The organism is Enterobacter sp. HK169 (assembly GCF_001719105.1).
Classification (GTDB): domain Bacteria; phylum Pseudomonadota; class Gammaproteobacteria; order Enterobacterales; family Enterobacteriaceae; genus Enterobacter; species Enterobacter asburiae_B.
Genome location: NZ_CP017087.1, coordinates 1,711,022 through 1,768,692, shown reverse-complemented (window position 1 = coordinate 1,768,692; position 57,671 = coordinate 1,711,022). Strand labels below are relative to the sequence as shown.

General features: G+C 58.5%; 47 protein-coding genes and 1 pseudogene (2 of these 48 running past the window's edge). 33 read left to right on the top strand and 15 right to left on the bottom strand.

The features are described from left to right. The 7 genes from iscA to sseB form a co-directional block, all read left to right on the top strand. On the top strand, positions 1 to 181 hold the 3' portion of the coding sequence (gene iscA / locus EnteroDNA1_RS08340) for an iron-sulfur cluster assembly protein IscA (protein ID WP_003860659.1). Its footprint begins 143 nt before the window's first position; the window shows 181 of its 324 coding nt (coding positions 144-324); its start codon lies off the left edge, out of view; it ends in the stop codon at positions 179 to 181. Between the two features lie 79 nt (positions 182 to 260). Next, positions 261 to 776, top strand: coding sequence for a co-chaperone HscB (gene hscB / locus EnteroDNA1_RS08335; RefSeq protein WP_024908642.1), 516 nt, complete (start codon positions 261 to 263; stop codon positions 774 to 776). A 14-nt stretch (positions 777 to 790) separates the two neighbouring features. Further along, a complete protein-coding gene (hscA, locus tag EnteroDNA1_RS08330; RefSeq protein WP_048978841.1) occupies positions 791 to 2,641 on the top strand; it encodes a Fe-S protein assembly chaperone HscA in 1,851 nt (616 codons plus the stop codon). A 1-nt stretch (position 2,642) separates the two neighbouring features. Beyond that, complete coding sequence (fdx, locus tag EnteroDNA1_RS08325; protein ID WP_003860652.1) at positions 2,643 to 2,978, top strand: ISC system 2Fe-2S type ferredoxin; 336 nt, start codon at positions 2,643 to 2,645, stop codon at positions 2,976 to 2,978. A 1-nt stretch (position 2,979) separates the two neighbouring features. Continuing rightward, positions 2,980 to 3,180: a Fe-S cluster assembly protein IscX gene (gene iscX / locus EnteroDNA1_RS08320; RefSeq protein ID WP_003860650.1), complete on the top strand. Its 201-nt coding sequence runs from the start codon at positions 2,980 to 2,982 to the stop codon at positions 3,178 to 3,180. Positions 3,181 to 3,240: 60 nt separating this feature from the next. Continuing rightward, a complete protein-coding gene (pepB, locus tag EnteroDNA1_RS08315) occupies positions 3,241 to 4,527 on the top strand; it encodes an aminopeptidase PepB (RefSeq protein ID WP_064673766.1) in 1,287 nt (428 codons plus the stop codon). A 110-nt stretch (positions 4,528 to 4,637) separates the two neighbouring features. Next, complete coding sequence (gene sseB / locus EnteroDNA1_RS08310; RefSeq protein WP_023333036.1) at positions 4,638 to 5,414, top strand: enhanced serine sensitivity protein SseB; 777 nt, start codon at positions 4,638 to 4,640, stop codon at positions 5,412 to 5,414. Between the two features lie 17 nt (positions 5,415 to 5,431). Here the strand turns inward: sseB and EnteroDNA1_RS08305 are convergent, their stop codons facing one another. The 4 genes from EnteroDNA1_RS08305 to EnteroDNA1_RS08290 all read right to left on the bottom strand — a co-directional run bounded on the left by EnteroDNA1_RS08305 (position 5,432) and on the right by EnteroDNA1_RS08290 (position 10,065). Then, positions 5,432 to 6,202, bottom strand: a complete 771-nt coding sequence (locus tag EnteroDNA1_RS08305) for a MurR/RpiR family transcriptional regulator (protein ID WP_047652683.1) — start codon at positions 6,200 to 6,202, stop codon at positions 5,432 to 5,434. Further along, a complete protein-coding gene (gene sseA / locus EnteroDNA1_RS08300; RefSeq protein ID WP_069303177.1) occupies positions 6,202 to 7,050 on the bottom strand; it encodes a 3-mercaptopyruvate sulfurtransferase in 849 nt (282 codons plus the stop codon). The genes EnteroDNA1_RS08305 and sseA overlap by 1 nt, the downstream gene beginning before the upstream one ends. 90 nt (positions 7,051 to 7,140) lie before the next feature. Continuing rightward, positions 7,141 to 8,508, bottom strand: a complete 1,368-nt coding sequence (locus EnteroDNA1_RS08295; protein WP_045888293.1) for a 6-phospho-alpha-glucosidase — start codon at positions 8,506 to 8,508, stop codon at positions 7,141 to 7,143. Positions 8,509 to 8,520: 12 nt separating this feature from the next. After that, complete coding sequence (locus tag EnteroDNA1_RS08290) at positions 8,521 to 10,065, bottom strand: PTS transporter subunit EIIC (RefSeq protein ID WP_064673763.1); 1,545 nt, start codon at positions 10,063 to 10,065, stop codon at positions 8,521 to 8,523. A gap of 286 nt (positions 10,066 to 10,351) precedes the next feature. Between EnteroDNA1_RS08290 and EnteroDNA1_RS08285 the strand changes: the two genes are divergently transcribed. From EnteroDNA1_RS08285 to EnteroDNA1_RS08230, 12 genes are all read left to right on the top strand, one after another. Then, positions 10,352 to 15,295: an alpha-2-macroglobulin family protein gene (locus EnteroDNA1_RS08285; protein WP_069303176.1), complete on the top strand. Its 4,944-nt coding sequence runs from the start codon at positions 10,352 to 10,354 to the stop codon at positions 15,293 to 15,295. Between the two features lies 1 nt (position 15,296). Next, positions 15,297 to 17,621: a peptidoglycan glycosyltransferase PbpC gene (gene pbpC, locus EnteroDNA1_RS08280; protein WP_069303175.1), complete on the top strand. Its 2,325-nt coding sequence runs from the start codon at positions 15,297 to 15,299 to the stop codon at positions 17,619 to 17,621. Between the two features lie 156 nt (positions 17,622 to 17,777). Further along, a complete protein-coding gene (ndk, locus tag EnteroDNA1_RS08275) occupies positions 17,778 to 18,209 on the top strand; it encodes a nucleoside-diphosphate kinase (protein ID WP_003860625.1) in 432 nt (143 codons plus the stop codon). 169 nt (positions 18,210 to 18,378) lie between these two features. Continuing rightward, positions 18,379 to 19,545: a bifunctional tRNA (adenosine(37)-C2)-methyltransferase TrmG/ribosomal RNA large subunit methyltransferase RlmN gene (locus EnteroDNA1_RS08270; protein WP_014171168.1), complete on the top strand. Its 1,167-nt coding sequence runs from the start codon at positions 18,379 to 18,381 to the stop codon at positions 19,543 to 19,545. 293 nt (positions 19,546 to 19,838) lie between these two features. Next, positions 19,839 to 20,852 carry a cytoskeleton protein RodZ gene (gene rodZ, locus EnteroDNA1_RS08265; RefSeq protein WP_069303174.1) on the top strand — a complete coding sequence of 338 codons (1,014 nt, stop codon included), beginning with the start codon at positions 19,839 to 19,841 and terminating at the stop codon, positions 20,850 to 20,852. Positions 20,853 to 20,878: 26 nt separating this feature from the next. Continuing rightward, positions 20,879 to 21,997, top strand: a complete 1,119-nt coding sequence (gene ispG / locus EnteroDNA1_RS08260; RefSeq protein ID WP_023308814.1) for a flavodoxin-dependent (E)-4-hydroxy-3-methylbut-2-enyl-diphosphate synthase — start codon at positions 20,879 to 20,881, stop codon at positions 21,995 to 21,997. Between the two features lie 80 nt (positions 21,998 to 22,077). Next, positions 22,078 to 23,352: a histidine--tRNA ligase gene (gene hisS, locus EnteroDNA1_RS08255; protein WP_032622984.1), complete on the top strand. Its 1,275-nt coding sequence runs from the start codon at positions 22,078 to 22,080 to the stop codon at positions 23,350 to 23,352. A gap of 13 nt (positions 23,353 to 23,365) precedes the next feature. Next, entirely contained in the window at positions 23,366 to 23,986 is a 621-nt protein-coding gene (locus EnteroDNA1_RS08250; RefSeq protein WP_064673760.1) for a YfgM family protein, read from the top strand. A 10-nt stretch (positions 23,987 to 23,996) separates the two neighbouring features. After that, positions 23,997 to 25,175, top strand: coding sequence for an outer membrane protein assembly factor BamB (gene bamB / locus EnteroDNA1_RS08245; RefSeq protein ID WP_069303173.1), 1,179 nt, complete (start codon positions 23,997 to 23,999; stop codon positions 25,173 to 25,175). 112 nt (positions 25,176 to 25,287) lie between these two features. Then, positions 25,288 to 26,760, top strand: coding sequence for a ribosome biogenesis GTPase Der (der, locus tag EnteroDNA1_RS08240; protein WP_023308811.1), 1,473 nt, complete (start codon positions 25,288 to 25,290; stop codon positions 26,758 to 26,760). 301 nt (positions 26,761 to 27,061) lie between these two features. Further along, on the top strand, positions 27,062 to 28,606 hold the full coding sequence (locus EnteroDNA1_RS08235) for a peptide MFS transporter (RefSeq protein WP_029741661.1): 1,545 nt from the start codon (positions 27,062 to 27,064) through the stop codon (positions 28,604 to 28,606). A gap of 55 nt (positions 28,607 to 28,661) precedes the next feature. Then, the gene (locus tag EnteroDNA1_RS08230; RefSeq protein WP_064673759.1) at positions 28,662 to 28,883 is read left to right on the top strand and encodes a zinc ribbon domain-containing protein; all 222 of its coding nucleotides are present in this window, start codon (positions 28,662 to 28,664) and stop codon (positions 28,881 to 28,883) included. On the opposite strand, the gene EnteroDNA1_RS08225 is transcribed toward EnteroDNA1_RS08230, so the two are convergent. The 3 genes from EnteroDNA1_RS08225 to xseA are packed head-to-tail and all read right to left on the bottom strand — an operon-like array spanning position 28,880 to position 31,682. After that, positions 28,880 to 29,230, bottom strand: coding sequence for a protealysin inhibitor emfourin (locus EnteroDNA1_RS08225; RefSeq protein WP_006811517.1), 351 nt, complete (start codon positions 29,228 to 29,230; stop codon positions 28,880 to 28,882). The two genes, EnteroDNA1_RS08230 and EnteroDNA1_RS08225, sit on opposite strands and share 4 nt — an antisense overlap. Further along, on the bottom strand, positions 29,231 to 30,250 hold the full coding sequence (locus tag EnteroDNA1_RS08220) for a M4 family metallopeptidase (RefSeq protein ID WP_048978850.1): 1,020 nt from the start codon (positions 30,248 to 30,250) through the stop codon (positions 29,231 to 29,233). A gap of 58 nt (positions 30,251 to 30,308) precedes the next feature. After that, positions 30,309 to 31,682 (bottom strand): exodeoxyribonuclease VII large subunit, encoded by a 1,374-nt coding sequence (gene xseA, locus EnteroDNA1_RS08215; protein ID WP_069303172.1) that lies wholly within the window; start codon positions 31,680 to 31,682, stop codon positions 30,309 to 30,311. 158 nt (positions 31,683 to 31,840) lie between these two features. On the opposite strand from xseA, the gene guaB reads away from it, so the two are divergent. Then, the gene (gene guaB / locus EnteroDNA1_RS08210; RefSeq protein ID WP_023333022.1) at positions 31,841 to 33,307 is read left to right on the top strand and encodes an IMP dehydrogenase; all 1,467 of its coding nucleotides are present in this window, start codon (positions 31,841 to 31,843) and stop codon (positions 33,305 to 33,307) included. Between the two features lie 67 nt (positions 33,308 to 33,374). Next, positions 33,375 to 34,952, top strand: coding sequence for a glutamine-hydrolyzing GMP synthase (gene guaA / locus EnteroDNA1_RS08205; protein ID WP_006811514.1), 1,578 nt, complete (start codon positions 33,375 to 33,377; stop codon positions 34,950 to 34,952). A 117-nt stretch (positions 34,953 to 35,069) separates the two neighbouring features. Here the strand turns inward: guaA and EnteroDNA1_RS08200 are convergent, their stop codons facing one another. The 4 genes and pseudogenes from EnteroDNA1_RS08200 to EnteroDNA1_RS08190 all read right to left on the bottom strand — a co-directional run bounded on the left by EnteroDNA1_RS08200 (position 35,070) and on the right by EnteroDNA1_RS08190 (position 39,482). Further along, complete coding sequence (locus EnteroDNA1_RS08200) at positions 35,070 to 35,978, bottom strand: hypothetical protein (RefSeq protein ID WP_064673757.1); 909 nt, start codon at positions 35,976 to 35,978, stop codon at positions 35,070 to 35,072. Positions 35,979 to 36,162: 184 nt separating this feature from the next. Beyond that, a pseudogene (locus tag EnteroDNA1_RS21750) lies at positions 36,163 to 36,436 on the bottom strand (integrase core domain-containing protein); the annotation flags it as partial. 94 nt (positions 36,437 to 36,530) lie between these two features. Then, positions 36,531 to 38,081: a hypothetical protein gene (locus EnteroDNA1_RS22550; RefSeq protein ID WP_231113512.1), complete on the bottom strand. Its 1,551-nt coding sequence runs from the start codon at positions 38,079 to 38,081 to the stop codon at positions 36,531 to 36,533. A 570-nt stretch (positions 38,082 to 38,651) separates the two neighbouring features. Then, a complete protein-coding gene (locus EnteroDNA1_RS08190; RefSeq protein ID WP_064673756.1) occupies positions 38,652 to 39,482 on the bottom strand; it encodes a MurR/RpiR family transcriptional regulator in 831 nt (276 codons plus the stop codon). 292 nt (positions 39,483 to 39,774) lie between these two features. Between EnteroDNA1_RS08190 and EnteroDNA1_RS08185 the strand changes: the two genes are divergently transcribed. The 10 genes from EnteroDNA1_RS08185 (at position 39,775) to iolB (ending at position 52,900) form a co-directional block, all read left to right on the top strand. Further along, positions 39,775 to 41,280 (top strand): CoA-acylating methylmalonate-semialdehyde dehydrogenase, encoded by a 1,506-nt coding sequence (locus EnteroDNA1_RS08185; protein ID WP_023308791.1) that lies wholly within the window; start codon positions 39,775 to 39,777, stop codon positions 41,278 to 41,280. 11 nt (positions 41,281 to 41,291) lie between these two features. Continuing rightward, positions 41,292 to 43,217 carry a 3D-(3,5/4)-trihydroxycyclohexane-1,2-dione acylhydrolase (decyclizing) gene (gene iolD / locus EnteroDNA1_RS08180; protein ID WP_069303171.1) on the top strand — a complete coding sequence of 642 codons (1,926 nt, stop codon included), beginning with the start codon at positions 41,292 to 41,294 and terminating at the stop codon, positions 43,215 to 43,217. Between the two features lie 304 nt (positions 43,218 to 43,521). Continuing rightward, positions 43,522 to 44,508 carry an inositol 2-dehydrogenase gene (gene iolG / locus EnteroDNA1_RS08175; RefSeq protein ID WP_064673753.1) on the top strand — a complete coding sequence of 329 codons (987 nt, stop codon included), beginning with the start codon at positions 43,522 to 43,524 and terminating at the stop codon, positions 44,506 to 44,508. A 31-nt stretch (positions 44,509 to 44,539) separates the two neighbouring features. Further along, positions 44,540 to 45,469 carry a sugar ABC transporter substrate-binding protein gene (locus EnteroDNA1_RS08170; protein WP_064673752.1) on the top strand — a complete coding sequence of 310 codons (930 nt, stop codon included), beginning with the start codon at positions 44,540 to 44,542 and terminating at the stop codon, positions 45,467 to 45,469. A 48-nt stretch (positions 45,470 to 45,517) separates the two neighbouring features. Further along, positions 45,518 to 47,065 carry a sugar ABC transporter ATP-binding protein gene (locus tag EnteroDNA1_RS08165; protein WP_069303170.1) on the top strand — a complete coding sequence of 516 codons (1,548 nt, stop codon included), beginning with the start codon at positions 45,518 to 45,520 and terminating at the stop codon, positions 47,063 to 47,065. Positions 47,066 to 47,076: 11 nt separating this feature from the next. Next, positions 47,077 to 48,105 carry an ABC transporter permease gene (locus EnteroDNA1_RS08160; RefSeq protein ID WP_028014045.1) on the top strand — a complete coding sequence of 343 codons (1,029 nt, stop codon included), beginning with the start codon at positions 47,077 to 47,079 and terminating at the stop codon, positions 48,103 to 48,105. 8 nt (positions 48,106 to 48,113) lie between these two features. After that, positions 48,114 to 49,247: a Gfo/Idh/MocA family protein gene (locus EnteroDNA1_RS08155; protein ID WP_047060731.1), complete on the top strand. Its 1,134-nt coding sequence runs from the start codon at positions 48,114 to 48,116 to the stop codon at positions 49,245 to 49,247. A gap of 12 nt (positions 49,248 to 49,259) precedes the next feature. Then, positions 49,260 to 51,164: a bifunctional 5-dehydro-2-deoxygluconokinase/5-dehydro-2-deoxyphosphogluconate aldolase gene (locus EnteroDNA1_RS08150; protein ID WP_069303169.1), complete on the top strand. Its 1,905-nt coding sequence runs from the start codon at positions 49,260 to 49,262 to the stop codon at positions 51,162 to 51,164. Positions 51,165 to 51,175: 11 nt separating this feature from the next. After that, positions 51,176 to 52,066, top strand: coding sequence for a myo-inosose-2 dehydratase (gene iolE / locus EnteroDNA1_RS08145; RefSeq protein ID WP_047652661.1), 891 nt, complete (start codon positions 51,176 to 51,178; stop codon positions 52,064 to 52,066). Between the two features lie 9 nt (positions 52,067 to 52,075). Next, the gene (iolB, locus tag EnteroDNA1_RS08140; RefSeq protein ID WP_069303168.1) at positions 52,076 to 52,900 is read left to right on the top strand and encodes a 5-deoxy-glucuronate isomerase; all 825 of its coding nucleotides are present in this window, start codon (positions 52,076 to 52,078) and stop codon (positions 52,898 to 52,900) included. On the opposite strand, the gene EnteroDNA1_RS08135 is transcribed toward iolB, so the two are convergent. After that, complete coding sequence (locus tag EnteroDNA1_RS08135; RefSeq protein WP_069303167.1) at positions 52,866 to 54,080, bottom strand: MFS transporter; 1,215 nt, start codon at positions 54,078 to 54,080, stop codon at positions 52,866 to 52,868. The genes iolB and EnteroDNA1_RS08135 overlap by 35 nt on opposite strands. 115 nt (positions 54,081 to 54,195) lie before the next feature. Between EnteroDNA1_RS08135 and EnteroDNA1_RS08130 the strand changes: the two genes are divergently transcribed. Next, positions 54,196 to 54,639, top strand: coding sequence for a winged helix-turn-helix transcriptional regulator (locus EnteroDNA1_RS08130; protein WP_064673746.1), 444 nt, complete (start codon positions 54,196 to 54,198; stop codon positions 54,637 to 54,639). A gap of 10 nt (positions 54,640 to 54,649) precedes the next feature. Here EnteroDNA1_RS08130 and EnteroDNA1_RS08125 read toward each other — a convergent pair whose 3' ends face one another. From EnteroDNA1_RS08125 to EnteroDNA1_RS08115, 3 genes are read right to left on the bottom strand one after another with little or no spacing between them, the layout of a single operon-like run. Continuing rightward, on the bottom strand, positions 54,650 to 55,393 hold the full coding sequence (locus EnteroDNA1_RS08125) for an alpha/beta fold hydrolase (RefSeq protein ID WP_069303166.1): 744 nt from the start codon (positions 55,391 to 55,393) through the stop codon (positions 54,650 to 54,652). An 11-nt stretch (positions 55,394 to 55,404) separates the two neighbouring features. Next, complete coding sequence (locus tag EnteroDNA1_RS08120) at positions 55,405 to 55,872, bottom strand: DUF6130 family protein (RefSeq protein ID WP_069303165.1); 468 nt, start codon at positions 55,870 to 55,872, stop codon at positions 55,405 to 55,407. 50 nt (positions 55,873 to 55,922) lie between these two features. Continuing rightward, the gene (locus EnteroDNA1_RS08115) at positions 55,923 to 57,152 is read right to left on the bottom strand and encodes an MFS transporter (protein WP_069303164.1); all 1,230 of its coding nucleotides are present in this window, start codon (positions 57,150 to 57,152) and stop codon (positions 55,923 to 55,925) included. Positions 57,153 to 57,249: 97 nt separating this feature from the next. On the opposite strand from EnteroDNA1_RS08115, the gene EnteroDNA1_RS08110 reads away from it, so the two are divergent. After that, positions 57,250 to 57,671: the 5' portion of a LysR family transcriptional regulator gene (locus tag EnteroDNA1_RS08110; RefSeq protein WP_069303163.1), read on the top strand. The gene runs 469 nt beyond the window's last position; the window shows 422 of its 891 coding nt (coding positions 1-422); it begins with the start codon at positions 57,250 to 57,252; its stop codon lies beyond the right edge, outside the window.

Below are 57,671 nucleotides of genomic sequence, written 5' to 3'. Positions count from 1 at the left end.
GGCGTCTGACGACACCGTGTTTGAAGACAAGGGCGTGAAGGTGGTGGTCGATGGCAAAAGCCTGCAATTCCTCAACGGCACTCAGCTGGACTTCGTCAAAGAAGGCCTGAACGAAGGGTTCAAGTTCACGAACCCGAACGTCAAAGACGAGTGTGGTTGCGGCGAAAGCTTCCACGTTTAACCGCGCGTCATCCGAAACCCCACCGTGGCTTACCTGCTGCGCGTGGGGTTTGTTCTAACAGGCTACCCCTGAGATTGTTATGGATTACTTCACTCTCTTCGGACTACCCGCTCAATACCCGATTGATCTCCAGGCGCTGACGATCCGTTTTCAGGATCTTCAGCGTCAGTATCACCCGGATAAATTCGCCAGTGGTACTCAGGCAGAACAGCTGGCCGCGGTATCGCACTCTGCGACCATCAACCAGGCCTGGCAGACGCTGCGCCATCCGCTGGCGCGTGCAGAATATCTGCTCTCGCTCCACGGTTTCGATCTGGCGAGCGAACAGCATACCGTACGCGACACCGCTTTTCTGATGGAACAGCTGGAGCTTCGCGAAGAGCTGGATGAGATTGAACAGGCCAAAGACGAAGCGCGTCTGGAAAGCTTCATCACGCGCGTGAAGGGCATGTTCGATACCCGCCATCAGCAGATGGTGGAGCAACTGAACAACGAGACCTGGGACGTGGCGGCAGACACTGTGCGCAAACTCCGTTTTCTCGATAAACTGCGAAGCAGTGCTGAACAACTCGAAGAAAAGCTGCTCGATTTTTAATTTCGGAAGCAATTATGGCCTTATTACAAATTAGTGAGCCTGGCTTAAGTGCCGCACCGCACCAGCGTCGTCTGGCGGTGGGTATCGATCTGGGCACCACCAATTCCCTCGTGGCGACCGTGCGCAGCGGCCAGGCGGAAACGCTGGCTGACGAGCAGGGCCGCCATCTGCTGCCTTCCGTGGTCCACTACCAGCAGCAGGGTCACGCGGTCGGCTATGACGCCCGCGCCAACGCCGCGCGCGATCCGGCCAACACCATCAGCTCCGTAAAGCGCATGATGGGCCGCTCTCTGGCCGATATTCAGACCCGCTATCCGCATCTGCCTTATCAGCTGCAGGCCAGTGAAAACGGCCTGCCGATGATTGCGACCGCGGCCGGTCTGCTGAACCCGATTCGCGTTTCCTCCGACATCCTTAAAGCGCTGGCGGCGCGCGCGACGGCGACGCTTGGCGGCGATCTGGACGGCGTAGTCATCACCGTTCCGGCCTATTTTGACGATGCACAGCGTCAGGGCACCAAAGACGCCGCGCGTCTGGCAGGCCTGCACGTGCTGCGCCTGCTGAACGAACCGACGGCGGCGGCGATTGCCTACGGCCTCGACTCCGGTCAGGAAGGGGTGATTGCGGTTTACGATCTCGGCGGCGGTACCTTTGATATCTCGATCCTGCGCTTGAGCCGCGGGGTGTTTGAAGTGCTGGCGACCGGCGGGGATTCCGCGCTGGGCGGCGATGACTTCGACCATCTGCTGGCGGATTATATTCGCGAGCAGGCGGGCATCAGCGATCGCAGCGATGCCCGCGTGCAGCGTGAACTACTGGATGCGGCCATCGACGCCAAAATCGCCCTGAGCGATGCGCAGACGGTTAGCGTAAACGTTGCGGGCTGGCAGGGTGAGATCGCCCGCGACCAGTTCAGCGATCTGATTGCCCCGCTGGTGAAACGCACCCTGCTGGCCTGCCGTCGCGCACTGAAAGATGCGGGCGTTGAGGCGAACGAGGTGCTGGAAGTGGTCATGGTGGGCGGTTCGACTCGCGTGCCGCTGGTGCGCGAGCGCGTGGGCGAATTCTTTGGCCGCACGCCGCTGACCTCCATCGACCCGGACAAAGTGGTTGCCGTGGGCGCCGCAATCCAGGCCGATATCCTGGTCGGCAACAAGCCGGACAGCGAAATGCTGCTGCTGGACGTCATCCCGCTGTCGCTCGGGTTAGAAACCATGGGCGGCCTGGTAGAGAAAGTGATCCCGCGTAATACCACCATTCCGGTGGCGCGCGCGCAGGAGTTCACCACCTTCAAAGACGGCCAGACCGCGATGTCCATCCACGTGATGCAGGGCGAGCGCGAGCTGGTGCAGGACTGCCGCTCTCTGGCGCGCTTTGCGCTGCGCGGTATCCCGGCGCTGCCTGCGGGCGGGGCGCATATTCGCGTCACCTTCCAGGTGGATGCGGACGGTCTGCTGAGCGTCACTGCGATGGAAAAATCGACCGGCGTGGAATCGTCCATTCAGGTGAAGCCGTCCTACGGCCTTACCGATGGCGAAATCGCCTCCATGATTCAGGACTCAATGAGCTACGCCGAACAGGATGTGAAGGCGCGTATGCTGGCTGAACAAAAAGTTGAAGCCGCCCGCGTGCTGGAGAGCCTGAACGGCGCGCTCGCTGCCGATGCCGCGCTGTTAAGCGCCGCTGAGCGCCAGGTGATTGACGACGCTGCCGCGCATTTAAGCGCAGTAGCAGAAGGCAATGACGCTGACGCAATAGAAGAAGCCATTAAAAACGTTGATAAACAAACCCAGGACTTTGCTGCTCGCCGCATGGACAAATCTGTCCGCGTCGCGCTGAAAGGCCAGTCCGTGGACGAGGTTTAATATGCCAAAGATTGTTATTTTGCCTCATGCGGACCTCTGTCCGGATGGCGCTGTTCTGGAAGCGAAGACCGGTGAAACCATTCTCGATGTTGCCCTGCGTGCAGGTATCGAAGTGGAACACGCCTGTGAAAAATCCTGTGCCTGCACCACCTGCCACTGCATCGTGCGTGAAGGTTTCGACTCTCTCGCCGAGAGCACCGAAGACGAAGACGACATGCTGGATAAAGCATGGGGTCTGGAGCCTGACAGCCGCCTGAGCTGCCAGGCCGCTGTGACCGATGAAGATCTGGTCGTGGAGTTCCCACGCTACACCATCAACCACGCACGCGAGCATTGATATGGGACTGAAGTGGACAGACAGCCGTGAAATCGGCGAAGCGCTCTACGACGCGAACCCGGATCTCGATCCGAAGACCGTACGATTCACCGACATGCACCAGTGGATCTGCGATTTAGAGGATTTCGACGACGATCCAAACGCATCCAATGAAAAAATTCTGGAGGCGATTCTGTTAGTCTGGTTAGATGAAGCAGAATAAATAACATAACGGGCTGCCTTCAGGCGGCCCGTTTGCTAGTTGCTAATAAGGAAAAATAAAATGACCGAAGCGATGAAGATTACGCTCTCGAATCAGCCTGCTGACGCACGCTGGGGCGAGAAAGCCACCTACAGCATTAATAACGACGGCATTACCCTGCACCTGACGGGCAAAGATGATACCGGCCTGATCCAGCGCGCCGCCCGCAAAATTGACGGCCTGGGCATTAAGCATGTCTCCCTGGAAGGCGAAGGCTGGGACACCGACCGCAGCTGGGCATTCTGGGCAGGCTACAAAGGCCCGAAAGGCACCCGCAAAATCGAGTGGGCTAACCTCGACGAAGCCGGTCAGAAAGAGCTGGAAAGCCGCCTGCAAATCATCGACTGGGTGCGCGACACCATCAACGCCCCGGCAGAAGAGCTCGGTCCTGAGCAGCTGGCGCAGCGCGCGGTTGACCTGCTGTGCGGCGTGGCGGGCGACAAGATGTCCTACCGCATCACCAAGGGTGAAGACCTGCGCGAGCAGAATTACATGGGCATCCACACCGTGGGCCGTGGTTCTGAGCGTCCTCCGGTCCTGCTGGCGCTGGATTACAACCCAACCGGCGATAAAGCGGCGCCGGTCTTTGCATGCCTGGTGGGTAAAGGCATCACCTTCGATACCGGCGGCTACAGCCTGAAGCAGAGCGCGTTCATGGACTCCATGAAGTCCGACATGGGCGGCGCGGCAACCATCACCGGCGCGCTGGCGTTCGCCATTACCCGCGGTCTGAACAAGCGCGTGAAGCTGTATCTGTGCTGCGCGGACAACATGGTGAGCGGTAACGCCTTCAAGCTGGGCGACATCATTCGCTATCGCAACGGCAAAAACGTCGAAGTGATGAACACCGACGCCGAAGGCCGTCTGGTGCTGGCCGATGGCCTGATCGACGCGTCTGCCCAGAAGCCAGAGCTGATTATCGACATGGCGACCCTGACCGGCGCGGCAAAAACCGCCCTGGGCAACGACTACCACGCGCTGTTCAGCTTTGACGACAAGCTGGCCGCTCGCCTGCTGGCAAGCGCCGCTGCGGAAAACGAGCCGTTCTGGCGTCTGCCGCTGGCCGAGTTCCACCGCAGCCAGCTGCCGTCCAACTTTGCCGAGCTGAACAACACCGCGAGCGCGGCGTACCCGGCGGGTGCAAGCACGGCGGCAGGCTTCCTGTCCCACTTCGTTGAGAACTACCACGAAGGCTGGCTGCACATCGACTGCTCCGCAACCTACCGTAAAGCGGCGGTTGAGCAGTGGTCCGCTGGCGCGACCGGTCTGGGCGTGCGTACCGTGGCGAACCTGCTGACGGCTGAGTAATCTTTATTGCCCTCACCCTAACCCTCTCCCAAGGGGAGAGGGGATGGTTTGCTCCCTCTCCCTTGAGGGAGAGGGCTGGGGTGAGGGGAAATGCATCATCTGGAATTGTTATGTCCGAAACCAAAAACGAATTAGAAACTCTGCTGGAGCAGGCGGCGACCGAGCCCGCCCACCGTCCGGCATTTTTCCGCACGCTGCTGGAATCCACCGTCTGGGTGCCGGGCACCGCGGCGGAAGGTGAGCAGGTTGTCGAAGACAGCGCGCTGGATCTGCTGCACTGGGAGAAAGACGACGGCACGTCGGTGATCCCGTTCTTTACCTCGCTGGAAGCCCTGCAGGAAGCGGTAGAAGACGAACAGGCGTTCGTGGTGATGCCGGTGCGTACCCTGTTTGAAATGACGCTGGGCCAGACGCTGTTCCTTAACGCGAAGCTGCCGACCGGGAAAGAGTTTACGCCGCGTGAAATCAGCCATCTGATTGGCGAAGAGGGCAACCCGCTCAGCACCCAGGAAGTGCTGGAAGGGGGCGAAACGCTGCTGCTGTCTGAAGTAGCCGAGCCGCCCGCGCAGATGATTGATTCCCTGACGACGCTGTTCAAAACCCTGAAACCGGTTAGACGCGCGTTTCTCTGCTCCATTAAAGAGCGCGCGGACGAGCATCCGGTTCTGCTGATTGGTATTGAGGCGGACGGCGATATCGACGATATCATTCAGGCCGCGGGAAGCGTGGCGACCGACACGCTGCCGGGCGACGAGCCGATTGATATCTGCCAGGTGAAGAACGGCGAGAAGGGCATCAGCCACTTTATTACCGAGCACATCACCCCGTTCTACGAGCGTCGCTGGGGCGGCTTCCTGCGCGATCTCAAAACCAACCGCATCATCTGATTATGGCGGGGTGAATATCACCCCGTTGCTTCCAGCAGCAGTAAATCCATCAGCAGCACCAGATTCGACTCAAACGACGTCACCCCCGCGGCTTCAGCGGCAAAGTGCACCGCTTCGTCATAGAGGGCAAAGTGCACGTCCGCCATCCCCGCCAGCGTGTTGGCCGAGGCGCGGGTAAACGCGACGATCGTCATGCCGACGTTTTTGGCAATCCGCGCTTTATCCAGCACCTGCTCCGTTTCGCCGCTGCGCGAGACGGCAATAAACACCTGATAGCGGGCGGCGTTGCTGAGGAAAATATTCCGGCTGTCCCCCGGCCCGGAGATAAACGCCGTTTTGCCCAGCACCTGCAGCTTCTTGGTCAGGTACTCCGCAAACAGATAGGAAAACCCGGCCCCGTAGAGAAAGAAGCTCTCTTTCTGGCGCAGCAGGTCGGCAAACTGCTGGCGCTTTTCCTGCGTGACCCACTGGAAGGTGTGCTGATAGTTGGCGATAAACTGATTAAACAGCGCCGGGAGTTCAGGAAGCGACTGCCCCTGGGCGGCAATATGCGGCGTGTCGGAGAGCAGCTGCTTGCAGTGCCAGATAAACTCGCTAAAGCCGCTGAACCCCAGCTTCTGACACAGCCGCATGATGGTGGCTGTAGAAACAAACGTCGCCTGCGCCAGCTCGCGTACCGTGATGTTGCCCACCAGCAGCGGGTGCTCCGTGAGGTGGGCGAGGACGCGATACTCCGCGCGGGTCAGCGACGCCCCGCGCGTTAACAGCGTGGCCAGGCGGTTATCCATTATTTCGCGGGTTCGACCGGCAGATCGTCCCGCGCACCCCATTCGCTCCAGGCGCCGTCGTAGAGCGTGACGTCGCTCGCTCCGAGCGTGGCGAGCGCCAGGATCGCCACGCAGGCCGTTACGCCGGAGCCGCAGCTGGCAATAATCGGACGATGTAAATCCACGCCAGCACGGTCAAAAATGGCCCGCAGCTCGTCGGTGGTTTTCAGCTCGCCCTCAAACACCAGATCGCCCCACGGAACGTTCAGCGCCCCCGGAATATGTCCGCGCTTCAGCCCCGGACGCGGTTCATCCGCTTCGGCATTGAAGCGCGAAGCAGGACGGGCATCGACGATTTGCGCCGTTTTTTCATGGCTCACGACCAGCACGTCGGTCAGGCGTTTCACCACGTGCGCGTCGAACGTGGCGTCGAACTCGCCTTCCGGCAGCGTCACGTCACCCTGCTGGAGCGGCAGCTCGTCGCGCTTCCAGCCCGCCAGCCCGCCCGCCAGAATAGAGACTTTTTCCACGCCGAAGTTCTTCAGCATCCACCACGCGCGCGGGGCGGAGAAGAGGTTACCTTCATCATAAACAACGAGGTGTTTGTCTTTGCTGACGCCCAGCTCGCGCATCGCCACAGAAAACGCTTCCGGGCGCGGCAGCATGTGCGGCAGGGGAGAGTTGCGATCGGAGAGGGCTTCGATATCAAAAAATACCGCGCCAGGCAGATGTCCGGCACGGTATTCCGCGACCATATCGCGAAGGTGTTCCTGCCCGGCCGGGGCCATACGCGCGTCAATAATCTGAACTTCCGGATCGTCACCGTGCTCAATCAGCCAGTCGGCGGCGACAAAATATGAGGTGGACATGGGTTGCCTCCATTCTTTTCCGTAAAAAAGGATTGTCGGTGTTTTTTCTGACACCGACAAGCAAACCACGTTCAACTCGCGAGCAAGCCCCTATTTTTTCACCGTTTCGCCGTCCTGCCAGGCTTTTTGCAGCGCAGGCCAGTAGTCGCGGTTGGCCTCGATCATCTCATCCAGAATCGCTTTCGCGTGTTCCATGGTCGGCACGGTGCGGTTGAGGGTAAACGCCTGCAGGGCTTTCTCATAGCTGCCCTCGATGGTGGCCTCCACCAGCAGTTGTTCAGAGGCGAGCTGCTGTTGCAAAAGGGTCTGATGGAACAGCGGCACCTGACCGACGCGAATCGGTTCCGGGCCTTCGGAGGTGATATAAGCGGGCACCTCCACCACGGCATCGTAAGGCAGGTTGGTAATCGCCCCGCGGTTTTCCACCATCACCAGATGGCGGCTCCGCAGGTTAAAGGCCAGCGAGCAGGCGACATCGACGATAAACTCGCCGTGGACGCCTACGTGGAAGGCGTCCGGCAGGATCCCGGTGCGCTTGTATTCTTCGGCAGCGGCGAACAGCTTTTTCTCGCGCCCGTCCATCACTTCATTGGCGCGGGTATAGTCCGGGTTCTGATGCTCCACGATCTGGTTCGGCATCAGGTAGTACTGCAGATACGGGTTCGGCAGATACTCCGGGAAGTTGTCCATGATCGGCTTAATGTTGCGCCAGGTTTTGACCCATGATGGATCGGAATGCTGCGGATCGGTTTTAGCCGCATCTTCCGTCAGCAGGCCAAACTTCGCGATATGTTTACGCAGTTCGGGAAGCTTGTCTTCGCCGTCCACCAGCACGCGGGTAAACCAGCCGAAGTGGTTCAGGCCGAAGTAGTCCACCTCCAGCCTGCGGCGATCGACACCCAGAATCGCCCCCATATTGCGCATCGCGGCGACAGGCATATCGCAGATGTTCAGCACCCGCGCATTTGGCCGCAGGCGGCGCACACCCTCCGCGACGATCGCTGCCGGGTTGGAGTAGTTCACGATCCAGGCCTTCTCGTGCGCGTAGCGATCCACCAGATCGATAAGTTCCACCATCGGCAGGATCGTGCGCAGCCCGTAGGCCAGCCCGCCGGGTCCGCACGTTTCCTGACCGACCACGCCGTGGCGCAGCGGGATCTTCTCATCCTGCTCGCGCATCTTGTACTGGCCGACGCGCATCTGGGCGAAGACGAAATGCGCGCCGCTGAACGCCACTTCCGGATCACTGGTGACGGTAAATTTGATGCTCTGACTGTGGTCGCGAATGACCTTCTCGACGACGGGCGCAATGGTGTTCTGGCGCGCCTCGTCGATGTCATAAAGGCGGATTTCGGCCAGCGGGAAATCCTGCAGGCGCACCATCAGGCTTTTCACAATGCCCGGCGTGTAGGTGCTACCGCCGCCGGCAATCGACAAAATAAATGGGGGTGTAAACATCTTTAGCTCCTTTCAGAGAAACGTCTCAACGGCTTCTCGCATTTTTTTGACGTGCAGCCCGTAGACCACCTGAACGTTGTTACCTTGTTTGATAATCCCTTTCGCGCCGGTCGCCTTGAGCCGCGGCTCGTCGATAATGGCGACGTCCTTCACCGTGACGCGTAAGCGGGTGTAGCAGTTGTCCACCACCTCAATGTTTTCCCGGCCGCCCAGACCCGTCACGATGGATTCGCCCAGCCCGTCGTTATTGCCCTTCGCCTGGTACTCCTGCTTGCTGTAGAGGCGCGTTTCCCGATCGTCATCCTCACGGCCCGGCGTTTTCATGTTGAAGCGCAGGATCAGGAAGCGGAACACCACGAAGTAGAGGGCAAACATGATCAGCCCGACCACGATGTACATCGGCCAGTTGGACTTCTCCGTGCCGAGCGGCAGGTTGTACAGGATGAAGTCGATAATCCCGTTGGCACCGATGGCGTGAACGCCCAGCAGCGAGAACAGCATCATGCCGATGCCGGTCAGCACCGCGTGCACCACGAACAGCAGCGGAGCGACGAACAGGAAGGAGAACTCAATCGGCTCGGTCACGCCGACCAGCAGCGAGGTCAGCGCCGCCGGGATCAGAATGGCTTTCGCAATGGCTTTACGCTCCGGCTTTGCGGTCATATACATCGCCAGGGCTGCGGCAGGCAGGCCGAACATCTTGCTGATGCCGCGCGCGTCCCACACCACGGTGCTGCTGAGCTGCTTCACGTCCGGGCAGGCCATCTCGGCGAAATAGATATTGCGCGCGCCCTGATAGGTTGCGCCGCACACCTCCTGCGTGCCGCCCAGCTCGGTATAGAGGAACGGGGTATAAACCAGATGGTGCAGGCCGGTGGGGACCAGAATACGTTCCAGGAAACCGTAGATTGCCACGCCCAACGGCCCGGAGCCTTTGATGGCCAGCGCCAGGGCGCTAATGCCGTGCTGGGCATACGGCCACAGTTCACTCATCACCACGCCGAGCAGCATGGAGACGGGGAGCATGACGATGGCGACAAAACAGTGGCCGGAGTAAATTGCCATCGCGCCGTTAAACTGTACGCCGGAGTATTTGTTGTACAGATATCCGGAGAGCGCCCCGGTTAGGATCCCGGCAAAAACGCCCATCTCCAGCACCTGCACGCCCAGCACCATGGTCTGCCCGGCCGCTTTCATCTGGGCCGCTGGCGCCAGCGCGCCCTGCAGCTGTAGCGTGACGTTCATGGCGTTGATGAACACGACAAAGGTTACCAGACCAATCAGCGCGGCATAGCCTTTATCCCGCGTCGCCAGACCAATCGGGATCCCGACGGCAAACACCAGCGCCAGGTTGACCAGCACCGACACGGCAGATTTCGCGATAAGCTGACCAAGGTGCTGAATCAGCGGATGGCCCAGAAACGGCAGGTATTCAGCGAGGTTACCGTTACCCAGCACGTTACCAAAGGCGATAAACAGACCGACGATCGGTAAGATAAGTACCGGTCCGTACAATGATTTTCCGAAATTTTGTAGGGCGTTCACGGCTCGTTTCATGGCTTTCTCTCTTTTTGAACCGCGCACTCGGGGTGCGTCATGGTCATAAAACTAGCAGCCTTCGGGCGAGCTTAGCCAGCTATCCTCTTGTTTTAAAAACAAATGACTTGAAAGGTAACATGTGACGTTATGTGCTGTGATCGCGGTTCCATCACGGCGTAGCGGCGTGATGCCGTTCTGCGAGGCGCTTTCCAGATTTTAAAATTGGCCTTTTTGAATTAATGAAACTTGCGGATAATACTTATCCGGACGACGACCAACAGGCTCCTTGGGCCAGGGACAAAGGATGAAACCGTTTCGCTTAGCCGCGCTCTCTCTTGCGCTGCTCACCACGTTTACGCTTGTCGGCTGTGATAACAGCGACGATAAAACTCAGGCTGCGGCTCCCGCGGCATCCACCGCATCCACATCGAAAGCCGCGGAAAAGCCCAATGCTGAAACGCTGGCTAAACTGGCTGCCCAGACTCAGGGAAAAGCGCTGACGTTGCTGGATACCTCAGAAGTTCAGCTCGACGGTGCCGCCACGCTGGTGCTGACCTTTTCTGTTCCGCTGAATCCCGATCAGGATTTCGCCAAAACGGTGCATGTCGTGGACAAGAAAAGCGGCAAGGTTGACGGGGCGTGGGAACTTGCGCCTAACCTGAAAGAGCTTCGCCTGCGCCATCTGGAGCCTAACCGCAACCTGGTCGTCACCGTTGAACGTGACCTGCAGGCGCTGAACAAGGCGACGTTCGGCATTGATTATGAAAAAGCCCTGACCACCCGGGACATTGAACCCACCGTTGGTTTTGCCAGCCGCGGCTCGCTGCTGCCGGGCAAGGTGGTGGAAGGTCTGCCGGTGATGGCGCTCAACGTCAACAATGTTGATGTCAACTTTTACCGCGTGAAGCCGGAATCGCTGGCCTCCCTAGTCAGCCAGTGGGAGTACCGTAACTCGCTGACCAACTGGGAATCCGATAACCTGCTGAAGATGGCGGAGCTGGTTTACACCGGTCGATTCGATCTTAATCCGGCGCGCAATACGCGCGAAAAATTGCTGTTGCCCCTGAAGGATATTAAACCGCTCCAGCAGTCTGGCGTTTATATCGCGGTCATGAACCAGGCTGGACACTACAACTACAGCAACGCCGCAACGCTCTTTACCCTAAGCGATATTGGCCTGTCCGCTCACCGTTACCATAACCGCCTGGATATTTTCACTCAGAGTCTGGAAAACGGTGCGGCGCAGTCCGGCGTGACCGTCACGCTGCTGAACGATAAAGGCCAGACTCTCGCCGAGGCGAAGAGCGATGCCGACGGTCATGCGAAGCTTGAAACGGACAAAGAAGCCGCGCTGATTCTGGCGAGCAAAGACGGCCAGACCACGCTGCTTGACCTCAAGCTTCCGGCGCTGGATCTGGCGGAGTTCGATATTGCCGGTCGCCCCGGCTACAGCAAGCAATTCTTCATGTTTGGCCCGCGCGATCTCTATCGTCCGGGTGAAACGGTGATCCTCAACGGCTTACTGCGCGACAGTGACGGTAAGCCGCTTCCCGATCAGCCCGTAAAACTTGACGTGCTGCGCCCGGATGGACAGGTTGCGCGTACGATTGTCGTCAAGCCAGAGAACGGGCTCTATCGCTTTAACTATCCGCTGGACAGCGGGGCGCAGACCGGTATGTGGCATATCCGCGCCAACACGGGCGATAACCTGCAGCGCCTGTGGGACTTCCACGTCGAAGACTTCATGCCCGAGCGTATGGCGCTCAACCTGAGCGGACAAAAAACGCCGGTTTCACCGAAGGATAACGTGGACTTTAACGTGGTGGGCTATTACCTGTATGGCGCACCGGCCAACGGTAATTCTCTGCAGGGCCAGCTTTTCCTGCGTCCGCTGCGTGACGCGGTGGCTGCGCTGCCGGGCTTCCAGTTTGGCGATATCGCTGAGGAGAACCTGAGCCGCAGTCTGGATGAAGTTCAGCTTACGCTGGATGAGCAGGGGCGTGGGCAGGTAACCACCGAAAGCCAGTGGAAAGAGGTCCACTCTCCGCTGCAGCTGATCCTGCAGGCCAGCCTGCTGGAGTCCGGCGGCCGTCCGGTGACGCGTCGCGCTGAGCAGGCCATCTGGCCAGCGGCTGAGCTGCCGGGTATCCGCCCTCAGTTCGCCAGTAAAGCCGTTTACGACTACCGCACCGATACCACCGTCAACCAACCGATTGTTGACGAGAACGGCAACGCCAGCTTCGACATCGTTTATGCCGATGCCAGCGGAGCGAAAAAGGCGGTTTCCGGTTTACAGGTACGCCTGATCCGTGAGCGCCGCGACTACTTCTGGAACTGGTCTGAGAGCGAGGGCTGGCAGTCTCAGTTCGATCAGAAGGATCTGGTTGAAGGCGAGCAGGAGCTGACTCTCAAGGCCGACGAGACGGGTAAAGTCACCTTCCCGGTGGAGTGGGGCTCATACCGTCTGGAAGTTAAAGCGCCTGATGAGATGGTCAGCAGCGTGCGCTTCTGGGCAGGTTACAGCTGGCAGGATAACAGCGACGGCACCGGGGCTGCACGTCCTGACCGCGTGACGCTGAAACTGGATAAGCCAGCCTATCAGCCAGGCGATACCATTAACCTGCACATTGCAGCCCCGGCAGCAGGTAAGGGCTATGCGATGATCGAGTCCAGCGAAGGGCCGCTGTGGTGGAAAGAGATCGACGTACCGGCAAACGGGCTTGATCTCGCTATCCCGGTCGACAAAGCCTGGAAACGTCACGATCTCTACCTGAGTACGCTGGTGGTTCGTCCTGGGGATAAATCGAAATCCGCCACGCCGAAACGCGCGATCGGCCTGCTGCATCTGCCGATGGGCGATGAAAATCGTCGTCTGAACATTGCGCTCGATAACCCGCAGAAAATGCGTCCAAACCAGACGCTCTCTGTGAAGGTGAAAGCCAGCGTGAAAGAGGGGCAGAAAGTGAACGTACTGGTCTCGGCGGTTGACAGCGGCGTGCTGAACATCACCGATTACGTTACGCCCGATCCGTGGCAGGCTTTCTTCGGTCAGAAACGCTACGGCGCGGATATCTACGATATCTACGGCCAGGTCATCGAAGGGCAGGGCCGCCTGGCCGCGCTGCGCTTTGGTGGTGACGGTGATGAGCTGAAGCGCGGCGGTAAGCCGCCGGTGAACCACGTCACCATTATTGCCCAGCAGGCACAGCCGGTTACGCTGGATGCCAACGGAGAAGGCACGATTACGCTGCCGATTGGTGATTTCAACGGCGAGCTGCGTCTGATGGCGCAGGCCTGGACGGAAGACGATTTCGGCAGCAGCGAAAGCAAGGTTGTGGTGGCTGCGCCGGTCATTACCGAGCTTAACACGCCGCGCTTCCTGGCAAGCGGGGACACCTCAAGGCTGACGCTGGACCTCACCAACCTGACGGACAAGCCGCAAACGCTGAATGTCGCCCTGACCGCGACAGGAAAACTGTCGCTGGAAGGCTCGCAGCCGCAGCCGGTTCAGTTGTCTCCTGGCGCGCGCAGCACCCTGTTTATTCCGGTGCGTGCGCTGGAGGGTTATGGTGATGGTGAGGTGACGGCTCAGGTTACGGGCCTGCAGCTTCCGGGTGAGACCTTTGCGCCGCAGCAGAAGAGCTGGAAAATCGGCGTGCGTCCGGCATTCCCGGCGCAGACGGTGAATACCGGTGCCATGCTGAACCCCGGCGAGTCCTGGACCGCACCGGTGCAGCATAGTAACGGTTTCTCTCCTGCTACCCTGCAGGGGCAACTGCTGCTGAGCGGCAAACCACCGCTTAACCTGGCGCGCTATATTCGCGAGCTGCAGGCGTATCCGTATGGCTGCCTGGAACAGACCACCAGTGGCCTGTTCCCGTCGCTCTACACCAACGCGGCGCAGCTGACTGCACTTGGCATCAAGGGCGACACCGATGACAAGCGCCGTGCAGCGATTGATATTGGCATCTCCCGTCTGCTGCAGATGCAGCGTGAAGACGGTGGTTTTGCGCTATGGGATAAAAACGGTCCGGAAGAGTACTGGCTGACGGCCTACGTGACCGACTTCCTGGTGCGCGCGGGCGAGCAGGGTTACAGCGTACCCGTCGATGCGGTGAATAACGCCAATAACCGCCTGCTGCGCTACCTGCAGGATCCGGGCATGATGTCCATTCGCTACAGCGACGATACTCAGGCCAGCAAGTTTGCCGTGCAGGCCTATGCCGCGCTGGTGCTGGCACGTCAGCAAAAAGCGCCGCTGGGCGCGCTGCGTGAAATCTGGGATCGCCACGGGCAGGCGGCTTCCGGACTTCCGCTGATGCAGCTGGGCATGGCGCTCAAACTGATGGGCGATGCGCCGCGCAGCCAGCAGGCGCTGGATCTGGCGCTCAAAACCCCGCGCAACGACAGCAAAAACTGGATGGCCGATTACGGCAGCCAGCTTCGCGATAACGCGCTGATGCTCTCTCTTCTGGAGGAGTACAAGCTGCTGCCGGATGCGCAAAATACGCTGCTGAATGCTCTGTCTGAACAGGCCTTCAGCCAGCGCTGGCTGTCAACGCAGGAGAGCAATGCGCTGTTCCTGGCCGGACGCTCACTGCAAACCCTGTCTGGTACGTGGCAGGCGAAAACTTCGCTGTCTGAGGCCGCATCAGGCGGCGATAAGTCACTGGTGCAAAACGTGAGCGGCGACCAGCTTGGCGCGCTGCAGGTGACTAACACCGGTACAGCGCCGCTGTGGGTACGCCTGGACAGCACCGGTTATCCGGAATATGCCCCTCAGCCGAGCGCGAACGTGCTGCAGGTTGAACGTCATATCCTGGCAACCGACGGCAGCAGTAAATCGCTCTCCTCGCTGAAGAGCGGTGAGCTGGTGCTGGTGTGGCTGGACGTTAAAGCCAGCCAGAACGTGCCGGATGCGCTGGTGGTGGATCTGCTCCCTGCGGGTCTGGAGCTGGAAAACCAGAACCTGGCGAGCAGCAGCGCCAGCCTGCAGGACAGCGGCAGTGAGGTACAGAACCTGCTCAGCCAGATGCAGCAGGCGGACATTCAGCATATGGAATTCCGTGACGACCGCTTTGTGGCTGCCGTGCCGGTAAACGAAGGTCAGCCGGTCACGCTGGTCTATCTGGCCCGCGCCGTGACGCCGGGAACTTATCAGGTGCCGGTCCCGATGGTGGAGTCTATGTACGTTCCGCAGTGGCGGGCAACGGGGGCGGCCAGCGGCCCGCTGATTGTTGTTCCGTAATATGCGAATGGCACGTCTGACACGCTCCCGCTGGCTATGGCTGGCGGGAGCGCTTCTCGTTTTATGGGGGCTGATTGTCGCCGCCGACCGCCTGTGGCCGTTGCCTCTGAAAGAGGTTAATCCCGCCCGGGTGGTGGTAGATGAGAAGGGCACGCCGCTCTGGCGTTTTGCCGATAGCGACGGGATCTGGCGCTATCCGGTTACGATTGAAGAGGTCTCTCCCCGCTATCTTGAGGCGCTGATCCAGTACGAAGATCGCTGGTTCTGGGATCATCCTGGCGTAAACCCGCTCTCTGTTCTGCGCGCCGCCTGGCAAGATCTCAGTTCTGGCAAAGTCGTCTCTGGTGGAAGCACGCTCACCATGCAGGTGGCACGCCTGCTGGACCCGCATCCGCGCACCTTTGGCGGCAAAGTTCGTCAGCTCTGGCGGGCGATGCAGCTGGAGTGGCATCTTTCCAAACGCGACATTCTCACCCTTTACCTCAACCGCGCTCCGTTTGGCGGCACGCTGCAGGGCGTCGGGGCGGCAAGCTGGACCTATCTCGGCAAACAGCCGTCGCAGCTCAGCTATTCCGAAGCGGCGCTGCTGGCGGTACTGCCGCAGGCACCCAGCCGCTTGCGTCCGGACCGCTGGCCTGAACGGGCCGAGGCGGCGCGCAACAAAGTGCTCGACCGCATGGTAACGCAGGGCGTCTGGTCCGCGAAGCAGGTTAAAGAATCACGGGAAGAATCGGTATGGCTGGCGCCCCGACAGATGCCGCAGCTGGCGCCGCTCTTTGCGCGCATGATGCTCGGCAAAAGCCGCGACGCAAAAATTGTCACCACGCTGGATGCCGGACTGCAGCGGCAGCTGGAAGAGCTGGCGATGAACTGGAAATCTCGCCTGCCGGCACGCAGCTCGCTGGCGATGATCGTCGTGGATCACACCGATATGAAAGTGCGCGGCTGGGTCGGCTCGGTGGATATTAACGATGACACGCGTTTTAGCCACGTGGATATGGTCAATGCGATCCGATCCCCGGGATCGGTGTTAAAGCCCTTTATTTACGGTATGGCACTGGACGATGGCCTGATCCATCCCGCCTCGCTGCTCCAGGACGTTCCCAGAAAAACCGGTGATTATCGCCCCGGGAATTTTGACAGTGGGTTCCACGGACCGGTCAGCATGAGTGAAGCGCTGGTGCGCTCCCTCAACCTGCCCGCGGTACAGGTACTGGAAGCCTACGGGCCAAAACGTTTTGCCGGGATGTTGAGCAACGCAGGCTTGCCGCTGATCCTGCCTGCGGGGGCGCAGCCAAATCTTTCTCTGATCCTCGGCGGGGCAGGCGCGCGGCTGGCCGATATCGCCGCGGCCTACAGCGCGTTTGCCCGACACGGTAAGGCGGGGAGGCTGCGGTTACAGCCGGGCGATCCGCTCATTGAACGTCCGCTGCTGTCGCAAGGCTCGGCGTGGATTATTCGCCGTATTCTGGCGAACGAGGCGCAGCCGCTGCCGGATAATGCGTTACCGCAGATCGCACCGCTGGCGTGGAAAACCGGCACCAGCTACGGTTACCGTGATGCCTGGGCGATTGGTCTTAATGCCCGCTACGTAATAGGCATCTGGACAGGACGACCGGACGGCACGCCCGTAGCGGGGCAGTTTGGTTTCGCCAGCGCGGTTCCACTCTTAAATCAGGTTAATAACCTGCTTCAGTCACGCTCAACGGTAGACGAAGCCCGCCTGCCGCGCGACCCGCGTCCGGAGAGCGTCGGGCGGGGCGTGATCTGCTGGCCGGGCGGCCAGTCGCTGCCGGAAGGAAGTGAAAACTGTCGGCGTCGCCTGTCGACCTGGCTGCTGGAAGGGAGTGAACCGCCCACGCTGCTATTGCCCGAACAGGAAGGGATACGCGGCATTCGTTTCCCGGTCTGGCTGGATAAAACGGGTAAACGCGTGGCGGCAGATTGCCCTGATGCAACTGAAAAAGTCCTGGATGTCTGGCCGCTGCCGCTGGAGCCGTGGCTGCCGGCGACCGAGCGTCGCGCGGTACGGGTCCCTCCTTCATCAACCACCTGTCCTCCGCTGTCGCAGGACGCACCTGCGCCACTCATCCTGACAGGCGTGCGTGAAGGGGCCGTCATCAAACGTCTGCCGGGCGAATCCCGCGTTTCGCTGCCGCTTCAGGTGACCGGCAATAGCGGCGAGCGCTGGTGGTTTTTGAACGGTGAACCGCTGAATGTGAAGGGAAGAGTTTACACATTACAGCTTGATAAATCGGGCGATTATCAGTTACTCGTTATGGATGAGACCGGTCAGGTCGCGACGGTGAATTTTACGCTGCAGTGACCTGAAAATAGCTTTCTGATGTGAGCTGTTGCTAAAACTCGTCTTATTTTAAAAAAATGTTACCTGAATCCATAGGCAATGGCGCTATTGCTCATTATAATCCGCGCCACACCATACTCAGGTATGCAAAACAACAGAACATTGACAGAGGTTATCATGGCTATTGAACGTACTTTTTCCATCATCAAACCAAACGCGGTGGCAAAAAACGTTATTGGCAGCATCTTCGCTCGCTTTGAATCTGCAGGGTTCAAAATTGTTGGCACCAAAATGCTGCACCTGACCGTTGAGCAGGCTCGCGGTTTCTACGCTGAGCACGAAGGTCGCCCATTCTTTGACGGCCTGGTTGAGTTCATGACCTCCGGTCCAATCGTGGTATCCGTGCTGGAAGGCGAAAACGCAGTACAGCGTCACCGTGACCTGCTGGGCGCAACCAACCCGGACAACGCGCTGGCAGGTACTCTGCGCGCTGACTACGCAGACAGCTTCACCGAGAACGGTACCCACGGTTCTGACTCTGTTGAATCTGCTGCACGCGAAATCGCTTTCTTCTTCGCAGAAGGCGAAGTGTGTCCACGCACCCGTTAATTTAACGGTTTCGTTTACACATTATTTTCGTAAATGCCGCGTCCAGACGTGGCATCCCTGCGCCAGACTTTGTACAATGCAACGCCCCGGACGAGCAGACTGCTTTCCGGGGCGTTTCTATTCAACCCTCCATGGGCCATAACGTGTAACAACGAGGCCGGAAAATATTATGTCTGAATTAGTGAATACCTCCGAAGTCGCCATTCCTGCGGTTCCCAATAAAAATGGAAAAATCAACCTGCTGGATCTGAACCGTCAGCAGATGCGCGAGTTCTTTAAAGAGATGGGCGAAAAGCCGTTTCGTGCCGATCAGGTCATGAAGTGGATGTACCATTACTGCAGCGACAATTTTGATGACATGACTGACATCAACAAGGTCCTGCGCAACAAGCTCAAGGAAGTGGCTGAAATCCGCGCACCGGAAGTGGTGGAAGAGCAGCGCTCAGCGGATGGCACCATCAAATGGGCGATTGCGGTCGGCGATCAGCGCGTTGAGACCGTCTACATCCCGGAAGAAGACCGCGCCACGCTGTGTGTCTCCTCTCAGGTAGGTTGTGCGCTGGAGTGCAAATTCTGCTCAACCGCGCAGCAAGGCTTTAACCGTAACCTGCGGGTGTCAGAAATTATCGGCCAGGTCTGGCGTGCCGCGAAAATCGTCGGTGCGGCAAAAGTAACCGGTACGCGTCCTATCACCAACGTGGTGATGATGGGGATGGGTGAGCCGCTGCTGAACCTGACCAACGTCGTTCCGGCGATGGAAATCATGCTGGATGACTTCGGTTTTGGTCTGTCCAAGCGTCGCGTCACGCTGTCTACCTCAGGCGTTGTGCCTGCGCTGGACAAGCTGGGCGATATGATTGACGTTGCGCTGGCGATCTCCCTGCATGCACCAAACGACGAAATTCGTGACGAAATTGTGCCGATCAACAAAAAGTACAATATCGAAACCTTCCTCGCTGCGGTGCGTCGCTATCTGGAGAAATCCAACGCCAACCAGGGCCGCGTCACCATCGAGTACGTGATGCTTGACCACGTCAACGACGGTACCGAACATGCGCATCAGCTGGCTGAACTGCTGAAAGATACGCCATGCAAAATCAACCTGATCCCATGGAACCCGTTCCCGGGCGCGCCGTATGGCCGTAGCTCGAACAGCCGTATCGACCGTTTCTCCAAGGTGCTGATGGAGTATGGTTTCACCACCATCGTGCGTAAAACCCGTGGTGATGACATTGATGCAGCATGCGGACAGCTGGCTGGTGATGTTATTGACCGTACCAAACGTACCCTGCGTAAACGCATGCAGGGCGAGACGATCGCGGTTAAAGCTGTTTGATTATTATGCACTCACGGCGCATTATCTGCGCCGTGAAGCCTGGTCTTACTGAATAATCAGTCAGATTCGTGATGACTGAACAATAATTACGGTGCGTTTCATCCGACTTTCGGGCAGTATGTAACGACGTAACAACAGTTTAGCCGTACGGGCAGGGCTGTACTGTCATCTCCGGGCTGACAGTCTTATACTCTCTGTTCAAGGTTAACTGACCAGAAGTTTCGCGGTGCGGGTGGCATTGTGACTCACCGGCACCTGAACCCTTATTTTTCACGTACCAGTAGTTGTAGCGAATGAATACTGAAGCCACTCACGACCAACATGAAGCACTCTCCACTGGCGTTCGTCTTCGCAACGCCCGTGAACAACTCGGACTCAGCCAGCAAGCCGTTGCGGAACGCTTGTGCCTGAAGGTTTCCACGGTTCGCGATATTGAAGAAGATAAGGCGCCTGCCGATCTGGCTTCAACGTTCTTGCGCGGTTATATCCGCTCTTACGCAAAACTGGTCCATATCCCCGAAAATGAATTACTGCCAATGATGGAGAAGCAGGCACCGGTCCGTGCAGCAAAAGTTGCGCCGATGCAGACCTTCTCCCTGGGGAAACGTCGTAAAAAACGCGATGGCTGGCTGATGAGCTTTACCTGGCTGGTGCTGTTTGTGGTGATTGGCCTGACGGGCGCATGGTGGTGGCAAAACCACAAGGCCCAGCAGGAAGAGATTACCACCATGGCCGATCAATCCTCCGCTGAACTCAACCAGGCCGGAAGTGAGAATGCCCAGAACGTGCCGCTGAATACCGACGGTGCAGCGTCCTCAAGCGAGCCACAGACCGCAGCGCCAGACGCGTCGGCGACCGATGCAGCACAGGCTCCGGCAGCAACGGCTAACACCGCAGCGCCGCAGTCTCAGGATCAAAACGCGGTTGTTGCCCCTTCTCAGGCGAATGTTGATACTGCGGCGAACGCGCCTGCGGCTACTCAGCCAGCAGACAATAGCGCAGCGTCTCTGCCAACCAACCCGGCGGGTACGGCAACAGCAGCCGATCCCAACGCGCTGGTGATGAACTTCAGCGCCGACTGCTGGCTGGAAGTGACTGACGCGACAGGTAAAAAACTGTTCAGCGGCCTGCAGCGTAAAGATGGCACGTTAAACCTAACCGGCCAGGCTCCCTATAAACTTAAAATCGGCGCTCCGGCAGCGGTACAGATCCAGTATCAAGGAAAACCTGTCGACCTGAGCCGCTTTATCAGAACTAACCAGGTTGCACGTCTTACCGTTAATGCCGAACAATCAGCAGCACAGTAACAGACGGGCAACGCGGGAGATTTTTCATGCATAACCAGGCTCCGATTCAACGTAGAAAATCGAAACGGATTTACGTTGGGAATGTGCCAATCGGCGATGGGGCACCTATCGCCGTTCAGTCGATGACCAACACGCGCACTACCGATGTAGAAGCGACGGTCAATCAAATCAAAGCATTAGAACGTGTAGGCGCGGACATTGTTCGCGTTTCCGTCCCAACCATGGATGCCGCTGAGGCGTTCAAACTGATCAAACAGCAGGTCAGCGTTCCGCTGGTGGCTGATATCCACTTCGACTACCGCATCGCACTGAAAGTGGCCGAATACGGCGTCGATTGCCTGCGCATTAACCCGGGCAACATCGGTAACGAAGAGCGTATCCGCATGGTAGTGGACTGCGCCCGCGATAAAAATATTCCTATCCGTATCGGAGTTAACGCCGGTTCCCTGGAAAAAGACCTGCAGGAAAAATACGGCGAGCCGACGCCACAGGCGCTGCTCGAATCCGCGATGCGCCACGTCGATCATCTCGATCGTCTTAACTTCGATCAGTTCAAAGTCAGCGTAAAAGCGTCCGACGTGTTCCTGGCGGTAGAGTCTTATCGTCTGCTGGCAAAGCAGATCGACCAGCCTCTGCACCTCGGGATAACCGAAGCGGGCGGCCTGCGCAGCGGCTCTGTAAAATCTGCGATCGGTCTGGGGCTGCTGCTCTCTGAAGGGATCGGTGACACCCTGCGCGTCTCGCTGGCGGCCGATCCGGTCGAAGAGATCAAAGTCGGTTTCGATATCCTGAAGTCGCTGCGCATTCGCGCGCGTGGGATCAACTTCATTGCCTGCCCAACCTGCTCGCGTCAGGAGTTTGATGTGATCGGGACGGTGAATGCCCTGGAGCAGCGTCTGGAAGACATTATCACCCCGATGGACGTCTCCATCATCGGCTGCGTGGTAAACGGTCCGGGTGAAGCACTGGTGTCAACCCTGGGCGTAACCGGCGGTAACAAGAAAAGTGGTCTCTATGAAGATGGCGTTCGTAAAGATCGTCTGGATAATAGCGACATGATCGACCAGCTTGAAGCCCGCATCCGCGCCAAAGCCGCCATGATGGACGAAACACAGCGTATCAGCGTTCAGCAGGTTGAAAAATAACGTGATGGGAAGCGTGCCGCTTCCCATGTATGATTGAACCCATTCTTTGGGTTTTTTTTGTATATAGAAAGAGAATAAACGTGGCAAAAAACATTCAAGCCATCCGCGGCATGAACGATTATCTGCCTGGCGAAACCGCCATCTGGCAGCGCATTGAAGGCACACTGAAGCAGGTGCTCGGCAGCTACGGTTACAGCGAAATCCGTTTGCCGATTGTAGAGCAGACCCCGTTATTCAAACGCGCGATCGGTGAAGTCACCGACGTGGTTGAAAAAGAGATGTACACCTTTGAGGACCGCAACGGCGACAGCCTGACCCTGCGTCCGGAAGGTACGGCGGGCTGCGTACGCGCCGGCATCGAACATGGTCTTCTGTACAATCAGGAGCAGCGCCTGTGGTATATCGGCCCGATGTTCCGCCACGAACGTCCTCAGAAAGGTCGTTATCGCCAGTTCAATCAGCTGGGGGTGGAAGTCTTTGGCCTGCAGGGCCCGGACATTGACGCCGAACTGATTATGCTGACCGCCCGCTGGTGGCGCGCCCTCGGTATCGCCGATCACGTTTCCCTTGAGCTGAACTCTATCGGTTCTCTGGAAGCACGCGCTAACTACCGCGATGCGCTGGTGGCGTTCCTGGAACAGCATAAAGAGAAGCTGGACGAAGACTGCAAACGTCGCATGTACAGTAACCCGCTGCGCGTTCTGGATTCCAAAAACGCGGATGTTCAGGCACTGCTGAACGATGCGCCTGCGCTGGGTGACTACCTGGATGAAGAATCTCGCGAACACTTCGCGGGCCTGTGCAAGCTGCTTGAAGCGGCAGGTATCGCCTATACCGTGAATCAGCGCCTGGTTCGCGGTCTGGACTACTACAACCGTACCGTGTTTGAGTGGGTGACCACCAGCCTCGGTTCTCAGGGCACCGTATGTGCGGGCGGCCGTTATGACGGTCTGGTTGAGCAGCTTGGCGGTCGCGCAGCCCCTGCTGTTGGCTTCGCGATGGGCCTTGAGCGACTTGTTTTGCTGGTTCAGGCAGTTAATCCGGAATTTAAAGCAGATTCCGTTGTCGATATATACCTGGTGGCTTCAGGCGCGGAAACGCAGTCTGCGGCGATGCAGCTTGCCGAACGCGTGCGCGATGCGCTGCCGGGCGTTAAGCTGATGACCAACCATGGCGGCGGCAACTTTAAAAAACAGTTTGCTCGTGCCGATAAGTGGGGCGCAAGTATTGCACTGGTGCTGGGTGAGTCCGAAGTGGCTAACGGCGAAGTGGTGGTGAAGGACCTGCGCTCTGGTGAGCAGACAACGGTAACGCAGGACGGCGTTGCGGCGCACTTGCGCACTCTATTGGGCTAAGGAGAAGGACTGCGTGGAAATTTACGAGAACGAACACGATCAGGTCGACGCGATTAAGCGCTTCTTTGTTGAAAACGGCAAAGCGCTGGTTGTTGGGGTTATTTTAGGTGTCGGTGCGCTGGTGGGCTGGCGTTACTGGAACAATCATCAGGCAGATTCCGCGCGCGGCGCGTCTCTGTCCTATGAAAATACCGTGAGCGCAATTCGTGCCGATCAGCCGCAAACGCTGACTGCGGCAGAAAAATTTGCGGCTGACAACAAAAACACCTACGGTGCACTGGCTGCGCTGGAAGTGGCTCAGCAGTACGTTGATAAGAACGAACTGGATAAAGCCGCTGCACTGCTCTCGCAGAGCCTTGCTGCGGCCAGCGATGAGAACCTGAAAGCGGTGATCAATCTGCGCCTGGCACGTATTCAGGTTCAGCAGAAAAAAGCTGACGATGCGCTGAAAACGCTCGATACCATCAAAGGCGAAGGTTTTGCTGCCATCGTTGCCGATCTGCGCGGTGAAGCACTGCTGAGCAAAGGTGACAAAGCGGGCGCGCGTAAAGCGTGGCAAGCTGGCGTAGAGAGCAATGCTTCACCTGCGCTGAGCGAAATGATGCAGATGAAAATAAATAATTTGTCCGTCTGAGAGGGACCCGATGCAATTGCGTAAATTACTTCTGCCAGGACTGCTTTCTGTTACGTTATTGAGTGGTTGTTCACTCTTCAGTGGCGAAGAAGACGTTGTGAAAATGTCCCCACTGCCGACGGTTGAAAACCAGTTTACCCCATCCACTGCGTGGGATGTCTCCGTGGGCAATGGGATTGGTGATTTCTATTCCAACCTTCATCCTGCGTATGCAGACAGCATTGTCTATGCCGCTGACCGCAAAGGTACCGTGAAAGCGGTGAACGCCGATGACGGGAAAGAAGTATGGTCCGTTAACCTGGCGGAAAAAGACGGCTGGTTCTCCCGTAAACCTGCACTGCTGTCTGGCGGTCTGACCGTTGCCGGTGGCCATGTTTACGTGGGCAGCGAAAAAGCGCAGGTTTATGCGCTGAACAGCAGCGACGGCTCCATTGCCTGGCAAACAACCGTAGCGGGTGAATCCCTGTCTCGTCCGGTAGTAAGCGACGGTCTGGTGCTGATTCATACCAGCAACGGCCAGCTGCAGGCGCTGAACGAAGCTGACGGTCTGGTGAAATGGACCGTTAACCTGGATATGCCTGCGCTCTCTCTGCGCGGCGAATCCGCACCGGCTACCGCATTTGGTGCTGCCATTGTGGGCGGTGACAACGGTCGCGTGAGCGCAGTGCTGATGCAGCAGGGCCAGATGATCTGGCAGCAGCGTATCTCTCAGGCCACCGGCTCAACGGAAATTGACCGTCTGAGCGACGTAGACACAACGCCGGTCATTGTTAACGGTGTGGTTTACGCGCTGGCCTATAACGGCAACCTGACCGCGCTGGATCTGCGCAGCGGCCAGATCATGTGGAAACGTGAGCTGGGCTCTGTGAACGATTTCATTGTTGAGGGCAACCGCATCTATATGGTCGATCAGAACGACCGTCTGCTGGCGCTGAGCACCGAAGGCGGCGTGACGCTGTGGACGCAAAGCGATCTGCTGCACCGTCTGCTGACCTCGCCTGCGCTGTACAACGGTAGCCTGGTGGTTGGCGATAGCGAAGGGTATATGCACTGGATCGATCCGGATAACGGCCGCTTTGTTGCACAGCAAAAAGTCGACAGCTCTGGTTTCCTGACCGATCCGGTTGTGGCCGACGGCAAACTGCTGATTCAGGCAAAAGACGGCACGCTGTACGCGATCACGCGTTAATTACCCGGCGGTTGTAGTATACTAAACGGCTCCTGTTCACTCAGGAGCCGTTTTGACATTTTTAAAAACGCCGCGAAAGCGACGTTATTTTGAATTTTATGAGGCTTCAAACATGGTACCTGTGGTCGCGCTTGTCGGGCGCCCTAACGTTGGAAAATCCACTCTTTTTAACCGTTTAACACGCACCCGTGATGCGCTGGTTGCGGATTTCCCGGGGCTGACGCGTGACCGTAAGTACGGTCGTGCAGAGGTGGAAGGACGCGAGTTCATCTGTATTGATACCGGTGGTATTGACGGCACAGAAGACGGCGTTGAAACCCGCATGGCGGAACAGTCGCTGCTGGCGATTGAAGAGGCGGATGTGGTGCTGTTTATGGTGGATGCGCGCGCTGGCCTGATGCCGGCGGACTCCGCTATTGCCAAACACCTGCGTTCACGCGAAAAGCCGACCTTCCTGGTGGCGAACAAAACTGACGGTATCGATGCCGATCAGGCCGTCGCGGATTTCTGGTCTCTGGGCCTGGGTGAAATCTACCCGATTGCGGCATCGCATGGCCGTGGCGTCACCAGCCTGCTGGAAACCGTTCTGCTGCCGTGGGTTGACGAAGTAAACCCGCCGGAAGAAGTGGACGAAGACGCTGAATACTGGGCGCAGTTTGAAGACGGAGAAGAGGGCGAAGAAGAGCCTGAAGACGACTTCAACCCGCAGGATCTGCCGATCAAGCTGGCCATCGTGGGTCGTCCAAACGTAGGTAAGTCTACGCTTACTAACCGTATTCTGGGTGAAGAGCGCGTGGTCGTTTACGACATGCCGGGCACCACCCGTGACAGTATCTACATCCCTATGCAGCGCGACGAGCGCGAGTATGTCCTCATCGACACCGCCGGGGTGCGTAAGCGCGGGAAAATCACCGATGTGGTGGAAAAATTCTCCGTTATCAAAACCCTGCAGGCGATCGAAGATGCCAACGTAGTGCTGCTGGTCATCGACGCACGCGAAGGAATCTCCGATCAGGACCTCTCTCTGCTCGGCTTTATCCTCAATAGTGGGCGCTCACTGGTTATCGTGGTCAACAAGTGGGATGGCCTGAGCAATGAAGTGCGCGAGCAGGTGAAAGAGACTCTCGACTTCCGTCTGGGCTTTATCGACTTCGCCCGCGTGCACTTTATCTCTGCGCTGCACGGCAGCGGTGTGGGTAACCTGTTCGAATCCGTGCGTGAAGCGTACGACAGCTCCACCCGTCGTCAGAGCACCGCGATGCTGACGCGCATCATGAATATGGCTGCAGAAGACCATCAGCCGCCGCTGGTGCGCGGCCGTCGCGTGAAGCTGAAATATGCCCACGCCGGTGGTTATAACCCGCCAATCGTAGTAATTCACGGCAACCAGGTGAAAGACCTGCCGGATTCCTACAAGCGCTATCTGATGAACTACTTCCGTAAATCGCTGGACGTAATGGGCACGCCTATCCGTATCCAGTTTAAGGAAGGGGAAAACCCGTTTGCCAACAAGCGCAACACCCTGACGCCAAACCAGATGCGTAAGCGTAAACGCTTGATTAAGCACATTAAGAAAAGCAAATAAGCTTTGCCTGCTTCACGAAAGCCCGCGATTATCGCGGGCTTTTTTTTTGTCCAATCATACCGCCGGTTTTCTCTGTGTGAAGTCAATCACTATTCACTCCTAACCATCTTTAAATCCAGAAAAGTAGACAATCGTCGAATTTTCATCTTAAAGTCCAGGGTCCGGTACTAGACAAAACTAGCGCCTGGTTATCAAATGGTTAACTAACTTTTCGCCGCATGTAAAAAATCGGCCAGATACGTAACTGGCCGGCGTACCTGCTGGTGTTTACAAGCACGACGACATACCTTTCGGGAGAATTATGCAATCCACTGTTAATCAAAAAGAGAGCCGAACGTTCTTCGGCCATCCGTATCCGCTCGGTTCCCTGTTCTTCACCGAGATGTGGGAGCGTTTCTCGTTTTACGGCATTCGTCCGTTACTGATCCTGTTTATGGCCGCCACGGTCTATGACGGCGGGATGGGCCTGGCGCGTGAAAACGCCTCGGCGATTGTCGGTATCTTTGCCGGTACCATGTACCTGGCCGCGCTGCCGGGCGGCTGGCTGGCCGATAACTGGCTCGGTCAGCAGAGAGCCGTCTGGTACGGTTCAATTCTGATTGCGCTCGGACACCTGTCGATCGCGCTCTCTGCGGTGATGGGGAACAACCTGTTCTTTATCGGCCTGATGTTCATCGTGCTTGGCTCAGGGCTGTTCAAAACCTGTATCTCGGTGATGGTCGGCACCCTGTATAAAAAAGGCGACGCGCGTCGTGACGGCGGTTTCTCGCTGTTCTATATGGGCATCAACATGGGCTCGTTTATCGCGCCGCTGATTTCCGGCTGGCTGATCAAAACCCACGGCTGGCACTGGGGCTTTGGTATAGGCGGTATCGGGATGCTGGTGGCGCTGATTATCTTCCGCGTGTTTGCCGTTCCGGCAATGAAACGCTATGACGGCGAAGTCGGCCTCGACTCTACCTGGAACAGCCCGGTGGTGAAGCGTAACGGCGTGGGCGTTTGGCTGCTGGCGCTGGCGGCTGGCGTGGCAACGATCGTGACGCTGATTGCGCAGGGCGTGATTGTGATTAACCCGGTCGCGGTAGCCAGCGTGCTGGTCTACGTGATTGCGGCGTCCGTAGCCCTCTACTTTATTTATCTGTTTGTCTTTGCGGGGCTGAACCGTAAAGAGCGCGCCAGGCTGTTGGTCTGCTTTATTCTGCTGATTTCAGCGGCGTTCTTCTGGTCCGCGTTTGAGCAGAAACCAACCTCGTTCAACCTGTTTGCCAACGACTACACTAACCGCATGATTGGTGATTTTGAAATCCCGGCGGTATGGTTCCAGTCAATCAACGCCCTGTTCATCATCCTGCTGGCTCCGGTGTTTAGCTGGGCATGGCCGAAGCTCGCGAGCAAAAACATTCGCCCGAGCAGCATCACCAAGTTCGTTATTGGTATTTTGTGCGCGGCGGCGGGCTTTGGCCTGATGATGCTGGCGGCACAGAACGTGCTGAGCAGCGGTGGAGCGGGCGTGTCGCCGTTCTGGCTGGTGGGCAGCATCCTGATGCTGACGCTCGGCGAACTGTGCCTGAGTCCGATTGGCCTGGCGACCATGACGCTGCTTGCGCCGGAAAGAATGCGCGGCCAGATGATGGGGCTGTGGTTCTGCGCCAGCGCGCTGGGTAACCTGGCGGCGGGCCTGATTGGCGGTCACGTGAAGGCCGATCAGCTGGATATGCTGCCGGATCTCTTTGCTCGCTGCTCCATCGCGCTGCTGATTTGTGCCGCGGTACTGATCGTCCTTATTGTTCCGGTGCGCCGCATGCTGGAAAATGCGCAGACTAAACCGGCTGCTAACGCCTCATAAAGCTCGGTCTTGCCGGGGCGGCGTTATGCCCCGGTAAAACCCAACAGGAGAGAATATGTCGATTACCTGCCCGGAATGCCAGGCACCGCTGGAGTCCCAGAACGGGGTAGCGCACTGCGACAGCTGTAATAAAGATATTGCGCTTGAAGCCCGCTGCCCGGAGTGCCATCAGCCGCTCCAGGTATTAAAAGCCTGCGGTGCGGTGGACTATTTCTGCCAGAACGGCCACGGTCTTATCTCTAAAAAACGCGTGGAGTTTGTTCGGGCCGAAGGTTAATCGCAGACGCAGCCTTCGCCTTTCTGCCACAGCTCGACCAGCGACTCGGGGGCTTCCTGCTCGGGCACCAGCACGATGATATCGGCGTAGTGCGCCTGATTTTGCCCGGTCCAGATAATCTGGATGCGGAAATAGCGCTGGTCGCCGCTGCCGGGTGAAGAGGCTTGCCCCGGCGGCTGACCGCGTGGAAAAGCCTGCTCCAGGATGCTCACCAGGCGCTGGCGCTGGGCCTCATTGAGCGAGGAGAGCGCGATGGTGCGCTGTCCGCTCAGCTTGGGAATAAAAGCGACGCCGCCTTCCCGGGCCAGCTCAACCACGGCGTCATCCGTCAGTTCCGGAACCTGCATTTACAACACTCCCACCTGTTCCCAGGCTTGTTTAATGGCCGCACCAGCGTCGCTGCCGGAGCGTTTCTCTCCGTGCGCGATCGTCAGCTTTGCGAAGGCCTCAAAATCCGCATCCTGCGCCAGTTTGCGATCGCAAACCGTGTCGTACCAGGCATAACCCGCTTTTTCCCAGGCGTAGCCGCCGATCGCCGTAGCGGCCAGATAAAATGCCCGGTTGGGGATGCCGGAGTTCAGGTGCACGCCGCCGTTATCCTCGCGCGTTTTAATGAAGTCTTTCATGTGCGCAGGCTGCGGGTCTTTGCCGAGCAGGGGATCGTCATAGGCGGTGCCGGGTTTAGACATTGAGCGCAGCCCTTTGCCGTTAATCCCTTTCGCCAGCAACCCTTCACCAATGAGCCAGTCAGCCTTATCTGCGGTTTGCTTCAGATGGTACTGTTTAACCAGCGAGCCAAACACGTCCGACAGAGACTCGTTCAGCGCGCCCGACTGTTCAAAATAGATAAGCCCGGCTTCGGTCTCGGTCACGCCGTGGCTCAGCTCGTGCGCCACCACGTCGATGGCGATGGTAAAGCGGTTAAATATTTCCCCGTCGCCGTCGCCAAATACCATCTGCTGACCGTTCCAGAAGGCGTTCTGATATTCCCGGCCATAGTGAACGGTGCCGGTCAAAATAAGCCCTTTATTATCGAGCGAATCGCGCTGATATTCTTTCCAGAAGAAATCATGGGTAATACCTAAATAATCGTAGGCTTCATCCACCGCCACATCGCCGTTCGATGGCTGGCCTTCGTAACGCACCTGGGTACCCGGCAGCTCCTGGGTATGCTTCGCGTCGTAAATATCGCGCTCCAGCTGTCCGGCTTTATTCACGTGCGGCGCGGCGGGTTTGCCGGGCATGTGGGCCATCAGCGTCTGGACGTGGGTTAAGGTCTGACGGGCACAGCGCTGCTGCGGCTCGGAACCGCTTTCGATAATACGACGAAGAATATAAGGGGGAATAACGCTATGAAGATGGGGCATGCTGCTCTCCTTATTAAAAAAGGGAATAGCAGCAGTATAGTAAGTAACCGGCGAGGAATTATCCGGTTTTACGCTGACGCGTCTTTTTCACCGGTTTAATTGATTTCACTTCGCTTTCTACCCAGCCGTCTGAAAGACGCGTCGTCAGCACATCGCCGGTATTCACCTGTTTGGTCTGCTTCAGCACTTTGCCGTCCGTCGCCGTCGTCACGCTATAGCCGCGCGCCAGCGTGGAGAGGGGGCTGACCGCTTCAAGATGGGTCACCGCATTGCCAAAACGCTCGCGGGTGGTGCTCAGACGCGTCCGGACGCTCTCCGCCAGACGATACTCCAGCTGCTGGATCCGCGTTTGCGCGCGATAAATTTTCGGCTGCGGGTTCTGCTGGTTCAGGCGCTGCGTCACGCGCTGCTGGCGCGAAACCGCGCGCTTAAGCTGACTATCCAGCGCGAAATTCATGCGCTGACGCAGGCGCTCCAGCACGGTCTGCTGACGCGCCAGACGCAGCTGCGGGTGCTGCTGCTGAAGACGATGATGAAGCTGGGTAAAGCGGCGGGTACGGTTGGCAAGGAAGTAGTCCATCGCCATCTCAAGACGCTGCTGGCCGTTCTGAATCTGACGCAGCAGCTCCAGCTGGTTCCGGCTGACCACTTCCGCCGCCGCTGACGGCGTAGGCGCCCGCAGATCCGCCACAAAATCGGCTATCGTTACGTCCGTTTCGTGGCCGACGGCGCTCACCACGGGGATCAGGCTTGCAAAGATTGCCCGCGCCACGCGCTCGTCGTTAAAGCTCCACAAGTCTTCCAGCGAGCCGCCGCCGCGCCCGACGATTAATACGTCGCACTCCTGACGGGCGTTCGCCAGCTCAATGGCGCGAACTATCTGGCCCGGCGCATCGTCACCCTGAACGGCGGTCGGGTAGATGATGACGGGCAGGGAAGGGTCGCGACGCTTCAGCACGTGCAAAATATCGTGCAGTGCCGCACCGGTTTTCGAGGTGATCACCCCAACGCAGTGGGCAGGGGAGGGCAGTGGTTTTTTATACTGCTGGTCGAACAGCCCCTCGGCAGAGAGCCGGGCTTTTAGCTGTTCATACTTCTGCTGCAGCAGGCCTTCGCCCGCAGGCTGCATGCTCTCGACGATGATCTGATAATCGCCGCGCGGCTCATACAGAGTGATATTGGCGCGAACCAGAACCTGCTGGCCGTGCTGAGGACGAAACGTCACGCGACGGTTGCTGTTGCGGAACATCGCGCAGCGCACCTGGGCGGTGTCGTCTTTTAAGGTAAAGTACCAGTGACCGGAGGACGGCTGCGTGAAGTTAGAGATCTCACCGCTGATCCAGACCTGCCCCATTTCCTGCTCAAGCAGCAAACGCACCGTCTGATTCAGGCGGCTGACGGTATAAATTGAGGGGGCTTGAGAGGATAACATGTGAGCGGGATCAAATTCTAAATCAGCAAGTTATTCAGTCGATAGTAACCTGCTGAGAGGCAATCGCAAGCTTTTTTATAAAAAAGTGTAGATGCAATCGGTTACGCTCTGTATAATGCCACGGCAATATTTAACCACCCAGGTCAGAGATATTGCCCATGCTACGTATCGCTAAAGAAGCACTGACGTTTGACGACGTCCTCCTCGTTCCCGCTCACTCCACTGTTCTGCCGAATACTGCCGATCTCAGCACGCAGTTGACGAAAACCATTCGCCTGAACATTCCTATGCTCTCTGCGGCAATGGACACCGTGACTGAAGCGCGCCTGGCTATCGCCCTGGCACAGGAAGGTGGCATTGGCTTTATTCACAAAAACATGTCTATCGAACGTCAGGCGGAAGAAGTTCGCCGCGTGAAGAAACATGAATCCGGCATCGTGTCTGACCCACAGACCGTTCTGCCAACCACCACGCTGCACGAAGTGAAAGCCCTGACTGAACGTAACGGCTTCGCCGGTTACCCGGTGGTGACCGAAGAGAACGAACTGGTCGGTATCATCACCGGTCGTGACGTGCGTTTCGTGACTGACCTGAACCAGCCTGTCAGCGTGTACATGACGCCAAAAGAGCGTCTGGTCACCGTTCGCGAAGGTGAAACCCGCGACGTGGTGCTGGCAAAAATGCACGAAAAACGCGTTGAAAAAGCGCTGGTTGTTGACAGCAGCTTCCACCTGCGCGGCATGATCACCGTTAAAGATTTCCAGAAAGCAGAACGTAAGCCTAACGCCTGTAAAGACGAGCATGGCCGTCTGCGCGTCGGCGCTGCGGTTGGCGCGGGCGCCGGTAACGAAGAGCGCGTTGACGCGCTGGTTGCTGCGGGCGTTGACGTCCTGCTGATTGACTCCTCTCACGGCCACTCCGAAGGCGTTCTGCAACGTATTCGCGACACCCGTGCCAAATACCCTGATCTGCAGATCATCGGCGGTAACGTGGCCACTGGCGCAGGCGCTCGCGCGCTGGCTGACGCTGGCTGCAGCGCGGTGAAAGTGGGTATCGGCCCTGGCTCTATCTGTACCACACGTATCGTGACCGGCGTGGGCGTTCCGCAGATCACCGCCGTGTCTGACGCGGTTGAAGCGCTGGAAGGCACAGGTATTCCGGTTATCGCTGACGGCGGTATCCGCTTCTCAGGCGACATCGCCAAAGCGATCGCCGCGGGCGCAGCTGCCGTAATGGTAGGCTCCATGCTGGCCGGTACCGAAGAATCCCCGGGTGAAATCGAACTCTACCAGGGCCGTTCTTACAAATCTTACCGCGGTATGGGCTCCCTGGGCGCGATGTCCAAAGGCTCCTCTGACCGTTACTTCCAGACCGATAACGCCGCTGACAAACTGGTGCCGGAAGGTATCGAAGGTCGCGTAGCGTATAAAGGCCGTCTGAAAGAGATCATTCACCAGCAGATGGGCGGCCTGCGCTCCTGTATGGGTCTGACCGGCTGTGGTACCATTGACCTGCTGCGTACTAAAGCGGAATTCGTACGCATCAGCGGTGCGGGTATCCAGGAGAGCCACGTTCACGACGTGACGATCACCAAAGAGTCCCCGAACTACCGTCTGGGCTCCTGATAAGTTTCCGCGCCCGGCTTCTGCCGGGCGCTCTGTTTTTGTTTCACTTGCCTCGGAATTAGCGTCAATGACGGAAAACATTCATAAACATCGCATTCTCATCCTGGACTTCGGTTCTCAGTACACTCAGCTGGTGGCGCGTCGCGTACGTGAACTGGGCGTTTACTGTGAGCTGTGGGCGTGGGATGTCACGGAAGCACAGATTCGCGAATTCAATCCAAGCGGCATCATCCTGTCCGGCGGCCCGGAAAGTACCACCGAAGAGAACAGCCCGCGCGCGCCGCAGTACGTGTTCGAAGCTGGCGTGCCGGTATTCGGCGTTTGCTACGGTATGCAGACCATGGCAATGCAGCTGGGCGGCCACGTAGAAGGCTCTAACGAGCGCGAGTTTGGCTACGCACAGGTAGAAGTCGTCACCGACAGCGCGCTGGTGCGCGGTATCGAAGACTCCCTGACCGCAGACGGCAAACCGCTGCTGGACGTGTGGATGAGCCACGGCGACAAAGTGACCGCCATCCCGTCTGACTTCGTGACCGTTGCCAGCACCGAAAGCTGCCCGTTTGCCATCATGGCGAACGAAGAAAAACGCTTCTACGGCGTGCAGTTCCACCCGGAAGTGACCCACACCCGTCAGGGTATGCGCATGCTGGAGCGCTTCGTGCGTGACATCTGCCAGTGTGAAGCCCTGTGGACCCCGGCAAAAATCATCGACGACGCCGTTGAGCGTATCCGCCAGCAGGTTGGCGATGACAAAGTGATCCTCGGCCTCTCCGGCGGCGTGGACTCCTCCGTGACCGCGATGCTGCTGCACCGCGCCATCGGCAAAAACCTGACCTGCGTCTTCGTGGACAACGGTCTGCTGCGTCTGAACGAAGCCCAGCAGGTCATGGACATGTTCGGCGACCACTTCGGTCTGAACATCGTTCACGTGGAAGGCGAGCAACGCTTCCTGGATGCGCTGAAAGGCGAGAACGATCCGGAAGCCAAACGTAAAATCATCGGCCGCGTGTTTGTGGAAGTATTCGACGAAGAGGCGCTGAAGCTGGAAGACGTGAAGTGGCTGGCGCAGGGCACTATCTACCCTGACGTGATCGAGTCTGCGGCCTCCGCAACCGGTAAAGCACACGTCATCAAATCTCACCACAACGTGGGCGGCCTGCCGAAAGAGATGAAGATGGGCCTGGTTGAACCGCTGCGCGAGCTGTTCAAAGACGAAGTGCGTAAGATCGGTCTGGAACTGGGTCTGCCGTACGACATGCTCTACCGTCACCCGTTCCCGGGTCCGGGTCTGGGCGTGCGCGTGCTGGGCGAAGTGAAGAAAGAGTACTGCGACCTGCTGCGTCGCGCGGACGCTATCTTCATCGAAGAGCTGCACAAAGCTGACCTGTACAACAAAGTGAGCCAGGCCTTCACCGTGTTCCTGCCGGTTCGCTCCGTCGGTGTGATGGGCGATGGCCGTAAGTACGACTGGGTTGTTTCCCTGCGTGCGGTGGAAACCATCGACTTCATGACCGCGCACTGGGCGCACCTGCCGTATGACTTCCTGGGCCGCGTGTCTAACAGAATAATCAATGAAGTCAATGGGATATCGCGAGTCGTATATGACATCAGCGGTAAGCCACCGGCTACGATTGAGTGGGAGTGAGTGGGTGACTTTTTAATTGCCTGACTTGATAAAAGAACACCAATAAATTTTATCTATTGGTGTTCTTTTTAATAATATGAAAGATTTAAATTCCCGTATTAAATTAAGAATACTTTATTATTCATAGTCCCAGCCCCATGAATATAAACATTGTATTGCATGAAGGAGAGCACATAAATGGATACTTTTGGATATTGAGAAATAAACCTTCCCACTTAAAGACTTATCTAAGCCCTCAGGCATGTTTATATAACCTAATGTTCTCAATTGTGTTTTTGTTCTTTTCATTTCAGAGTAAAGTTGTGGGGATTCTCTCAGTTTGAAGTGCTCTTTATTTCCCTGATGGATTAAATCGTCAAGGTAATTAGCACTTATGGAAAGATTGGCTTTTAGATTGTTGTGCAACGTATTGAAGTTAATAATTTCTTTTTGAACGTTGCTCATCAACTCTTTTAGTTTAGATTCATCAAGTCTTGCTTTCATCTCTAGAACCAGATTGCAAAAATAAGTATCATTCACTAAATCCGCCTCTAGATATGCATTTGGTTCTAAATGATACTTTAAATTGATTTCCTCCCTGAAAGAGCAATCTCCAAATATATTTTTAACTGGATTGAGATTATCCTCAATAAAAGATATTTGGTGAAATCTATGTGATATGTTTTCTGCAGTTTGCCAGGCAAGTTGCCCCTGGAATGTACGGAAAACCATTTCTGAACTTTCATGCAGTAAATGTCTTAGATATCTCTCTGCATGTTGATTGGTGTCATATCGGTCGAAATGGTTAACTATTTTTACTAATGTTTCCCCAGCAAGTCTACTTAATTCAAGAAGATCATTTTTATGTTTGTTTTGTGTTTTAATTAGTGCTTTTCTATATGCCAGATGAGATTGAGATAAATGAGAGCGATAATCATTAAAATGATTTCTCTTTGCAAAATCACTTTGCTTTTTTGCATACAGCATACTGAATACCGATACAATTAATGCAGCAAATGATAATACTTCAGTTAATCCAATATTCATTGTATCCATAGCATATCAATTATTTTTCCACGTCCAGTAATTATACTTTGCTTAACATTTATACATCAAGGGAATTGTTCAAAAGACTAGAGTGGTAAAAATCCGCCAGGGATCGTTGTGGGACTGATTGATCTGCCCCTAGTATTAGACACAATCGTCAGTTAGTAGGGGCAGTTTGTTTACCTTAACATTTTCCATTTCGCCACCGTGCTGCAAACTCTGATGGCGTCTGATAATTCAGTATTGAATGTGGACGGCACTCGTTATAATCCCGCTACCAGTCATTAATGATTTCCCATATCGCTGAACCAGCGCTAATTCAGACATTCATCGCGAAATCGTCCGTTAAAGCTCTCAACAAATTCGTTCTGCGTTGGCTTGCCCGGCTGGATTAAGCGCAACTCAACACCACACTCAAAGGCACATTGATCCAGTGCACGGCAAGTGAACTCCTGACCTGCACCCACTACTCCGTATATGCAATTTACACTCAGAGAAGCAAGCAAGATTCCAGACCGTGTACGTCGATAGACACACAAATTCGGGCTGCCTCTAGCTCAGTACTGGTGTTGTGGTGCACTGGATGCTTATACCACCACCGCATGGGGGCTTGAATAATGCGGGAAGGCCGTTCCAGCCCACCAGGATACTACCAAGATTTGCGCCGGCGGCTCCAGCAACAGTATGTCGTGCGGTCGCTCTGACGTCATCGACGGAGTTAGGGTCCTTATCAGCCGGAGCGGGTAAGTGCCATGCTCCATGATCCCACCCAGCCCCTATATTTAGTGTCGCCGTGTTGAGCGTCGGGTGGCGGACACCTGTTGCCCCGTGTGCATTGTCGGGGCCGAACGAATAGAGCAGGCGGCAGTACTCGTTTACACCGCGGAATGGTTTTGGTGCAGCGGTTCCTCCATTTAGGTTTGCTCCATGATGAGGGACTACCACAGCTATAGGGTTTTTAGGTGCTAATGAGGGCTCGATGTGCGTATAGTTGCAGTCGCCAGTTAGAAGCCAGGTTCTACTAGGACTTAGATTTCTGTTCTCCACTACCGCAACAATTCCAGTGTCGTTTCTGCCATTCCCGGTTCCGAGCGCCAATCGGAGTTCAGTCCTCTTAGAGAGTACGACCTTATTAATCTTTCCCGGGGGCGGGTTGTAGATGTATAGTTTGCCACCTTGGGCAATTATGTCATTTGCAAAGGCAATGTGCAGTGGTCCGACGGTTTGTAGTGGCGCAATCCATGTGCGCAGAAGTGCGGGGTAGGTTGGAGGAGTACTGACTCCAGTCGCGTACGCTCCAGCCCAATGATCTGCATCCCAGTGTGACAGTATAATTGGCGGGCAGAGTGTAAAGCAGAAAAGCAGGGGAGTCGGCGTTGTGTGCTTGTTACGATATACCCCAGCACCAAGGTCAAAGTATAGCGACGGCAGCGGATGACAAGTGATGGGTGAATTCGCATTGAGTAAAGCGTTTGCGTTTCCCTGTCCGACACCGTAGACAGCGAGCTTGTCTGCGCGAGTTTCGTTGAGAGTAGCTTGAAGACAATCTTCTGATATTTTTGGGAAATGCTGCAACGAAAATATTCCTGCCAGAGCATTGGCGCGAACAGGTGTCGGCATTGTTCCCTGAACAAACGCAGAAATTGGCGTGGCGAACAAGCCTGGATAGATTAGCGCAGGCGTGAACCCTTTACGGTGGGTTGCAGACACCTCGAACTTAAACCATGCGCCCTCTAAAGCCTGCGTACCCTTGTTCGTATTTAGTCCGTCATAGTCAGGCAAGAATGGCAGTTCAAATGGATTTGTTCTGGCATCTAATTCTACTTCAATGCGAAATAGTGGGGCGCTTTCAAAGATGCTCGGAGTTCCGGGTGTTGGGAAGCCTTGGCTCTTCCAAGCCCCAGCTGCTTTTATAGGACTATTGATGTCAAATCGCGGGTCTTGTTTTGCCTGGTCGTTCAGCCACTTGACGTCAATTGCATCAACTGCAATTAGCACAATGTTGGCCGGAGGCCCTGACGTAACGACATGGTCTACCCGCCCAAATACACTTTGTGGCAATTTGACACGGTCGTCAAAGTCCCTTTTGAAATGGCGATTCATGCGCCTCCCTTTTTCAGAATTGTTGAGTCATCGAACAGTGGCTGACATATTATGTTATGTGTGCCGTACGACGTCATTTGATAAATGTAAATGGGCCAAGCTTGTTGCCACGCAATTAGCACAGGGCTGTATCAGGTAAGGTTAGCTTTAATGCACCTCTATTGCGGCAAACGTGAAGTGTACGAACGTCCGGTGACTGTTGCATAGAATGACTTCCAGTAAGCCGACATTCGCAAACGACTCGAATCGCCGCATATCTTCCTTCTGGTGGAACAATCTTAAAAACCGCAATCAGACTGGCCCGGACATTAGGCCTTGAATGCGAGTTCCCGTGGTTGGCGGATGCGTGACACTATGCGTTGACCATAAACCCGATTACACTCCGTTACAATGCTATCCTTGCTGCCATGCATTTCTACAAGGGTATTTTTCATGGTGTTGAGTAGTGTGTGATTACCATTGTGTTGTTTTATAATGTTTTTTTTATTGTTATTGGTAATTGTGTGGGAATAATTACCCGCTGAATTAACACCAAAACCCTCTGCCTGTGCAGGGGGTTTTTTTATTGCCTTACTTCCCCTCTCCCAACCGATACGCCAGCGCCACCACCAGCGACTGCACCAGGCACAGCGTTGCCGACTGGGAGCGAAACGCGTCCACCTGCGCCTCTTTCACCACAAAGCAGAGATCGCTGAACGTCGCCAGGGGGCTTATCTGGCTGTCCGTAATCACGATCTGCCGCGCGCCGACGCTGGCGGCGGTTTCGCTGACCATCACCGTCTCTTCCGCGTACGGCGAGAAGCTGATCGACACCACGATGTCGTGCGCCTTAATGCGGCTAATCTGCTCGCGCAGCATGCCGCCCATCCCGTCGAGCAGGATAGGGCGGCACTCCAGATGGCTCAGGGCGTAGGTGAGGTAGGCCGCGACGCTAAAGGAGCGGCGCAGTCCGGCGATGTAGATGGTGTCGGCGTCGGCCAATAGCTGCACCGCGCGCTCCAGCATTTCCGGCTCGGCGCGGGCGGCCAGCTGCTGCAGCGCCTGCGCGTTCGAGCGGGCGAACTCCTGCAGAATATCGAGCGGCGTTTCCGGCACGGCCTCGCTCTCCATCTCGCGGAACAGCCGGGCGCGGTCGCTGTAGCTGGCTGTCTCCTCCACCAGGTTCATGCGAAACAGCTGTTTCATTTCGTTGAAGCCGGTGAAGTCAAAGGCGTTGGCAAAGCGGATCAGCGTCGAGGGCGGCACGTCGGCGCGCTCGGCAATGACGGCAACCGTGTCAAAGGCCACGCTGTTGGTGTTATCCAGCACGTAGCGGGAGACCTGCTGCAGCCTCTTGCTCAGGCTATCGTAGCGATCGCGGATTTGCTGCTGCAGTTCGTTCAGGCTGGTTGCTGTCGTCATGTTATCCCCCAAATACAGTCTTATGATTCTAAACGCAAAACCGCGTCTTTTAAATGTCGGCCATCCATCTGGCAGCAAAAATGAAACAGAAACTTCAGTCATTTCCTCGCCCGAAATCCCTTAATAGCGCACGCTGCGTCAGTGTTGTTGGCTGTTAACATAAAAATCCATCCTTGATCACAATAATCATCATTTATTTTATTTCAACTTAAAATGGAATATTTGTTTCATATATAGTGTTCAGTACACAGTGTTCAGTTAACAGTCACGTATCAACAGCGAGAGGTTAAGGATGGAGACGGTAGCGAATTTTATTCACGGCGAATGTGTCACCGGTTCAGGCCAGCGCGTTCAGGCGATCTTCAACCCGGCCACCGGCGAGCAGATCCGCCAGGTGGTGATGAGTACGGCGCAGGAAACGGAGCAGGCGATTGCCGCCGCGCAGCAGGCGTTTCCGGCGTGGGCGCGCCATGCTCCGCTTAAGCGCGCGCGTGTGATGTTCCGCTTCAAGGCGCTGCTGGAAGAGAATATGGAGCGACTGGCCCGCATCATCAGCGAAGAGCACGGCAAGGTCTTCTCCGATGCGGTGGGCGAACTGACCCGCGGCCTGGAAGTGGTGGAGTTTGCCTGTGGCATCCCACATCTGCAAAAGGGTGAACATTCTGCGAACGTCGGTACCGGCGTCGACAGCCACTCGCTGATGCAGCCGCTCGGCGTCTGCGCCGGGATCACCCCGTTTAACTTCCCGGCGATGGTGCCGATGTGGATGTTCCCGATTGCGCTGGCGACTGGCAACACCTTCGTGCTGAAGCCGTCGGAAAAAGATCCTTCCCTGGCGCTGGCGCTGGCGCAGCTGCTTAAAGAGGCCGGCCTGCCGGACGGCGTGTTCAACGTGGTGCAGGGCGATAAGGAGTCCGTTGACGTGCTCCTGACCGACCCGCGCGTGCAGGCGGTGAGCTTTGTCGGCTCCACGCCGATTGCGGAATACATTTACCAGACCGCGTCCGCCCACGGAAAGCGCTGCCAGGCGCTTGGCGGCGCGAAAAACCACTGCATCCTGATGCCGGATGCCGACATGGAGATGGCGACCAACGCCATCATGGGCGCAGCCTACGGCGCGGCGGGCGAACGCTGTATGGCGCTCTCGGTGGTGCTGGCGGTGGGGGATAAAACCGCCGATGACCTCTGCGCCCGGCTGGAGAAACAGATTGCCGCGCTGCGCGTCGGGCCGGGCCTGGACCAGTCGCCGGAAAACGAAATGGGGCCGCTCATCTCCTCCGCGCACCGCAGCAAGGTGCTGGGCTACATCGACAGCGGGGAAGCGCAGGGAGCGAAGCTTCGCGTGGACGGTCGCGGCTTCAGCGTGAAGGGCCACGAGCAGGGCTACTTCGTCGGGCCGACGCTGTTCGATAACGTCACTCCGGAGATGACCATCTATAAAGAAGAGATCTTCGGCCCGGTGCTTTCTGTGGTGCGCGTAGCAGATTACGCCAGCGCGGTGGATCTGATTAACCGCCATGAATATGGTAATGGTTCGGCGATCTTCACCCGTGACGGCGGCTGCGCGCGCCGCTTCTGCGAAGAGGTGCAGGCGGGCATGGTGGGCGTCAACGTGCCGATCCCGGTGCCGATGGCGTTCCACAGCTTCGGCGGCTGGAAGCGTTCCATCTTTGGCGCGCTCAACGTTCACGGCAGCGACGGCGTGCGCTTCTACACCCGAATGAAAACTATCACCGCGCGCTGGCCGGAAATGCAGCAGGAGACAGGCGCTGCGTTCTCTATGCCAACGCTGGGCTGACAGGAGGTTTTATGCAAACCGAACGTATGACCATGGCCCAGGCGCTGGTCCGGTTCCTTAATCAACAGTACGTCAGCGTAGACGGCAACGAAACGCCCTTCGTGGAGGGCGTGGCGACCATCTTTGGGCACGGCAACGTGCTCGGTATCGGCCAGGCGCTGGAGCAGGACCCGGGCCATCTGCAGGTGATGCAGGGCTGCAACGAGCAGGGCATCGCCCATATGGCGACGGGATTCGCCAAACAGCACCGCCGTCAGCGCATTTTTGCCGTCACCTCCTCCGTCGGGCCGGGCGCCGCCAATATGGTCACGGCGGCGGCCACCGCCACGGCGAACCGCATCCCGCTGCTGCTGCTGCCGGGCGATATCTACGCCAGCCGCCAGCCGGACCCGGTGCTGCAGCAGATCGAGCAGTATCACGATCTCAGCATCAGCACCAACGACTGCTTCCGTCCGGTCTCCCGCTACTGGGACCGCATCAACCGCCCCGAGCAGCTGATGAGCGCGATGCTAAGCGCGATGCGAACGCTTACTGACCCCGCCAATACCGGCGCGGTGACCATCTGCCTGCCGCAGGACGTGCAGGGAGAGGCCTGGGACTACCCGCTGAGCTTCTTCGCGCGTCGCGTGCATCACATCGAACGCCGTCCGCCCGATCCGCAGCGTCTGGCGCGGGCGCGGGCGCTGATTGCCCGCAAGCGTCGTCCGCTGGTGGTGTGCGGCGGCGGCGTGCGCTATTCCGGCGCGCATGAGGCGTTTCGCGAATTTGTCGAGACGCTGCGGCTGCCGTTTGCCGAAACCCAGGCCGGAAAGGGATCGCTGGTAAGTGACCACCCACTTAACCTGGGCGGCATAGGGGTGACGGGGGGAATGGCCGCCAACCAGCTCGCGCCGCAGGCCGATTTAGTGATTGGCGTCGGCACGCGCCTTACCGACTTTACTACCGGCTCCAAGGCGCTCTTTTCCCATCCGGACGTCGAATTCCTGCTGCTGAACGTGGCCGAGTTTGACGCCCTGAAGCTGGACGCCACCGCGCTGATTGCCGATGCCCAAACCGGGCTCCAGGCATTGACCCACGCGCTCGGGGATTATCGCAGCGGCTGGGGAGAGGCGATCGCTCAGGCGAAGGCCGCCTGGCGCGACGAGTGCCGCCGCCTGTGGGATCGCCAGTGGAGTTCTGACGATGCGCCCGAAGTGGCGGGGCACCTGGATGCGCAGCTGGCGGAGTACGGCGAGGCGCTCAACACCCGCCTGACCCAGACGCGGGTGCTGGGGCTGATCAACCAGCATGTTGAAGATAACGCCATCGTGGTGGGCGCGGCCGGTTCGCTGCCAGGGGATTTACAGCGCCTCTGGCAGGTCAAAACGCCGGACAGCTATCACCTGGAGTACGGCTACTCCTGCATGGGCTACGAGATTGCGGCGGCCATCGGCGCGAAGCTCGCCAGACCCGAACTGCCGGTGTACGCCATGGTGGGGGATGGCTCCTACATGATGCTGCACTCCGAGCTGCAAACCGCCGTTCAGGAGGGCATTAAGGTCACCGTTCTGCTGTTTGATAACGCCAGCTTCGGCTGCATTAATAACCTGCAGATGGGGCACGGCATGGGCAGCTTTGGCACCGAAAACCGCCACCGCAACCCGGAAACCGGGCGTCTCGACGGGCCGCTGGTGAAGGTCGACTTTGCGCAAAACGCGGAGAGCTACGGCTGCCGCGCGTGGCGGGTGAACGATGAGCAAAGCCTGCTGGCGGCGCTGGAGGCGTCGAGGGCGCATCCCGGCCCGACGCTGCTGGACATCAAGGTATTGCCGAAGACCATGACCCACGACTACGCCTCCTGGTGGCGAACCGGTGATGCGCAGGTGGCGGCGTCGTCTGCCGTGCGTGAGGCCGCTGAGCAAACGCAGGCGCAGGTGAAAAAAGCCCGTCAGTATTGAGTTTTCCTGCCGTAACGAAATTTTCATTTCATTTTTGTTTTCCCCTCACCCTAACCCTCTCCCACAGGGAGAGGGGACGGATCGGTGCGGTTTTTTACTCCCTCTCCCTGAGGGAGAGGGCCGGGGTGAGGGGAGTTGCCGCACGTCCACTCATGTTGTGAGATTGATAACAAAATTTATCTCATTCATCTCAAAAGTGTTAACCCGTACTCAAAAACATAATTTTCACTATTTATAAAAATGAAATAAATGTTTTATTTATAGGGTCGTTAGTTCACAGCATTCACCAACACCGGGAGCCGTTATGTTTAACATTGCTTTACTGGGCGCTGGCCGAATCGGCCAGGTACATGCAGCTAACATCGCCAGCCACGGCGCGACCACGCTCTGGTCCGTGGTTGACCCGAATCAGGAATTTGCCACCCGTCTCGCCGCGCAGTATCAGGCCCGCCAGCAGAGCCTGAACGAGGCGATGACCGACCCTAACGTTCACGCCGTGCTGATCGCCTCCGCCACCGACACCCACGCGGATCTGATTGAAATGGCCGCCCGCCACGGCAAGGCCATCTTCTGCGAAAAGCCGGTACACCTTGACCTCGCCCGCGTGCGCGACTGCCTGAAGGTGGTCAATGAGTACGACGTGCCGCTGTTCATCGGCTTTAACCGCCGCTTTGACCCGCAGTTTCGCCGCGTGAAAACCGACGCGCAGGCCGGGCGCATCGGCAAACCGGAATCGCTGCTCATCATCTCCCGCGACCCGTCTCCGCCGCCTGCGGAGTACGTGCGCGTCTCCGGCGGCATGTTCCGCGATATGACCATTCATGACTTTGACATGGCCCGCTTCATCATGGGCGAAGAGCCGGTGTCGGTGTATGCCCAGGGCAGCAACCTGGTGGATCCGGCGATTGGCGAGGCGGGGGATATTGATACCGCGTTTATCGTTCTGAAATATGCCTCCGGCGCGATGGCGACCATCGTCAACAGCCGCCGTTCATCTTACGGCTACGACCAGCGCCTGGAGTTGCACGGCTCCGAAGGGCTGCTGTGCGCGGGCAACATTCTGGAAAACCAGGTGCAGCACTACGGCAAACAGGGCTGCACCAGCGCGCTGCCGGAACACTTCTTCCTGCAGCGCTACAAATCCGCTTACGCCGCGGAATGGGAACACTTTGTTGCGGTCCTGCGCGGCGAAGCGGTGCCTGACTGCAGCGGCGATGATGGTGAACGTGCGCTGTACCTTGCGGATAAAGCGCTGGAGTCACTGCGCAGCCAGCGCGAGATCGTCCTCTAAACACAACAACCCTACACAGAGAGACATAATAATGAAAAAACTGATCGTAGCCGCCCTCATCGCCATGACGTCCGGGGCCGCCCTCGCCGAAAACGAGCAAATTGTTTTCAGTACGCCAAACCTGGCCATGCCGTTTGAAGTTCACATGCAGCGCACGGCGGTGAAAGCCGCAAAAGAGATGGGCGTGAAGCTTCAGGTGCTGGACGGACAGGGCAGCTCGCCGAAGCAGGTAGCTGACCTGGAAAACGCCATCACCCGCGGGGCGCAGGGATTTATCGTCTCCCCGAATGACGTCAACGCGGTCTCCAGCGCGGTGGATGAAATTCAGGATGCCAAGCTGCCGATCGTCACCCTTGACCGATCCGTCGACAGCCAGAAAAAAGTGCCGCACTTCGGCGCCAACAACTACAAGGGCGGCCAGGCGATTGGCGACTTCGTCAAAACCAAATTCCCCAACGGCGCGGACATTATTCTCCTCACCGGCCAGCCGGGCTCCTCTTCCAACATTGAACGCACCAAAGGGATCCGCGACAGCCTGAAGGCGGGCGGGGATAAGTACAAGATCGTCGCCGATCAGACCGGCAACTGGATGCGTTCTGAAGGAATGCGCATCGTTGAAAGCGTTCTGCCTTCGCTGCCGAAACGTCCGCAGGTGATCCTCTCCGCCAACGACGATATGGCGCTGGGCGCGATTGAAGCGCTGCAGAGCCAGGGCGTGAAGCCGGGCGAAATCCTCGTGACCGGCTTCGATGCGGTGCCGGAAGCGCTGGCCCGCGTGCGCGACGGCTGGCTGGCGGTAACGGCGGATCAGCGTCCGGGCTTTGCGGTACAGACGGCGATGAGCCAGCTGGTGGCCAACGTGCGCGAGAAGAAAGCCATCACCGGGGCCGACTACCCGCCGACGCTGATCACCAAAGAGAACCTGCAGCAGGCTGAGCGTATCGGTGAGGCCGGTAACTAATATGTCCCGAGCCGCCTCTGGCGGCTCATCATGAGGAGGAGCAGACTGATGTCGCAACCCTTACTGAAAGTGACCGACCTGGCAAAAAGCTTTTCCGGCGTCTGGGCGCTGAGCAGCGCTCAGCTGACCGTCGACAGCGGCGAAATTCACGCCCTGCTGGGGGAAAACGGGGCGGGAAAATCCACGCTGCTGAAGGCGCTCGCGGGCGCGCAGCCGCAAACGCGCGGGGATATCTGGTTCAACGGCGAAACGCTGCCGGTGGACGACTCCCCGGTGGCGCGCCAGAACAAGGGCATTATCACCATCTATCAGGAATTCAACCTGCTGCCCAACATGACCGTCGCGGAAAACATGTTTCTCGGTCGCGAGCCGCGCAGGCGTAACCTGATCGTCGACGAAAGGGCGGTCAACCAGGAGGCGCTGGTCATTCTCGATTACCTCCAGCTGAACGTTGCGCCGACCACGCCTGTCGCCCGCCTGAGCGTCGCCCAGCAGCAGATGGTGGAGATCGCCCGGGCGCTGACCCTCAACGCCCGGTTAATCATTATGGATGAACCTTCCGCCGCGCTGAGCGACAGCGAGGTGGAAAGCCTGCACCGCGTGGTGCGGGAGCTTAAAAACCGCGGCGTGAGCATTATTTACGTTACCCACCGTCTGCACGAAGTTTTCCAGCTCTGCGATCGCTTCACCGTTTTCCAGGACGGCCGCTTTACCGGCACCGGCGCGGTGGCGGAGACCAACGTCGAACAGCTGATCCGCCTGATGGTCGGGCGCGACGTGGCCTTTAACCGCCGTCCGGCCAGCGAAACGCATCATGAAGACAAACCCGTCCGCCTGGCGGTGAAGGGGCTGAGCCGCGAAAAGCCGCCGCTGGATCCGCACGGCATCGCCCTGCACGACATCAGCTTCCACGTCCACGCCGGGGAAGTTCTGGGCATTGCCGGGCTGGTGGGCGCGGGGCGTACCGAGGTGGCGCGCTGCCTGTTTGGCGCAGACGCCTTTACCTCGGGGAGCTTTGAGCTGGACGGGGTGCCGTACCAGCCGCGCGACCCGCTGTATGCCCTCGATCAGGGCGTGGCGCTGGTGCCGGAAGACCGCAAAAAAGAGGGGGCGGTGCTGGGGCTGTCGATTCGCGACAACCTGTCGCTCTCCTGTCTCTCCTCGCTGCTGCAGTGGCGCTGGTTCGTGAACACCCGCAAAGAGGACGATCTGATTGAGTCCTACCGTAAGGCGCTGCAGATCAAAATGGTCAACAGCGGGCAGGAGGTGCGCAAGCTCTCCGGCGGCAACCAGCAAAAAGTGATCCTCGCGCGCTGCATGGCGCTCAACCCGCGGGTGCTGATCGTCGATGAGCCGACGCGCGGCATCGACGTGGGGACCAAATCGGAAGTGCACCAGGTGCTGTTTGACATGGCGAAAAAGGGCGTGGCGGTGATCGTGATCTCCTCCGATCTGCCTGAGGTGATGGCGGTGTCTGACCGGATCATCACCCTCAGCGAAGGCCGGGTGACCGGCGAAATCCACGGCGACGACGCTAACGAAGAACGGCTGATGACGATGATGGCCATCAACCACAACGCCCTGAACGCGGCATAACGGAGTTTCTCATGACGCAGATGATTTCTAAAACGCAGGCCCCGGTCAAACGCGCCGGACGCATCGATCCCATCGCCTTCTTCGAGCGCTTCGGGGTGCTGATTTTCATGATCCTGCTGCTGATCTTCTTCCAGTCGCAGAACAGCAACTTTTTCTCTGAACGCAATATTTTCAACATCCTGACCGAAGTGTCCATCTACGGGATCATGGCCGTGGGGATGACCTTCGTCATTCTCACCGCCGGGATCGACCTCTCCGTGGGCTCCATTCTGGCGGTGTGCGCCATGACCGCGGCGTACGTGATCAAAGGCGATAACTTCACCACCGTCGACCCGAACGCCTGGGGCGGCATGAGCTGGCTGATCGGGCTGGGGATTTGTCTGGCGATGGGTACGGCGATTGGCTTTCTGCACGGTCTGGGCGTCACCCGCCTGCGCCTGCCACCGTTCATCGTTACCCTCGGCGGGATGACCATCTGGCGCGGCCTGACGCTGGTGATTAACGACGGTGCGCCGATTGCCGGTTTCGACCCTGGCTACCGCTGGTGGGGGCGCGGGGAGCTGCTCGGCATCTCTATTCCTATCTGGATCTTCGCCATCGTCGCCGTCGGCGGCTATCTGGCGCTGCATAAAACCCGCTGGGGCCGCTTCGTCTACGCCATCGGCGGCAACCCGGAGGCGGCGCGCCTGGCGGGGGTCAACGTCAAGCGCGTGCTGGTCAGCGTCTACGTGCTGATCGGCTGTCTGGCGGGGCTGGCGGGCTTCATTCTGAGCGCGCGTCTGGGGAGCGCCGAGGCGGTGGCCGGGATCTCCTTTGAGCTGCGCGTCATCGCCTCGGTGGTGATCGGCGGCACCTCGCTGATGGGCGGCTACGGGCGCATCGGCGGCACCATTATCGGCTCCATCATCATGGGCATTCTGATTAACGGCCTGGTGCTGATGAACGTCTCGGCCTACTACCAGCAGATTATCACCGGATTAATTATCGTTCTGGCGGTGGCATTCGATACCTATGCCAAAAGCCGTCGCGGCGCACTGTGAGGATCACGATGAAAGAGGTTCGTATTGGATTAATTGGCACCGGGTATATCGGCAAGGCGCACGCCATTGCCTATGCCCAGGCCCCGACGGTCTTCAACCTGCGCGGCAGGCTGGTGCGCGAGATGGTGGCGGAAGTCACGCCGGAGCTGGCGGCAGCGCGCGCGCAGGCGTTTGGCTTCAACCGCTCCACCGGGGATTGGCGGGCGCTGGTGGCCGACCCGGCCATTGACGTGGTGGATATTTGTTCACCCAACCATCTGCATAAGGAGATGGCGCTGGAGGCGATCCGCCACGGCAAGCATGTGTACTCGGAAAAGCCGCTGGCGCTGAACGCCCACGACGCGCGTGAAATGGTTGAGGCTGCACAGCGGGCAGGAGTGAAAACGCTGGTGGGGTTCAACTACATGAAGAACCCGACGGCGCAGCTGGCGAAGGAGATTATCGCGCGCGGCGAGATTGGCGAGGTGATCCACTTCTACGGCACCCACAACGAAGACTATATGGCCGACCCGCTCTCGCCCATTCACTGGCACTGCTTCAAAGAGACCGCCGGGCTGGGGGCGCTGGGCGACCTCGCGGCGCATATCGTCAACATGGCTCAGTACCTGGTGGGGGATATCGAGCAGGTCTGCGGCGACCTGAAGATCGTGGTCCCGGCGCGACCGGCGAAGGCCGGATCGTCTGAGATGATTGCCGTTGAAAACGAGGATCAGGCCCACGCGATGGTGCGTTTCGCGGGCGGGGCGCAGGGCGTGATTGAAACCTCCCGCGTTGCCTGCGGACGCAAGATGGGGCTGTCGTACGTCATCACCGGAACGAAAGGCGCCATCAGCTTCACCCAGGAGCGCATGGCGGAGCTGAAGCTTTATCTGCATGACGATCCGGTGAACCGCCAGGGGTTCCGCACGCTGCTCGTCGGCCCGGCGCACCCGGACTACGCCGCGTTCTGCATGGGCGCGGGACACGGGATTGGCTTTAACGATCAAAAAACGGTGGAGGTGCGCGACCTGGTGGACGGGATAGCCGCTGACGCACCGATGTGGCCGGACTTCGAAGAGGGCTGGAAGGTGTCGCGCGTGCTGGACGCGATTGCGCTCTCGCACCGGGAAGGCCGCTGGCTGAACGTGAACGACATTGTCTGATGAGGTATCAACGTGGAAAAGCAGTTTGATGTGATATGCATGGGCCGCGTGGCGGTAGACCTCTACAGTCAGCAGATTGGTGCCCGTCTGGAGGACGCGTCCAGCTTCGCCAAATATCTCGGCGGGTCGTCGGGCAACGTGGCGTATGGCACCGCGCGTCAGGGTTTACGTTCGTCGATGCTGGCGCGCGTCGGCGATGAACATATGGGCCGCTTCCTGCGGGAAGAGCTCAACCAGGTGGGCTGCGATACCAGCCATCTGATTACCGATAAACAACGCCTAACGGCGCTGGTGCTACTCGGCATTAAAGACCGGGACACCTTTCCACTGATTTTTTATCGCGATAACTGCGCGGACATGGCGATTACCGCCAGCGATGTGGACGAAAGCTACATTGCCTCTGCACGTTGTCTTGCCATCACCGGGACCCACCTTTCTCATCCGCAGACCCGCGAGGCGGTGCTGACGGCGCTGGGCTATGCCCGCCGTCACGGCGTGCGCACGGTGCTGGACATCGACTATCGTCCGGTGCTGTGGGGGCTCACCGCCTTAGGCGACGGTGAAACGCGCTTTATCGCCGCCGATAAGGTCACCCGCGAGCTGCAGGAGGTTCTGCACCTCTTCGACGTCATTGTCGGCACCGAAGAGGAGTTTCACATTGCGGGCGGCAGCACGGATACCCTGCAGGCGCTGGGACAGGTGCGTGCCGTCAGTGACGCAGCGCTGGTCTGCAAGCGCGGGGCGCTCGGCTGCTCGGTCTACACCGACGCCATTCCGCCCCGGCTGGACGACGGCCTGACGGTGACCGGCGTGCGCGTGGAGGTGCTGAACGTCCTCGGGGCGGGGGACGCGTTTATGTCCGGCCTGCTGCGCGGCTACCTGAACGACGAAGGCTGGGAGCAGGCGTGCCGGTACGCCAACGCCTGCGGCGCGCTGGTGGTTTCGCGCCACGGCTGCGCCCCGGCGATGCCGAGCAAAATCGAGCTGGATGACTATCTTTCCCGCGCCGCGAACGTGCCGCGCCCGGATCTTGACCCGCGTCTTAACCATCTCCACCGGGTGACCACCCGCCGCCGCGAATGGCCGGAGCTGTGTGTGATGGCCTTCGACCACCGCAGCCAGCTTGAGGATATGGCGATGCAGTGCGGCGCGTCGCTTAAGCGCATTCCGGCGCTGAAGCAGCTGATCCTGCAGGCCAGCCGCGAGGCGGCGAGCCGCGCCGGGCTGGAGGGCAAAGCCGGTCTTCTGTGCGACGGCACCTTTGGTCAGGACGCGCTGAACGCCATCACCGGGGAAGGGTGGTGGATTGGTCGTCCCATCGAGCTGCCGGGTTCCCGGCCGCTGGAGATGGAGCACGGCAACATCGGCACCCAGCTTATCAGCTGGCCGCAGGAGCACGTGGTGAAGTGCCTGGTCTTTTTCCACCCGGAAGATGCCCACGGCCTGCGCCTGGAGCAGGAGCAGAAAATCGCCGAGGTGTACCACGCCTGCTGCCGTTCCGGGCACGAGCTGCTGCTTGAGGTGATCCTGCCTGCGACCATGCCGCGCAGCGACGAGCTCTACCTGCGCGCCATCTCCCGCTTCTACAACCTGGGCATTTACCCGGACTGGTGGAAGCTGCCGCCGCTCTCCGCCGACGGCTGGACGGCGCTGAGCGAGATTATCGAACGCCGGGACCCGCACTGCCGCGGGGTGGTGATCCTCGGCCTGGACGCCCCGGCGGAACAGCTGCGCGCCGACTTCAAAGCCGCAGCGGGGCAGACGGTAGTGAAAGGCTTCGCCGTGGGGCGCACGCTGTTTGGCGATGCCTCCCGCGCGTGGCTGAAGCACGATATTGACGATGCGCAGCTGGTGGCGCGCATCCGGGACAACTACCTGCAGCTTATCGCCTGGTGGCGCGAGCGCGGACACGCATAATGGAGACGACAATGAGTGTGCAATTAGGCATTAACCCGCTGACGTGGACGAACGACGATCTGCCTTCTCTCGGCGCGGAGACGTCGCTGGAGACCTGTCTGAGCGAAGGTAAAGAGGCCGGTTTTGCCGGCTTCGAGCTGGGCAATAAATTTCCGCGCGAAGCGCGCCTGCTTGGCCCCATCCTGCAGCGTCACGACCTGCAGCTGGTCTCCGGCTGGTACTCCGGCCGCCTGCTGGAGCGCAGCGTGGAGGAGGAGATCGCCGCCGTGCAGTCACACCTGACGCTGCTGCGCGAGCTGGGGGCGAAGGTGCTGGTGTTTGCGGAAGTGAGCGGCTGCATTCACGGCGAGCAGCAGACCCCGGTGCATCTGCGCCCGCGCTTCCCGCAGGAACGCTGGAAGGAGTACGGCGAGAAGCTCACCGAATTTGCCCGCTATACGCAGCAGCAGGGCGTGCAGATTGCCTACCATCACCATATGGGCACGGTGATTGAGTCTGCCGAGGACGTGGACAACCTGATGACTCACACCGGGGAGGCGGTCGGACTGCTGCTGGATACCGGCCATCTGACCTTTGCCGGGGCCGATCCGCTGGCGGTGGCGCAGCGTTGGGCGTCGCGCATCAATCACGTTCACTGCAAAGACGTGCGCGCCGACGTGCTGGCGGACGTGAAAAACCGCAAAACCAGCTTCCTCGATGCGGTGCTGAGCGGCGTGTTTACCGTGCCGGGCGACGGCTGCGTCGATTACCCACCGATTATGCGGCTGCTGAAGGCGCAGGATTATCACGGCTGGCTGGTGGTCGAGGCCGAGCAGGATCCGGCGATTGCCCATCCGCTGACCTACGCCCGTCTGGGGTATAACAACCTGAGCCGCCTGGCGCGCGACGCCGGACTGATTTGAGGAGGGAACATGTCACGTCTGTTATCACGCTGGCAACAGCCGAACGCGGAGGGGCGCACCCAGTGTGTTACACTGGAAAGCGCGGGGTGGGGCTACGTCGGCTTTGAGGCGTATGAGCTACAGGAGGGGCAGACGCTGACGCTGCCCGCCGTTAGCGAAGAGCGCTGCCTGGTGCTGGTCGCCGGGCGGGCCTCTATCAGCACGCCTTCCGCGCAGTTTAACGATATCGGCGAGCGGATGAGCCCCTTCGAGCGCATTAAGCCGTGGGCGGTGTACGTCACCCCGCAGGAGACGGTGCAGGTGAAGGCGCTGACGACGCTGGAGCTGGCGGTCTGCGCCGCGCCGGGCAAAGGCACGTATCCGACGCGGCTGATTGCGCCACAGGATATCGACGGTGAAGCGCGCGGCAAAGGTCATAACCAGCGCTACGTGCATAATATTTTGCCGGAAGACAGGCCCGCCGACAGCCTGCTGGTGGTGGAGGTGTGGACCAGTGAGGGCTGCACCAGCTCGTACCCGAGCCACAAGCACGACACGGATAACCCGCCGCAGGAGACCTATCTGGAGGAGACCTACTACCATCGCCTCAACCCGGAGCAGGGGTTCTGCATGCAGCGCGTCTACACCGACGACAGAACGCTGGATGAGTGTATGGCGGTCTATAACCGTGACGTGGTGATGGTGCCGAAGGGCTACCACCCGGTCGCGACGATGGCCGGGTATGACAGCTACTACCTCAACGTGATGGCCGGCCCGGTGCGCAAATGGATGTTCACCTGGGAAGAGGACCACGCGTGGATTAATCGGGATTATCCCGCGGACAGCGGTGTCTAGCGCGGGTTAGCCACCAGAACACCAGCGCCAGCAGGCTGACCGAGGCGCCAAGCAGGCAGACGCCCGGCCAGCCGGCACAGGCATACGTCATCGTTGTGCCGAGCGCGCCGAGCCCGCTGCCGACGGCATAAAACAGCATGTAAAGCCCGACCAGCCGGCTGTGCGCCTCGGGACGGGTGCGTAAAATCATGCTCTGATTAGTGACGTGCAGCGCCTGACCGCCCAAATCGAGCAGTATGATGCCGATAAGCAAGATCCCGAGTGAACGGTCCATCAGCGACAAGGGCCACCAGGCTAACAGTAAGATACTCAGCGCCGCCGCGCTGGTGCGTTGGGCATATCCCCGATCGGCCCAGCGTCCTGCCCGGCCAGCCGCCAGCGCGCCCACCGCGCCAGCCAGTCCAAACGCGCCAATCGCTGTATGCGAAAAGTTAAACGGCGGTGCGCTCAGCGGCAGCACCAGCGCGCTCCAGAAAATGTTGAACGATGCAAACATCAGCAGCGCCAGCACGCCGCGTATCTGCAGCACTTTTTCCTGCCGCAGCAGCGTGAGCATTGAGCCAATCAACCGCGGATAGCTCATCGTGGCAGTGACGGCTGGCAGGGCGGGGAGTCGCCACCACAGCGGTAACGCAATCATGAGCATCAGCGCGGCAGCACAAAGATAGACCCCGCGCCAGCCCGCGATATCGCTGATGCCACCGGCAAAGACGCGCGCGAGCAGCAGACCTGTGAACACGCCGCCCTGTGCCGCGCCGACAACGCGTCCCTGTTCATGGGGCGACGCGGCGCTGGCGGCGTAGGCGATCAGCCCCTGCGTCATGGCCGTGCCCAACATACCTGTCGCAAGCATACCGATAAGCAGCGCTGAAGAGGACTGTGCCATGCTGACGGAAACCAGCGCCACCACCAGAGCAATCAGCTGTACTGCCATGAGTCGTCGACGATCCACTTTGTCACCCAGAGGAACGACGAGCAAAAGAGCCAGCGCGCAGCCAATTTGTGTCGCGGTCACCACGCCCCCCACGGCCGCATGGCTGATGCCGAAATCGTTCGCCAGCGCGTCAAGCAAAGGCTGGGCGTAATATACGTTTGCCACGCTTAGGCCGCTGGCGGTGGCGAACAGCCAGACCATGCTGCGCGGCATGCCGGCTGAAGGAAGGGCTGACGTCAGTGACATGTTCAAAATCCTCGCCTGTGATAACCTGGTTTTAAAATGAAACTGGTTGAATGCTAGGCTATGCAGTTTTAAAATGCAACTAGTTATAGGGTGGCCTTTGCGAGGAAAACAGGTGATGTCCCGAAATACGGTAAAAGAGGAATATTGTCCCGTTGCCCGCAGCGTTGACCTGCTCGGGGATCGCTGGTCGCTTCTCATTGTGCGTAATGCGTTTGACGGCATGACGCGCTTCGGGGATTTTCAGCGCAGCCTTGGGGTGGCGCGCAACATCCTTTCTGACCGGCTTCGCAAGCTGGTTGAGGCAGAAATCCTGACGTTACAGGGAGCATCGGACGGCACGGCTTATCAGGAATATGTTCTGACCGACAAAGGCGAACGTCTTTTCCCCGTGATCGTGGCGCTGCGTCAGTGGGGAGAGCAAAATCTGTTTTCACAGGGCGAGCGTCACTCGCTGCTGGTCGACAGGCGAACGGGCAGGCCGGTTCCCTTTATGGCGCCAGCAGCGAGTGACGGCACTGCGCTGCTGCCGGTGGATACGCAAGTGCAGAAGATCGAATGAGTCACTCCGGTTAATTACCGCTTATCGCCTGCTCAATCGTCCGGGCAACGATTTGCGGCTGGCTCACCATCGACACGTGGCTTGCCGCCACCTCGGCGGTTTTCGCATGGATCGTCTTCGCCATCGCCCGTTCAAGATCGGGGTTGATCATTCGGTCATTTCTGCTGACCACATACCAGCTCGGTTTGTCATGCCACGCCGCGTGGGCGATCTTTTCACCAAACGCCTCGGCCTTAATTGGCCCCTGCGTGGCTGCAATGGTGTTTTGAGTGTCTGGCTTCACGTCAGGCGCGAAGTCCTTTCTGACAGCTCCTGTCGGCAGGTATAAATAGGCGTCCGCCGTTTTAGCAATGCCCGCGCTGCCCGGCGGGGCAGGATAGCTTCCTGCCAGATCCGCAGTCGACTGGCCGGAATCCGGCGCGAACGCCGCCACGTACACCAGCGATTTTACCCGCGCATCGTTGCCCGCCTCGCTAATCACGGTGCCGCCCCAGGAGTGGCCCACCAGCACCACGTCACCCTGGGCGCGGGCGATGGCCCGCCGCGTGGCCGCAACGTCATCCTTAAGCGACGTGAGCGGGAGCTGGACGGCAATGACCTCGGCGTGCTGCTTCTGCAACAGGGTAATCACCTTATTCCAGCTGCTGCCGTCGGCAAACGCGCCGTGCACCAGCACGACGCTGGTTTTACTCTGCGCAAAGGCGCTGGCGGAAAGCGCCAGCAGGCCTGCCGCCACTACAGACGGTGCTTTCATCTTCAGACTCCTTAAAAGTGGTGGACCGCCGCGTGGGGCGGGACGGTGAATTCAACGGTTTTGTGGTCGAGCGGCTTGTGCGTCGGGTCGGCCAGAATAATGGTCACCTTGTGTTTACCGGCGGGCAGACCCACCAGGATCACCGGCTCTCCGCTGGCGTCAGCCCAGTGCCACGGCGCGTCATCCACCACCACGTGAATGTGCCCGATGCGCGGCGTGACCTTGAGCGCTTCGGGGCCGAATACCGGCTCGATGCGCAGGTTTTCGGCACGGTACTGAATAAACACCGCGCCTTTGCTCAGCGGCCCGGCAAGCGGCGGATCGACGATCAGCTTTGCGGGAGGCTGCGGCTGAGCCAGCGGCGCAACGGCAGCGGGGCCGTTAACGTCCGCGGCGCTCAGGTTGTCCAGCGGCGTGGTCCGGGCATGGGCTACAGATGCCAGGACAAGCAGGGGTAAAAGTGCAAAGCGACGAATCATGGGTTCTCTCCTCATCGGTTCTGAATGGCGACAGGGAAAGAAAACCATTTTTATGTATCGGAGATATTTGCCGGAGGCGGCGTTTTGTACCCGTTTGTCAGCGTGGTGCTCTGGATACAGTGCGATACAGTTTGCCTGCGTGGACGGCGCACAATCGCTATCGCCAGCCCGGCAATCACCAGCGTCAGCCCCGTTGAAACCCACATTGCACCCGCGATCCCGAGCGTTTTATTCAGCCATGCATAGGCAAACGGTGAGGCTGCCGCCATCAGCTGGCCAGGGATAAGCAGCATGCCGGTGCGGCGGGCATAGCTTTCGGTGCTAAACAGTTCCAGCGGCAGGGTGGCTTTCACAATGGTGATCAGCCCGTTGATGGCGCCGTAGCCCAGCACGAACCCGGCCGCACACCACGCAAACAGGGCGCTGCTCATCCCCAGAAGAAAGCAGAGCGGCATGGCTAGCGCGGTAAAAAGCGTGAGTTTGAAGGGGGTTAAGCGGGCACCCGCCAGCACTTCCAGCGAGCGGGCGCCCGTCTGACCGATCCCCCACAGCATGCCGATGGCGACCGGCAGGCCGAAGTGGGCAATAAACTCCGGCAAATGGGTGGACGTGCCGTTAGAGACAAAGGTGATGAGGGCAATGAAGGCGGCATAAAGCCAGGCGTTACGCCGCTCGTTGTTCAGCGGCGGCGCGGTGACCTTTGTCGTCACCGTCAGCCGCTGCCGGGGAAGCGTTCGAATCAGCATCGCGCTCAGCAGGCCGAAGAGCGCGTAGACGCGCAGCGCCTCCTGCCAGCTCATGACCTGAAGCAGGGCGTCGCCCAGCGGCCAGAAAACGGCGGAGGCCAGCCCGCCCGCCAGCGTGACGCGTGAGATCGTTCTTCGCGCCTGCTGCCCGTAGAGGTTTACCAGCGCGGCGAACAGCGCGTCGTACAGCGACAGGCGCATCCCTACGCCGCCGATCAGCCAGGCGCAGTACCAGCCAAAAAGCGTCTGGGTATACGCCATCCCAGCGCAGCTTGCGGCGATCAGCAACGTGCCGCTCATCACCACTTTCTGACCGCTAAAGCGTGCCAGCAGGCGGGCGACAAACGGAGAAACCGCCGCCATCACCAGCATCGCCAGCGTCAGGCCGAGATAAATCTGCGGTGATGACCATCCCCGGTCGGCTGAAATCGCCAGCGCAAAGGTGCCGGGCATATAAAACGAGATCCCCCAGTTGATAAGCTGATTACATCCCGCCGTGAGGGCGAGGCGGCGTGGCAGGGCGGGTGTTTCCATTGTTTTTCATTCCGTTATGCAGTTGTCCTGAGCATAACTCGCGCGCTATTGTGCTGGCAGGGCAGCAACCTTATGCGCGGTATAAGAGAAACTTTGAATGACAACGCTTAATCTGGGCTATCTCGCCACCTTTCGTCTGGTGATACAGCGCGGCAGCTTTTCAGCGGCAGCGGATGCGCTGGGTATTTCTCAGCCTGCCGTCAGCCTGCAAATACGTCAGCTGGAGCAGTTTCTGCAAACGCGGCTGGTGGAGCGTACCGGACGAGGGATTAAGGCTACGGCTGCCGGGCAGGCGTTGCTGGCGTATGGGGAGCGTATTCAGCAGGCGGTGGATGACGCCATCCGGTCCGTGAGCGCATTCAGCCACGATGTGAGCGGCACCATTACGCTTGGCACGGGGGCAACGGCCTGCATCCATCTTCTGCCGCCGCTGCTGGAGAAGCTGCGTCGAGACTATCCGCTCCTGAGCGTGGGGGTGACGACGGGCAACACCCTCGACATCGTCAGGGCCATCGAAGA

What these genes read in the sequence shown, in the direction of transcription:
- hscB (WP_024908642.1), top strand. Translation starts at nt 261, where the DNA reads ATGGATTACTTCACTCTCTTCGGACTACCCGCTCAATACCCGATTGAT.
- hscA (WP_048978841.1), top strand. Translation starts at nt 791, where the DNA reads ATGGCCTTATTACAAATTAGTGAGCCTGGCTTAAGTGCCGCACCGCAC.
- fdx (WP_003860652.1), top strand. Translation starts at nt 2,643, where the DNA reads ATGCCAAAGATTGTTATTTTGCCTCATGCGGACCTCTGTCCGGATGGC.
- iscX (WP_003860650.1), top strand. Translation starts at nt 2,980, where the DNA reads ATGGGACTGAAGTGGACAGACAGCCGTGAAATCGGCGAAGCGCTCTAC.
- pepB (WP_064673766.1), top strand. Translation starts at nt 3,241, where the DNA reads ATGACCGAAGCGATGAAGATTACGCTCTCGAATCAGCCTGCTGACGCA.
- sseB (WP_023333036.1), top strand. Translation starts at nt 4,638, where the DNA reads ATGTCCGAAACCAAAAACGAATTAGAAACTCTGCTGGAGCAGGCGGCG.
- EnteroDNA1_RS08305 (WP_047652683.1), bottom strand. Translation starts at nt 6,202, where the DNA reads ATGGATAACCGCCTGGCCACGCTGTTAACGCGCGGGGCGTCGCTGACC.
- sseA (WP_069303177.1), bottom strand. Translation starts at nt 7,050, where the DNA reads ATGTCCACCTCATATTTTGTCGCCGCCGACTGGCTGATTGAGCACGGT.
- EnteroDNA1_RS08295 (WP_045888293.1), bottom strand. Translation starts at nt 8,508, where the DNA reads ATGTTTACACCCCCATTTATTTTGTCGATTGCCGGCGGCGGTAGCACC.
- EnteroDNA1_RS08290 (WP_064673763.1), bottom strand. Translation starts at nt 10,065, where the DNA reads ATGAAACGAGCCGTGAACGCCCTACAAAATTTCGGAAAATCATTGTAC.
- EnteroDNA1_RS08285 (WP_069303176.1), top strand. Translation starts at nt 10,352, where the DNA reads ATGAAACCGTTTCGCTTAGCCGCGCTCTCTCTTGCGCTGCTCACCACG.
- pbpC (WP_069303175.1), top strand. Translation starts at nt 15,297, where the DNA reads ATGCGAATGGCACGTCTGACACGCTCCCGCTGGCTATGGCTGGCGGGA.
- ndk (WP_003860625.1), top strand. Translation starts at nt 17,778, where the DNA reads ATGGCTATTGAACGTACTTTTTCCATCATCAAACCAAACGCGGTGGCA.
- EnteroDNA1_RS08270 (WP_014171168.1), top strand. Translation starts at nt 18,379, where the DNA reads ATGTCTGAATTAGTGAATACCTCCGAAGTCGCCATTCCTGCGGTTCCC.
- rodZ (WP_069303174.1), top strand. Translation starts at nt 19,839, where the DNA reads ATGAATACTGAAGCCACTCACGACCAACATGAAGCACTCTCCACTGGC.
- ispG (WP_023308814.1), top strand. Translation starts at nt 20,879, where the DNA reads ATGCATAACCAGGCTCCGATTCAACGTAGAAAATCGAAACGGATTTAC.
- bamB (WP_069303173.1), top strand. Translation starts at nt 23,997, where the DNA reads ATGCAATTGCGTAAATTACTTCTGCCAGGACTGCTTTCTGTTACGTTA.
- der (WP_023308811.1), top strand. Translation starts at nt 25,288, where the DNA reads ATGGTACCTGTGGTCGCGCTTGTCGGGCGCCCTAACGTTGGAAAATCC.
- EnteroDNA1_RS08235 (WP_029741661.1), top strand. Translation starts at nt 27,062, where the DNA reads ATGCAATCCACTGTTAATCAAAAAGAGAGCCGAACGTTCTTCGGCCAT.
- EnteroDNA1_RS08230 (WP_064673759.1), top strand. Translation starts at nt 28,662, where the DNA reads ATGTCGATTACCTGCCCGGAATGCCAGGCACCGCTGGAGTCCCAGAAC.
- EnteroDNA1_RS08225 (WP_006811517.1), bottom strand. Translation starts at nt 29,230, where the DNA reads ATGCAGGTTCCGGAACTGACGGATGACGCCGTGGTTGAGCTGGCCCGG.
- EnteroDNA1_RS08220 (WP_048978850.1), bottom strand. Translation starts at nt 30,250, where the DNA reads ATGCCCCATCTTCATAGCGTTATTCCCCCTTATATTCTTCGTCGTATT.
- xseA (WP_069303172.1), bottom strand. Translation starts at nt 31,682, where the DNA reads ATGTTATCCTCTCAAGCCCCCTCAATTTATACCGTCAGCCGCCTGAAT.
- guaB (WP_023333022.1), top strand. Translation starts at nt 31,841, where the DNA reads ATGCTACGTATCGCTAAAGAAGCACTGACGTTTGACGACGTCCTCCTC.
- guaA (WP_006811514.1), top strand. Translation starts at nt 33,375, where the DNA reads ATGACGGAAAACATTCATAAACATCGCATTCTCATCCTGGACTTCGGT.
- EnteroDNA1_RS08200 (WP_064673757.1), bottom strand. Translation starts at nt 35,978, where the DNA reads ATGAATATTGGATTAACTGAAGTATTATCATTTGCTGCATTAATTGTA.
- EnteroDNA1_RS22550 (WP_231113512.1), bottom strand. Translation starts at nt 38,081, where the DNA reads ATGAATCGCCATTTCAAAAGGGACTTTGACGACCGTGTCAAATTGCCA.
- EnteroDNA1_RS08190 (WP_064673756.1), bottom strand. Translation starts at nt 39,482, where the DNA reads ATGACGACAGCAACCAGCCTGAACGAACTGCAGCAGCAAATCCGCGAT.
- EnteroDNA1_RS08185 (WP_023308791.1), top strand. Translation starts at nt 39,775, where the DNA reads ATGGAGACGGTAGCGAATTTTATTCACGGCGAATGTGTCACCGGTTCA.
- iolD (WP_069303171.1), top strand. Translation starts at nt 41,292, where the DNA reads ATGCAAACCGAACGTATGACCATGGCCCAGGCGCTGGTCCGGTTCCTT.
- iolG (WP_064673753.1), top strand. Translation starts at nt 43,522, where the DNA reads ATGTTTAACATTGCTTTACTGGGCGCTGGCCGAATCGGCCAGGTACAT.
- EnteroDNA1_RS08170 (WP_064673752.1), top strand. Translation starts at nt 44,540, where the DNA reads ATGAAAAAACTGATCGTAGCCGCCCTCATCGCCATGACGTCCGGGGCC.
- EnteroDNA1_RS08165 (WP_069303170.1), top strand. Translation starts at nt 45,518, where the DNA reads ATGTCGCAACCCTTACTGAAAGTGACCGACCTGGCAAAAAGCTTTTCC.
- EnteroDNA1_RS08160 (WP_028014045.1), top strand. Translation starts at nt 47,077, where the DNA reads ATGACGCAGATGATTTCTAAAACGCAGGCCCCGGTCAAACGCGCCGGA.
- EnteroDNA1_RS08155 (WP_047060731.1), top strand. Translation starts at nt 48,114, where the DNA reads ATGAAAGAGGTTCGTATTGGATTAATTGGCACCGGGTATATCGGCAAG.
- iolE (WP_047652661.1), top strand. Translation starts at nt 51,176, where the DNA reads ATGAGTGTGCAATTAGGCATTAACCCGCTGACGTGGACGAACGACGAT.
- iolB (WP_069303168.1), top strand. Translation starts at nt 52,076, where the DNA reads ATGTCACGTCTGTTATCACGCTGGCAACAGCCGAACGCGGAGGGGCGC.
- EnteroDNA1_RS08135 (WP_069303167.1), bottom strand. Translation starts at nt 54,080, where the DNA reads ATGTCACTGACGTCAGCCCTTCCTTCAGCCGGCATGCCGCGCAGCATG.
- EnteroDNA1_RS08130 (WP_064673746.1), top strand. Translation starts at nt 54,196, where the DNA reads ATGTCCCGAAATACGGTAAAAGAGGAATATTGTCCCGTTGCCCGCAGC.
- EnteroDNA1_RS08125 (WP_069303166.1), bottom strand. Translation starts at nt 55,393, where the DNA reads ATGAAAGCACCGTCTGTAGTGGCGGCAGGCCTGCTGGCGCTTTCCGCC.
- EnteroDNA1_RS08120 (WP_069303165.1), bottom strand. Translation starts at nt 55,872, where the DNA reads ATGATTCGTCGCTTTGCACTTTTACCCCTGCTTGTCCTGGCATCTGTA.
- EnteroDNA1_RS08115 (WP_069303164.1), bottom strand. Translation starts at nt 57,152, where the DNA reads ATGGAAACACCCGCCCTGCCACGCCGCCTCGCCCTCACGGCGGGATGT.